This window comes from Methylobacterium sp. Leaf85, from assembly GCF_001422125.1.
GTDB lineage: Bacteria > Pseudomonadota > Alphaproteobacteria > Rhizobiales > Beijerinckiaceae > Methylobacterium > Methylobacterium bullatum.
This window is the reverse complement of record NZ_LMME01000023.1, coordinates 113438-171108: the sequence shown is the minus strand read 5'-3', so window position 1 is coordinate 171108 and position 57671 is coordinate 113438. Positions and strand designations below refer to the sequence as shown.

Here is a 57671-nt window from a genome sequence, read left to right as displayed (position 1 = left end):
GATGCGCCTCGTGGCCGAGATCGGCTTCGCGTCGGCCTATTCGTTCAAGTACAGCCCGCGCCCCGGTACGCCGGCCGCCGAGCGCGAGGACGCCGTGCCCGAGGCCGTGAAATCCGAGCGCCTCGCAGCCCTCCAGGCCCTGCTCGATGACCAGCGCCACGCCTTCAACGCGTCCGCCGTGGGCCATGTCGTCGAGGTGCTGGTGGAGAAGGCCGGCCGCCATCCGGGGCAGGTCGCCGGCAAGACGCCGCATCTTCTGCCCGTCCAATTCGATGCTCCGGCCGCCACCATCGGTACGGTCGTGCCCGTGCGCGTGGTCCGGGCCGGGTCGAACAGCCTGTTCGGCGAAGTCGTCACCGACGAGGCGGCGGCCGCTTGAAAGCGCGCATGCCACGGAAACGCACCTCCGCCCCGGGCGACGGGCCGGCCGCGTCATGCCGTTCTCAATTCACTCGCAACGCTCGCGAGACCCACAGCAAGGAGACTCTGCGTGCCGGCATCTGACGGTCTGAGTGGACGGGGGGCGCCCTTGCGGGGGCGTGGGCCAGCGGCGCGGATAGGTGAGATCGTGGAGACGGTGGACGTATCGCTGACCTTCGACGACAACCGGCTCGCGAGCCTCGTCTTTGGCCAGTACGATCAGAACGTGGCCCATATCGAGCGGCGCCTCGCCGTCACCGCCACGGCCCTGGGCAACCACCTCGTGGTGAAGGGGCCGCCGGATTCCGCCGAGAAGGCGCGCAAAGTCTTCGAGCGGCTCTATGCCCGCGTGACGGCGAGCGGTACCGCCCTCACCCTCGGCGATGTCGACGGAGCGATCCAGGAGACGACGCTCCAGGGCAACCTCTTCCCCACCGCCGAAGTGAGTGCCGAGCCGGACCGTCCGCATTTCGACCAGATCGCCACGCGCAAGCGCGGCGCCGTGCGAGCCAGGAACGCGGCTCAGGACACCTACATCAAGCTCCTGCGCAACCACGAACTCGTCTTCGCCGAAGGCCCCGCCGGCACCGGCAAGACCTGGCTCGCGGTGGGCTACGCGGTGTCCCTGCTGGAACAGGGCCATGTGGAACGTCTGATCCTGTCGCGCCCCGCCGTCGAGGCTGGCGAGCGTCTCGGCTTCCTGCCCGGCGACATGCGCGAGAAGGTCGATCCCTACCTGCGCCCGATCTACGACGCGCTCTACGACTTCATGGAGGCACGGCACGTGGACCGGAGCCTGCAGACCGGCGTCATCGAGATCGCGCCTCTGGCCTTCATGCGCGGCCGGACCCTGACGAACGCCGTGGTCCTCCTCGACGAGGCCCAGAACACCACCTCGATGCAGATGAAGATGTTTCTCACCCGTCTCGGCGAGAACTCGCGCATGATCATCACCGGTGATCCGAGCCAGGTCGATCTCCCGCCCGGCCAGAAATCCGGCCTCGTCGAGGCCGTGAACATCCTCGACGGCGTCGAGGGGATCGGCCGGGTCACCTTCCGCGACGTCGACGTGGTGCGCCACGACCTCGTTCGCCGCATCGTGACGGCCTATGAAACCGCCGCCCATGGCGAGGGTGGTGCGGATCGCTCGCCCACGTCCCGCCGCCGTCCCCTGGCCTGACGTCGATGCCCGAGATCGAATCCGAGATCGACGTCGCCGTGGAGGACCCCCGCTGGGAATCGGTGGTGCCGGACCTCGAAGCCTTCGTCGTCCGTGCTGTCGAGGCGGGGATCGCCATCGCCCCGGACATGCCGGATCATCCTGTGGAGGTGAGCGTGCTTCTCACCACCGATGCCGTGGTCCAGGACCTGAACCGCACCTGGCGCGGCAAGGACAAGCCCACCAACGTCCTGTCCTTTCCTGCTCCGCCGCAACCCGCCCATGCGGGTGTCGCGGTGCCCCTCGGCGATGTCGTTCTTGCGTATGACACGATGCTGCGCGAGAGTGCCGAGCAGGGAAAACCGCTTCAAGATCACCTCGCGCACCTTCTGATCCATGGCACTCTTCATCTTCTCGGCCAGGACCACGAGACCGGCGACGCGGATGCGAACGCCATGGAGGCCTTGGAGACCGAAGCCCTGCACGGCCTCGGTATTCCCGACCCTTATGCCGACTGAGGGGCGATTCCGCCCGCAATCCCAGATCAGAGAGACATGACGAACGATCGAAGTCGCGGCGCGGCTCTGGCTGCGCCCAGTAGCGGTGACGGTGAGGCGCAGGCGCGCGAGCCCTGGTACGACCGCCTGCTGCACGCCTTCCATCTCCGGCCGCGCGATTCGTTGCGCGACGATATCGAGGATGCACTGGCCGAACCCGATTCGGGAGAGAACGTGTTCTCCCCCCTCGAGCGGGCCATGCTCAAGAACGTCCTCGGGCTGCACAAGGTTCGGGTGGACGACGTGATGATTCCGCGTGCGGACATCGTCGCCGTCTCGATGGAGACGAGCCTCGGCGATCTGCTCAAGCTCTTCCGTACCGCCGGCCATTCGCGGCTCCCGGTCTACGGCGAGACCCTCGACGACCCGCGCGGCATGGTCCACATCCGCGACTTCGTCGATCACATCGCCGCCAAGGCCGAAGCGCCCCCCCGTCGTCCGAGCGCCGCCGTCGCCAGTGCTCTCCCCGACACGTCGGGCGATGTCGTCGCCGTCGTGCCCCCGCGCCCGCGCCGGAGCACCCGCGCGTTGAAGGCGCTCAACCTCGGCAATGTCGATCTCTCGGCGACCCTGGCTTCGACGCGGATCCAGCGTCCCGTCCTGTTCGTTCCGCCGTCCATGCCCGCCATCGATCTCCTGGTGCGGATGCAGGCGACGCGCACGCATATGGCCCTTGTCATCGATGAATATGGCGGGACCGACGGGCTCATCTCCATCGAAGACCTCATCGAGATGGTGGTCGGCGATATCGAGGACGAGCACGACGTGGCCGAAGGCCATCTGGTTCAGCGCGTCGAGGGCGATGCCGACGTGTTCATCGCCGATGCCCGCGCCGGACTCGCCGAGGTATCCGAGGTGAGCGGCGTCGATCTGGTCGCCGCGGTGGGCGAGATGGCCGAGGAGATCGACACGATCGGCGGCCTCATCGTCACTCTCGCCGGACGCGTACCCTCGCGGGGCGAGCTCATCACCGGGCCGGGCGACCTCGAATTCGAGGTGCTCGACGCCGACCCGCGCCGGGTGAAGCGGCTGCGGCTGCATCGCGGCCCGATGAAGATCGCTCCACTGATACCCCTGGCCCTTCCGCCGCCGAGCAGCGGTCCGATCGCCGAAGCCTCGTAGCGCCTCGTTCCGGATCGAGCGCCCCGGATCCTGCGCCAGGCTTTCGTCTCACATCAGCTTTTCCCGAAACGTGACGGTCACGTCTCGGGCTGATGCTTCAGCCGGGATGACCCGAAGATGAGCTACGCCTTCGACGGTGCCGGGTCGCCCCAAGCGCCCCTGCGCGGAAGCGCGACGGGGCCGCTCGCTCACCTCGCGCAATGGATCATGCTCACCTCCGGCTGGCGCCGCCTGCTCGTCGCGGCCGCCGCGGGCGCCGTCGGCGCATTGGCGATGCCGCCTTTCGGTGCCTTGCCCGCCCTCGTCGTTTCGCTGAGCATCGCCGTCTGGCTGATCGATGGGGCGGCGACGGGGCGGCGGGGCAATCGCGGTGCCGTCCTCGCCTGCGCCGTCATCGGCTGGGCCTGGGGCTTCGGCTATCTCACCGCAGGCCTGTGGTGGCTCGGCTCCGCCTTCCTGGTGGAAGCCGACGAGTTCCTGTGGGCCCTGCCCCTCGGTGTCATCGGCCTGCCTGCCCTACTGGCGCTGTTCTATGCGATGGGGTTCGCGCTGGCACGGCTCCTCTGGTCGTCTGGACTGTCGCGGATCGCCGCCCTCGCCATCGGCCTTTCCGCTTGCGAATGGTTGCGCGGCCACCTCTTCACCGGGTTTCCCTGGAACACGCTCGGCATGGCACTGGGCCAGAACCTGTGGCTGATGCAATCCGCGTCGGCGATCGGGCTCTATGGACTCACGCTTCTGGCCGTCCTGATCGGAGCCGCGCCCGCCACCCTCGCCACGGGCGAGACGGCGCGCGGGCGCTACGGTCCGGCCCTGGTCGCCTGTGCCGGACTGGCGGTGATGGCCCTCATCGGCGCATCGCGCATGCCCGCTACCCCTACGGCCACGGTGCCGGGGGTGCGTCTGCGGCTGGTGCAGCCGAACCTCAACCAGGACGCCAAGTTCCGGCCCGAGAACCGGGCGGACATCATCGACTGGTACATCGGCCTCAGTGATCGCGCCGCCGCCCCGGACCGGAGCGGGATCGCCGACGTCACCCATGTGATCTGGCCGGAATCGGCGTTTCCCTTCCTGATCCAGCGCGACCCGGAATCCCTGGCAAGAATCGCCGCCGCCTTTCCGGCCGGGCGGCAACTCATCACCGGCGCGGCCCGCGCCGAGGAGCCGTTGCCCAACGAGCGCCCGCGCTTCTTCAACTCGATCCTGACGATTTCGTCCGGTCCGAAGCTCGGCGACATCTACGACAAGGTTCATCTCGTCCCGTTCGGCGAGTATCTGCCGGGTCCCCTCGACGCCGCCCTGAGGGCAATGGGCCTGCGCCAGTTCGTATCGATCCCCGGCGGATTCACGCCCGGCAGCCGCTCCGGCCAGCGTCTCCTCGACGTGACCGGGCTTCCCCCCGTCGTCGCCACCATCTGCTACGAGGCGATCTTTCCCGGCGAGATCCTGCCCGGACACGCGCCCGACGGTCCGGCGCCCGTGCCGGGGCTGATCCTGAACCTCACCAACGACGCCTGGTTCGGTGATACGCCGGGTCCGCGCCAGCACTTCGCACAGGCGCGGTTGCGGGCCGTGGAGGAAGGATTGCCCCTGGTGCGCGACGCCAATACCGGCATCTCGGCGGTGGTCGACCCGTATGGACGCATCACCGCGAGCCTGCCCGTGGGTGTCGAAGGCATCCTCGACGCGGACCTCCCCGTCCGATTGCCCGGCCGCACAGTCTACGCCGTTCTGCGTGACCTGCCCTTCGCCGGGATGCTTGCCGGCCTCGGCCTCATCGCCCTCCTGGTAAGGCGCCGCATCGCGTGACCGAACCCACATTCCGAAACGCCCGCCCCGTCCTCATCGGGCTCGGGATGATGCTGGTCGCGTTCAACATGCGCCCTGCCCTCACCAGCGTCGGCCCCCTGCTTGATTCCATCCGCGCCGAGACTGGCCTGACCGCCGTGGGGGCGGCGTTCCTGACGACCCTGCCGGTCCTGTGCCTCGGCCTCGCCTGCGTACTCGGCCCGGTCGTGGTGCGGCGGACGGGGGCGGAGCGTGGTGTGCTGGTCGCGATCCTGGTCATCGCCCTCGGCTCGGCCCTGCGCGGGCTTGGAGGGCTCCCTCCCCTCTTTGCCGGGGCTTGTATCGCGGCCGTCGGAATCGGCCTTGCCGGCGTCCTGTTGCCCGGTTTGGTGAAGCGCGACTTCTCCGGGCAGGCCGGATTGATGACCGGACTCTACACGATGGTCCTCTGCCTCGGCGCGGCGACGGGCGCCGGATCGGCGGTGCCCCTGGCCGATGCCTTCGGAGGCTGGACGCGGGCGATGGCGGTCTGGGCCGTGCCGGCCGTGGCGGCGGCCATCGCCTGGATCGTCTTCGTGCCGCACCGCGAGAAGGGGCCGCCGCCCGCCCGCCGCCGCCCGCTCTGGCACGATTCCCTCGCCTGGCAGGTCACCGGTTTCATGGGCCTGCAATCGTCCCTCGCCTACATCACCTTCGGCTGGCTTCCGGTCGTGCTGCAGAGCCGTGGCCTGTCGGCGGTGGAGGCCGGATTCGTCACCTCCATCATGAGCATCGGGCAGGCGCCGAGTGCCCTCCTCGTGCCGGCTTTCGCCGCGCGGCTGCGGGACCAGCGCGGTATCGCGATCGCCCTTCTGATCCTGTCGGCGGCGAGCTTCCTCGCCCTTGTCGATGGACCGGTCGCACTCGTTCTCCCGTTCGGCATCGGGCTCGGTCTCGGAATCGGCGGCTTGTTCGGCCTCGCCCTCACCATCGTGGTGCTGCGTGCCCGCGACGCGGTCGGCGCGGCCGACCTCTCGGCGATGTCCCAGGCGGTGGGCTATTCCATCGCCGCCCTCGGCCCTCTGGGATTCGGTTTGGCGCACGACCTGTTCGGCGGCTGGCGCGTCTCGGCCGGTCTGTTCTGCGCCATCGCCCTGGCGTCCGGAATCTTCGCTCTCGGCGCGGGCCGCGACCGGAAGGTCGGAGCGCCTCCCGCCGCGGAATGACCCCATAAAAAAATCCCCGCGATCACGGAGATCGCGGAGAGGTCATGGCTCAGTCCGAATGACCGGAGCTTACTCGGCGGCGACGCGATGCGCCTGGCTGCCGTCCGTATAGGTCTCGGCCTGGAGACGCTTGCCCGGAGCCGCGCGGCCCGGAAGCGGCGGCAGGGCCTTGGCCTTCTCCAGATCGATGCCGGCACCTTCGGCGACGCGACGGCCGTAATCCTCGTCGGCATGCCAGAAGTGCCAGACCATCCGCAGCTGGATGGGCTCCGGGCACTGCTTCATGTCGCCGACGAGATTGGCGATCAGGTCGTCACGCTCCCAATCCTGGAAAGAACGGTAGCGGATGCCGGCCTGGGTGTAATCGTCTTCGGTGCGCGAGGTCTGGTAGCGGCCGAGCTGGCCCTGGACCGGCTGGTGATAGTCCTTGGCGGGCTTCGGAGCTTCGCGCAGGCCCTCGGCCAGGGTGGAGGGCTCGTAGTTGATGTGCCGATTCGGGCCGGTGCCGTCGACCGAATAGGTCATCTGGCCATCACGCTGGTTCGAATATACCTTCACACCGGGCTGCGGCGCATTGATCGGCAGCTGCAGGTAGTTGGCACCGACGCGGTAACGCTGGGTGTCCGAGTAGGACAGCGTCCGGCCCTGGAGCATCTTGTCGTCCGAGAAGTCGATGCCGTCCACGAGCACACCGGTGCCGAAGGCCGACTGCTCGACTTCCGCGAAGAAGTTGTCCGGCACGCGGTCCAGCACCATGCGGCCCACGGGCAGAAGCGGGAAGTCCTCGACCGGCCACAGCTTGGTGTCGTCGAGGGGATCGAACGACAGGTGGTCGTTCGGGCCGTCCGGCATGATCTGCACGCAGAATTCCCACTCGGGGAAGTTACCCTTGGAGATGTTGTCGTAGAGGTCGCGGGTCGCGTGACCGACATCCTTGGCCTGGATCTCGGAGGCCTGGGCCGAGGTCAGGTTGCGGATGCCCTGCTTGGGCTCCCAATGGAACTTGCAGAGCACGGCTTCACCCTGGTCGTTGACCAGCTTGTAGGTGTTGACGCCCGAGCCCTCCATCTCGCGATAGTTGGCGGGAATGCCCCAGGGCGACTTCAGATGCGTCACCATGTGGATGGCTTCAGGGTGCTGGGCCACGAAGTCGAAGAAGCGCCATGGCTCCTGGCGGTTCGTCACCGGGTCCGGCTTGAACGCATGGATCATGTCGGGGAACTTGATCGCGTCGCGGATGAAGAAGACCTTGAGGTTGTTACCCACGAGATCCCAATTGCCGTCGACGGTCTTGAACTTCACCGCGAAGCCGCGCGGGTCGCGCTCGGTCTCGGGGCTCTCCTTGGCGCCGGCCACGGTGGAGAAGCGCACGAACATCGGCGTCTTCACGCCGGTCTCGTTCAGCACGCGAGCACGGGTATACTTGGAAGCCGGCTCGTTGCCGATCTTGCCGTAGGCTTCGAAATAGCCATGGGCGCCGGCGCCGCGGGCATGGACGACGCGCTCGGGAATACGCTCACGGTCGAAATGAGTGATCTTCTCGATGAACTGATAGTTCTCGAGGGTCGCCGGTCCCCGCTCGCCGACCGTGCGCGTGCTCTGGTTGTCACGGACCGGATGGCCCTGGCGGGTGGTCAGTATCGGGCGTTGATCGCTCATGCGGGACTCTCTCCTGAAATGTCGGGACGATCCGGATCGGGCATGCGGCGCCGCTACGCCATCCTGGAATCGTTCTGAGACACCCTTATGAACCGCGCCGGATCGTTTGGCTAATGCATCGTCGCAAAGGCTGCGATAGATAGAGCCTATGAACGTATCGGGTCTGTCCCTCCGGGATCTGGAATATGCCGTGGCCGTGGCCGACGAGAGCCACTTCGGCCGGGCGGCCGAACGCTGCAACGTCAGTCAGCCCACTTTGAGTGTGCAGGTGCGCAAGCTCGAAGAGGCCCTGGGCGTCGTCCTGTTCGAGCGCGGCAACCGGCGGGTCATGCTGACACCGGCGGGACAGAGCATCGTCCGGCAGGCGCGCACGGTTCTGGCGGAGGCGCAACGCCTGCTGGCCCTGGCGAGCGAAGGGCGCGGCGCGCCGCTCACCGGCCGCCTCGTCCTCGCGGCGATCCAGACCCTCGGCCCCTACCTGTTCCCGCTCGTGCTTCGGACGTTGAGGCAGGAATTTCCCGTCCTGTCCCTGGCGCTGAGCGAGGCCAGGACCGCGGAGATCCTGGAAGGCCTGCGTGACGGGCGGATCGATGCCGCGTTGATCTCCCTGCCGGTACCGACCTCCGGTCTCACCGTCTCGCCGCTGTTCATCGAGCCGTTCCTGCTGGCCTGCCCCGCCGACCATGCCCTCGCCCAGGGGGGAGCGTTGCGGGCGACGGATATCGCCGGGCCGGACCTGCTTCTCCTCGACGAAGGCAACTGCCTGCGCGATCAGGCGGTCGCCGCGTGCGGCGCCGGCTCGGCGGCGGGCCGCCACGCCACCTCCCTCGAGACCCTGCGCTCGATGGTGGCCGCCGGCGCAGGCTACACCCTCCTCCCCGCCCTCGCCGTGCCGGCCGGGGCCGATGCCAGCGGCCTCACCGTGACGCGCAGCTTCGATGTGGATGGACCGGGCCGCACCATCGCGCTCGCCTGGCGGTCCAGCGATCCACGCGCCGCCGGCCTGTCGCATCTGGCGGGCTTCTTCAGGGCGCATGCCCCCGCCGGGACCGCGGCGTTTCGCGACGATGCCGGGGCGAACCGTGACAGTGGCGCCGATCCGGTGTAACGGCGGGCACTTCCCAACTATCGGTTTCCCGTGCTCAGCCCGCGCTCCCTCGGCCTTTGGACGGCGCTCGTCGCCGCCTCGGCCGCTATCGCCTACGGCCTCACGCTGGCACAGTTCCCGGCGGCGCTCCTCCTGGGGCCGATGCTCGTGGCCATCGCCTTCGGGGTCGGCGGGGCGAGCCTGTCGCTGGCGCGGCCCGGGTTCCAGGCGGCGCAGGCCATCATCGGCTGCCTCGTCGCCAAGGCGGTCACCGCCGATATCGTCGGGACGCTCCTCGATGACGGATTGCTGATCCTCGCCGTGGTGCTCGTCACCGTGATGGCCGGCGCCCTCGTGGGCTGGGCATTGACCCGCCTGCGGATCCTTCCCGGCAGCACCGCCGCCTGGGGCTCCTCCCCCGGTGGGGCCGCCGCCATGACGGCCATGGCCGAGGAATACGGCGCGGACCCGCGCCTCGTCGCCTTCATGCAATATGTGCGCGTCGCCGCCGTCGTCCTCTCGGCCTCCGTGGTCGCCCGTATACTTACCGATACGTCGAGCACCGCGAAGGCCGCTGCCCTGGCCGATACCGGCATCCTGCCCGTTCTCGCCACTCTCGCGGTCGCCGGGATCGGCGTCGCGCTGGCCCGGCTCCTGCGCCTGCCCGCGAGCGCCCTCGTCGGGCCGATGATCCTGGGCGCCGTCCTCCATGCCACGGGCCTCGTCTCGATGGCCCTGCCCGAACCGCTCCTCGACCTCGCCTATGCCTGTATCGGCTGGTATGTCGGTCTGCGCTTCACGGCGCAGACCTTGCGCGAGACATTCGCCGCCCTGCCGGGCATCCTCGTCGCCACCTTCGCCGTCATCGCCCTGTGCGGCGGCTGGGCCTACGGCCTCACCTTCCTGCTGCCGGTGGACTTCCTCACGGCGTTTCTCGCCACCAGTCCGGGCGGGCTCGATTCCGTGGCGATCATCGCGGTGGGCTCCAAGGCCGACGTGTCCTTCGTCCTGGCCGTGCAGACCCTGCGCCTGTTCGTGGTGCTCCTCACCGGCCCGCTTCTCGCGAAATGGATCGCCCGCGGCGCTCCCGCGGATCGCTGACCCCATGCACGCGCTCTATCTCGCCTTCCTCAATTCCTGGCGCGGCCTCGTCTTCGGCGCCCGGACCGAACGAGCCCTGCGCCTTGAACTCGTCCTGCTTGTGATCGGAATTCCCGCCGCGTTGCTGATGGGGTCGACGCTCTGGGTTCGCGTGGCACTGCTGGCGAGCCTGCTCGCGATGCTGGCGGCGGAGTTCTTGAATACGGCGATCGAGAAGCTCTGCGACCACCTCCACCCCGATCGCCATGTCAGGATCGGCGTCGTGAAGGACCTCGCCTCCGCGGGCGCCTTCATGGCGCAGGCTCTGGTGGCCCTGGTGTGGCTGGCGGCCGCCATCGACAGGTTCTTCTAAAGCCGTCGCTCCCTCGCCATCTCCGCGACGGGCGGCGCCTTGTCCCACCGGGCCGGGGGATCGCCCCTCGCTTCTTCCGTCCCACGGGCGTATCCCGAAGCTCATCCGACACCGATCCCAGACCTGCGACGGAGCACGCGTCTCCTTGACCGACTACATCCGCAAGATCCTCACCGCCCGCGTCTACGACGTCGCCATCGAGAGCCCGCTCGATCCCATGCCGCGCATGTCCGCGCGTCTGGGGCGCCCGGTCCTGCTCAAGCGAGAGGACCTGCAGCCGGTCTTCTCGTTCAAGCTGCGCGGCGCCTACAACAAGATGTCGGGTCTCTCGTCCGAGGTGCTGGCGCGCGGGGTCGTCTGCGCCTCGGCCGGAAACCATGCCCAGGGCGTTGCTCTCGCGGCGGCTCGGCTCACCGTGCGTGCCGTCATCGTGATGCCGCGCACGACCCCCGCCATCAAGGTCGATGCCTGCCGCGCGCGCGGGGCCGAGGTCGTGCTGTTCGGCGATACGTTCGACGAGGCGCTCGGCCATGCCCGCCAGTTGGAAGGCGAGCAGGGGCTCACCTTCCTCCACCCGTTCGACGATCCCGATGTGATCGCCGGCCAGGGCACCATCGGCATGGAGATCCTGACCCAGCATTCCGGACCGATCGAGGCGATCTTCGTGCCGGTCGGCGGCGGCGGTCTCGCCGCCGGCATCGCCACCTTCGTGAAGTACCTGCGGCCCGAGACCAAGGTCATCGGCGTCGAGCCGGACGATGCCGCCTGCATGGCGGCGGCCCTGGCCGCCGACGAGCGTGTCGTGCTGCCGACCGTAGGATTGTTCGCCGACGGCGTCGCCGTGCGCCAGGCCGGCGAGGAGACCTTCCGCCTCTGCCGCGAGCATCTCGACGGGGTCATCACCGTGGATACCGACGCCATGTGCGCGGCGGTCAAGGACATCTTCGACGATACCCGCGCGGTCTCCGAGCCCTCCGGCGCGCTGGCTCTGGCCGGTGCGAAGGTCTACGCGGCGCGCGAGGGCGGCTCGGCCGGGACGCTGGTGGCGATCTCGTCGGGAGCCAACCTCAATTTCGATCGTCTGCGCCACATTGCCGAGCGTGCCGAGATCGGCGAGCAGCGCGAGGCGCTCCTCGGCGTTACGATCCCCGAGCGCGCGGGCGCCTATCGCGCGTTCATCCGCCATCTCGGCCCGCGTGCGATCACCGAGTTCAACTACCGCTACGCGCCCTCCGCCGAGGCGCAGATTTTCGTGGGCATCAACCTGCCCGGCGGGATCCCGGAAAAGCGCGATCTCATCGCCGGCCTTCGGGCCGACGGCTACAGCGTGGTCGATCTCAGCGACAACGAGATGGCCAAGGTTCACATCCGCTACATGGTCGGCGGCCGTTCGGCCGAACTCGCCGACGAGCGCATCTACCGGTTCCAGTTTCCGGAGCGGCCGGGCGCCCTCCTGCGATTCCTCGACGGCCTCGCGGACGGGTTCAACATCACCCTGTTCCACTACCGTAACCACGGAGCCGATTACGGCCGCGTGCTCGCCGGGATCAGCGTGCCCGCCGAAGAGCGCCAGCGTTTCGACGCCGCCCTGGACGCTCTCGGATACCCATGCGTCGATGAGACGGACAATCTCGCGTACCGCCTGTTCCTGGCGACAGGAGAGGTCGCCCGGCCGGAAATCGCTGCCTCCGAGGCCGCTTCCGCCCATTGAGCATTGTCGGTGATGCTTGTCCCGGCCTTCCCTCATGGAGGCCGGGCAATGCCGAAACAGCATTTTTCGAGCATGAAAAGTACGCAGCCCCGCCCCGGAGGAACGTTTTCTAAATTTGTCATAGGATAATTTGCACCCCAGTTTATCGAGGGGCTTCCGTTCTTATGTCTATCGTTAGCAGTCTCAATGTCCGCCTGCCCGTCATCATCGTGGGGTTGGCGATGGTCAGCACCGCCGTCATGGGCAGTCTGAGCTGGTACTCAGCCAAGTCCGGCTTGATCTCCGCCGTGCAGGAACGGCTGGAATTCGCCGCCACGGCCCGCAAGATCGGCCTGGAACTGATCGCCGATCGGGCACGCGGCGATCTGGTGGCCACCGCCGGCAACAATCAGGTTTCGAGCAATGTCGGCGATCTGGTCGAGTCTCTCGATCCGGCGAAGGCCGATTATGCCGGCCTCGTGCAGGCCTTCACCAGCCCGACGACCGCGCAGGAACGCATGGCGGTCGAGGGCACCGGCACCATGTATGGCCGTCGCCATGCGAAAGTGCAGGAAGTGGCCCGCAAGCTCGTGGAGCGTCCCGGCTATGCCGACCTTCTCTTCGTCGATGAAGAAGGGCGCATCGTCTACACCACCACGAAGGGGGCGGATTTCACCCATAACCTGTCGGAGCCGGAGCTTCAGAAGACCGGCCTCGCCAAACTCATCGAGCGCCTGAAGACCGCTGAGCCCGATACGGTTCTGACGCAGGACTTCACTGCCTATCCCGCCGATTCCGGTCCCTCCGCCTTCCTCGGTCGCGGCATCTACCGTCGCGCCAACGTCGCCATGGGAACCGGCCAGGCCGCCTCGCGGATCGGCTTTCTCGTGCTGCGCGTGACGCCCGCCCTGTTCGACGCCTCGCTGTCCGAGCGAAACGGCCTGGGTGCCACCGGACAGGTGATGGCCGTCGGCTCCGATGGCCTGCTGCGCGGCAACCCGCCCCTGAACGCATCCGCGAAGGCGGGCATGCCCGTCGCGACGACGGGTCTCGATGCCGAGAACCTGAAGTCCGGCAAGCCCTTCGTCTACGGCAGCGGCGACAAGGCCCGCCTGGCCGCCACCGCCTCGATCTCGATGATGGGGTCACCCTGGACCATCGTCGCCGAGCAGGCCCAGGGCGAGGCGCTCCATTCCGTGGATAGCCTGACGAAGTCGCTGCTCATGTCGGCTCTCGCGGTTCTCGCTGCCACCGCTCTTCTCGGCCTGCTCTTCGCCCGCAGCATCGTCCGGCCCCTCGGCGCCCTCGCCCGTGCCCTCCAGGCCTTGGCCCGCCGCGAGATCCTCGAAGAGGTTCCCGGCAGCCGTCGTGCCGACGAGATCGGCGACATCGCCCGCGCCGTCGTCACCATCCGCGACATTTCGCTGGAAGATGCGGCTCAGCAGCTTCGCACCACCGAGGCCTCCCGCATGCGCGCGGAGATCGAGCGCCGCGCCCTGCTCAACGAACTCGCCGACAATTTCGAGCGCTCCGTCGGCCGCATCGTCGATGGCGTGTCGTCCGCCTCGGCGAGCCTGCACGATGCGTCGAACAGCATGACCATGACGGTGGACGGCACGGTCAGCCGTTCGACGTCGGTCGCCGCCACCGCCCACCAGACCGCCGGCAACGTCAACGCGGTGGCCGCCGCCGCCGAGGAGCTCGGCGCGACGGTGCAGGAGATCGGACGTCAGGTCGAGCAGGCCGCCGACATGTCCCGCTCCGCCGTCGAGGAGGCAAGCCGTACCGCGGAGACCATGCGCACGCTGTCGGTCGCCGCAACGCGCATCGGTGACGTGGTCGGCATGGTCCAGCAGATCGCATCGCAGACCAACCTGCTGGCCCTCAACGCGACCATCGAAGCCGCGCGTGCGGGCGAAGCCGGACGCGGGTTCGCCGTCGTGGCGGCCGAGGTGAAGAGCCTCGCCGAGCAGACCTCCCGCGCCACGGCCGAAATCCACCAGCAGGTGGAGGCGATCCAGGGCGCGACCAACGGCGCGTCGGGCGCGATCCAGGGCATCGTCTCGCGGATCGAGAGCATGAGCATGGTCACCAGCAGCATCGCCGCGGCCGTGGAGGAGCAGAGCCTCACGACGCAGGAGATCGTCCGCAACATGGGGCAGGCTTCGGCCGGTACCGGCGCCATGACCACGGATATCGAGGAGGTCGCCCGCTCGGCGGCCGAGGCCGGCACCTCCGCCGGCCGGGTCCTGACGGCCTCGGAAGATCTGTCGACCCAGTCCGACAGCCTGCGTTCGGAAGTCGGTCAATTCCTCGCGACGGTGCGGGCCGCCTGACCCGTCATGGGCCTCCCGCGTCGCCCGAGGGTTGACGCGGGAGGCCCGGCGCGTCCAAAGCCGGCCTCCTTCCTGGAGGCCAGCCGATGCCGCCGTTGCTCGCCCTGCCCTTTCCCGCCATCGATCCGGTGGCGGTGGCGATCGGCCCGATCACGATCAAGTGGTACGCCCTGTCCTACATCGTCGGCCTCGTCGGCGGTTGGTTCTATGCCCGCCGGCTGGTGGCGGCGGACCGGTTCTGGGGTGTCGTGCGGCGGCCGAGCCTCAACGATATCGACGACCTCATCGTCTGGGTCGCCCTCGGCGTCGTCCTCGGCGGCCGCATCGGCTACGTCCTGTTCTACAATTTGCCGCTCTATCTCGACGATCCCCTCGAGATCCTGGCGATCCGCAACGGCGGCATGTCGTTCCACGGCGGCTTTCTCGGTGCCGTCCTGGCCATGGTGCTGTTCGCCCGCTCGCGAAAACTGTCTCCCTATACCCTTCTCGATCTCGCCGCCGTCGTCGTTCCCATCGGACTGTTCTTCGGTCGCATCGCCAATTTCGTGAACGGCGAGCTGTGGGGGCGGATCGCCCCGGATTTCGCCTACGCGGTGGTGTTTCCCTCGGGCGGCCCGCTGGCGCGGCACCCGAGCCAGCTCTACGAGGCGGCCACGGAGGGGGCTCTCCTGTTCGTGGTGATGGCCATCGCCGTCCGCGCCTTCGGCTTCCGCAAACCGGGGCTCCTCGGCGGACTCTTCGTCCTCGGCTACGCGCTCGCCCGCACGTTCTGCGAGTTTTTTCGTGAACCCGACCGGCAGCTTGGATACCTCTTCGGTACCGGGGACTGGCGCTATGGCGGCATCACCATGGGGATGCTGCTCTGCGTGCCGATGGCCCTGATCGGCATCGCCTATATCGTCCTCGCCGCCCGCGGCGTGACGCAGCCGCGCCCTGAACAGGCGGAGACCGTACGGGCCGACGCAGCGTGACCACGCCGCTCTTCGCCGAGATCCGCGACGAAATCGTCGAGACCGGCCCCATCGGCATCGCCCGTTACATGGCGCTCTGCCTCGGACATCCGGTCCACGGCTATTACCGCAGCCGCGATCCCCTCGGCGCCCGCGGCGATTTCGTCACCGCGCCCGAGATCAGCCAGATGTTCGGCGAGCTGATCGGTATCTGGATCGCCCTGACATGGGCCGCCATGGGCGGACCGAGCCACCTCGTCCTGGCGGAACTCGGCCCCGGTCGCGGCACGCTGATGGCCGACGCCCTGCGGGCCTTGAACCGCGCGGCACCCGATTGGAAGCCCGCCATTCACCTCGTCGAGACCAGCCCCGTTCTTCGGGCGGCGCAGGCGTCCCGCCTCGCCGTCGTTTCACCCACGTGGCACGATGGCATCGAGACCCTGCCCGATGGGCCGATGATCGTCATCGCCAACGAGTTCTTCGACGCCCTCCCCGTTCGCCAGTTCCTGAGGACGCAGCGCGGCTGGTGCGAACGCCTCGTCGGCCTCTCTCCGGATGGCGGCCGCCTCGCCTTCGGTCTCGCGGCGGAGCCCGACCGGGAAATCGCGGTCCAGGCGCCGGTCGGGGCGCTGATGACCGTTCCGGGACCGGCCCTCGACATCGTGCGGAGCTTGAGCCGCCGGATCGTCACTCAGGGCGGCGCGCTCCTGGCCATCGATTACGGCCATGTGCGGCCTGGATTCGGCGATACGCTCCAGGCGGTATCCGCCCATCGCTTCACCGATCCGCTGCTGGCTCCCGGCGAGGCGGATCTGACGACCCATGTCGATTTCGCTGCCCTCGGGAGGGCCGCGATCGGCGAGGGAGCCCGAGTCGATGGTCCCTTGGACCAGCGGGGGTTCCTCCTGAACCTGGGCCTGCGTGAGCGCGCGGATCGCCTGAAGGGCGTGGCGAGCCAAGCACAGGCCGAAGCGGTCGACGCCGCCTTCCATCGCCTGACCGCGTCGGAAAAAAGAGGAATGGGCAGCCTGTTCCAGGCCATCGGGATCGCTGATCCAAGACTGGCCGCTCTCAGCGGTTTCGCCTCGGCCTAAGACCGCGGTCTTCATGAAGTAGCCGCCGGGATCGAGGCGCCGAAGAGGGCGCCCGGGTAGATCGCGCGCCCTGTCCCATAAGGCTGTTCAAGGTACGCATTCGATCGGCGGGAGGTCGAGGTGGTCATCGCTCCTATCCGTCCCGCACGAACGGCTTCGCTCTATCGCGCCGAACCTCCTCCGGCCCGTATTGCCGAACGCTGGCGATGGCACTTGTCCGACAGGGAATTTGCCGTGATGACGCCTGACGCATAAGAACATTCGCCACGAGTCTCCGTGTGGCGACGAAGCGAGGGCCAAGCGCATGAAGGTTGTCGATCTCGACCGGGAGACGATCAAGCGGGGACTCGAGGATCGCTCGATCCTGCTCATCGACGTGCGGGAGCCTCACGAATACGCGGCCGGGCACATTCCGGGTTCCGTCACCCACCCTCTGTCCACCTTCGACACGCGCGCCCTGTCGGCTCTGATCGCCGAGGACGGTCGTCGCCCGGTCTTCTCCTGCGCGGCCGGTGTCCGTTCGGTCCACGCCCTGGCCGCCGCTCAATCCGCCGGGATCCCGGTGGAGGAGCATTATGTCGGTGGGTTCAAGGACTGGTATCTGGCCGAGGAAACGGTCGAATCCTGAACATTTCACGTCTCAATCCCATAGCTCCACGGGCTATGTGCGGCAGCGCACGACATCACGGGAACGGTGCCTTTAGCTCGCAGGGCGCAGGGAAAAGCAACATGATCAAGCGTCCGCTCTCCGGATGGTCGTCCGCGATCCTCCTGTCCGCCGTATTTCTGGCTTTCGCCTCTCCGGTTTCCGCCCAGGCCCCCGGTGGTCCGCCTCCGAAGGTGACCACGGCCAAGCCGGTGGTGCGCGAGATCGTCGAGACCGATGTCTATACGGGCCGGTTCGATCCCGTGGAGATCGTCGACGTCCGGGCGCGGGTCACGGGCTATCTCGAGAAGGTCAATTTCGTGGACGGCGCCACGGTGAAGAAGGGCGACCTGCTCTTCGTGATCGACCGTCGCCCCTACAAGGCCGCCCTCGATCAGGCCAAGGCCGCCCTCACCTCCGCCCAGGCCGGACTGACCTTTTCCCAGACCGACCTCGAACGCGCTCAGACCCTGAGCCGTTCCGGCAACATCTCCGAGCAGGTGACGGACCAGCGCCGGCAGGCGTCGCAGACGGCTCAGGCCAATGTGGACAGCGCCGATGCGCAGTTGCGCCAGGCACAGCTCAATTACGACTTCACCGAAGTCCGCGCGCCGATCTCGGGCCGTATCAGCCAGCGCCTCGTCACCGAGGGCAATATCGTCATCACCGATCAGACCCAGCTGACCACGATCGTCTCCCTCGACCCGATCTACTTCGGCTTCACCGTGGATGAGCGCTCCTTTCTGAAATATCAGGGCAGCCTCGGCATCGGCATGGGGCAGACCCAGAAGGGCAAGGGCGTTCCGATCCTGATCGCCCTGACCAACGAGACCAAGCCGACCCGTAAGGGCACCCTCGACTTCGTGGACAACCGCGTCGACAACGCCACCGGTACGGTGCTGCTGCGCGCCACCGTCGAGAACCCGGACGGCTTCATCAAGCCGGGCCTGTTCGGCATCGTCTCGCTCCCGGCAACGAAGCCCTTCCAGGGCATCCTCCTGCCCGACGAGGCCATCTCCGCGAACCAGGACAAGCGCATCGTCTACATCGTCGCCGACGATGGCTCGGTGAGCACCCGCGACGTGAAGCTCGGGCCGAAGGTCGATGGTTACCGCGTGATCCGCGAAGGCCTGAAGGGTGACGAGAACGTCGTCGTCAACGGCCTGTCCCGCGTCCGCCCGGGCGCCAAGGTGACGGCGGAGGCGAGCACGCTGCCGCCGAGCCGCAGCTGACGCGCAACCCACTCTAGACCGGACCCGCCGGTTTCCGCCTTCCGTTTCAGGGGCGTGACATCCGGCGGGTTCGTGACGGCGAACGAAGAAACATTCCCGCAGAGGTGGCCCAGGGCGCCTTTGTGGCGAGAGGTTTGACCGATGCGCTTTGCCCACTTCTTCGTCGATCGGCCGATCTTCGCGTCGGTGACGTCGATCATCTTCCTGATCCTCGGCTACGTCTCCTACGAGTCGCTGCCCGTCGCGCAATATCCGGAGATCGTTCCGCCGACCGTCGTGGTGCGCGCCTCCTATCCGGGCGCCAATGCCGAGACGGTGGCGGCAACGATCGCGACGCCGATCGAGCAGGAGGTGAACGGCGTCGACAACATGCTCTACATGACGTCGTTGTCGACCAACGACGGCAACATGCAGCTGACCGTCACCTTCAAGGTCGGCACCAACCTCGATATCGCCAACGTGCTGGTGCAGAATCGTCTTTCGGTGGCGCAGCCGCGCCTGCCGCCCGACGTTCGCAACCTCGGCGTCACCGTCCGCAAGTCGTCGCCCGACCTGATGATGGTCGTGCACCTGCTGTCCCCGGACAACACCTACGACCAGAACTACCTCTCGAACTACATCTACCTGCGTATCCGCGACGAGCTGCTGCGCCTCGATGGCGTCGGCGACATCACGGTGTTCGGCGGCAGCGAATACGCGCTCCGCATCTGGCTCGATCCGAACAAGCTGTCCGCCTACGGACTCTCGACCACCGACGTGATCTCGGCCCTCCAGGAGCAGAACGTCCAGGTCGCCTCGGGCGCCCTCGGCGCCCCGCCTGCGCCGAAGGACAATGCCTTCCAGCTCGTCGTCCAGTCGCAGGGTCGCTTCCAGACCCCGGAAGAGTTCACCGAGGTCATCGTCAAGGCCAGCGACGGCCGCCTCGTGCGCGTGAAGGACATTGCCCGCACCGAAATGGGCCAGAAGGACTACACCACGCAGTCCTTCCTGAACGGGACCCCCGCCGTCGGCGTCGGCGTGTTCCAGCGTCCGGGCACCAACGCCCTCGAAGCCGCCACGCAGGTGCGGGCGACGATGGAGACGATCAAGAAAAGCTTCCCGCCGGGGGTCCAGTACAGGATCGCCTACAACCCCACCGAGTTCATCGAGGAATCGGTCCACGAGGTCTACAAGACCCTGTTCGAAGCCGTGGCCCTCGTGGTCATCGTGGTCATCGTCTTCCTGCAGAGCTGGCGCACGGCGCTGATCCCGGTGATCGCGATCCCGGTCTCGCTGATCGGCACCTTCGCGGCCATGCAGGCCTTCGGCTTCTCCATCAACAATCTCACCCTGTTCGGGCTCGTCCTCGCCATCGGCATCGTCGTCGACGACGCGATCGTGGTGGTGGAGAATGTCGAGCGGAACATGGCCGAGGGGCTCTCCCCCGGAGACGCCGCGCACAAGACCATGGACGAGGTGGGCGGCGCGGTGCTCGCCATCGCCCTCGTCCTGTCGGCGGTGTTCATCCCCACCGCCTTCATCCCCGGCATTTCGGGGCAGTTCTACAAGCAGTTCGCGCTCACCATCGCGGCCTCGACCATCATCTCGATGTTCAACTCGCTGACGCTGTCACCGGCGCTCTGCAAGCTGCTGCTCAAGCCTCACCACGAACACGCCAAGCCTAAGTTCTTCCTGACCCGGTTCGTCGCCTGGCTCGCCGACTTGTTCAATCGGGGCTTCGACAAGCTGTCGCATGGCTACGCCGCCACGATCCAATTCCTGACCGGCCGCACGATCGGCCTGCTCGGCATGATGGTGGTCTATGCCGCGATCATCGCCGGCACGCTGCATGTGGCCACGACGACGCCCACGGGCTTCATCCCGCAGCAGGACCAGGGTTACCTCATCGGCGTCGTCCAGCTGCCGGCGGGCTCGGCCCTGGAGCGCACCACCGCCGTGGTGAGGCGGGCCGCCGACATGGCCTTGAAGGTCGACGGCGTCAGCGATGCCGTCATCATCTCGGGCTTCGACGGGGCGACCTTCACCAACACCACCAACGGCGCCGTGATGTTCCTGGTCCTGAAGGGGGCAAAGGAGCGCGCGACGACGGGCAGAACGGCGGCTGCGATCACCGGCGACGTGTTCAAGGCCACCGCCTCGATCCAGGAGGCCCGCGTCCTGTTCATCCCACCACCACCGGTCCGCGGCCTCGGCACCGGCGGTGGCTTCAAGATGCAGATCGAGAACCGCCAGAGCTCCGCCATCGCTCCGCTGCTGGCCGCCACGAACGAGATCCTCGGTCAGGCGAACCAGAGCAGCGACGTCCAGCGGGTGTTCACGACCTTCGGCAACGACACGCCTCAGCTCTTCATCGACATCGATCGCACGATGGCGCGGATGCTGAACGTGCCGCTGGCTTCGGTCTTCGCCACCCTGCAGACCAATCTCGGCGGCGCCTACATCAACGACTTCAACACGTTCGGCCGCATCTACCAGGTGCGCGCGCAGGCCGATGCCGCCTTCCGCCTGGAGAAGCGCGATATCGAGCAGCTCAAGGTCCGTTCCTCCACCGGCGCTCTGGTGCCCATGGGGACACTGGCCTCGATCCGCGAGATCAGCGGGCCGCAGATCGTGCAGCGGTTCAACCTGTTCTATTCGGTGCCGATCCAGGGCGATGCCAAGCCCGGCGTGTCGACCGGCCAGGCGCTCGCGGCGATGGAGAAGATCGCCCAGTCCCTGCCGGAGGGCTACGCCTACGATTGGACCGAGATCGCCTTCCAGCAGAAGGCGACGGGCAACACTGCGATCTACGTCTTCGGTCTCGGCGTGCTCCTCGTCTTCCTGGTGCTGGCGGCGCAGTACGAATCCTGGGCGCTGCCGCTGGCGATCATCCTCGTCGTCCCGACGGGCGTGCTCTCGGCCCTGGGCGCGGTCCAGTTCAGGGGGCAGGACAACAACATCCTGACCCAGATCGGACTGATCGTGCTCATCGGTCTGGCGGCGAAGAACGCGATCCTGATCGTGGAGTTCGCTCACCAGCTGGAAGAGACGGAGAGGAAGGGGCCGGTCGCCGCCGCTGTGGAAGCCTGTCGCCTTCGCCTGCGCCCCATCCTGATGACGGCCTTCGCCTTCATCCTCGGTACGGTGCCCCTCGTCATCGCCACCGGTCCCGGCGCGGAGATGCGTCAGGCCCTGGGCACCGCGGTCTGTTTCGGCATGATCGGCGCGACCTTCTTCGGCCTGTTCCTGACCCCGGTCTTCTACGTGGCGATCCGCAACATCCTGATCTGGTTCGCCAAGAAGCGCGGCAAGGATCCGCATGGCGGCACACCTGACAAGCACGATCCCCACGCGACGCCGACGCATGCGTGACGACGACAGGCTCCGGCGCGAGATGTCCGCGCCGGAGCCACGGAAAAGGGGTTGCACATGGGGGACCGTGAAGCTAAGACCGCTCAGCCCTTCACGGGGCGTCGAAGCGTAGCGCGGCCCGGTCAGCGCATCGGTCTCAGGACCGGTAACCGGAGCGGCATCCTACGTGATCGACGAGTTCAGAGCGGTTCTTGACGGAGTATAGCGCAGCCCGGTAGCGCACCTGTCTGGGGGACAGGGGGTCGCAGGTTCAAGTCCTGCTACTCCGACCATTAAAACGCGGTGACATCGGCATATCAGCAGATGTCCTCCGCTCTGATGTTCAAGGCCGGGGCGCGCTGTCCCCGGCCTTTTTCGTTTTTCCGGGCTGACCTCGGTGCAGTCGGCGACCGTCCCGCTCCGACGCGTGCGTCAGGCCGCCGTCCTGCTGAAGGTCGCGCCGATGGTCTCGTCGCTCCGCCAGACGACGCGGCAGACCTCGATGCCTTCGATACACGCCGAATGCAGGATGAAGGTGTCGGGGACCAGGGCTGTTTCCGGAAGAATGAGCCGAACGCCGGAGGCGGAGATATCGTAGACGATGCAGGGAAGCGTCGTGTGTTCGTCTATGGCGATGAGGCCGGCCTCGTCCTTACGCCGCCGCTCATCGATCCGACGTTCATTCATGACCACCTCGCATCTTCCGTTATCCCGAGAATGGTCAGGGGTCTGCGAAAGAACCGGGAGTGAGATCCGTCAAATGCAACGGATCGGGCTTCGAATCGGCATATCCGCGGCTTCAGAAGAAGATCGGCCGCGCTGCCGCGTGATGTTCCGCCAGGATCGAATCCGTGGCCGGATCGATCTCCATGAGCACCGCGTCGTAGCCCCAGAGATCGGCCAGATGCTGCAGGACGTGGCGGGCATCCTCCGCCTGAAGCGTGATCCGGTTCAGCGCCTTGTGGTGGACGATGAGGCGGCGATCGCCTTCCAGATCGACGTCGACCACCTCGATATCGGGATCGAGCCAAGCGACGTCGTACTGCCTCGCGAATGAGCGGCGCAGCTTCCGATAGCCGCGCTCGTCATGGATCGCCTCCACGCGCAACTCCGCCTCGTCGGGATTGTCCACCACGTGGAAGAGCCGCATGTCGCGCATGAGCTTGGGGCTGAGGAACTGGGCGATGAAGCTCTCGTCGCGGTAGTTCGCCCAGATGTCGCGCAGGGTCGCCATGGCATCGCCCGTGCCGGCGATCTCGGGGAACCATTCGCGATCCTCCTGCGTCGGTTGCTCCACGATGCGGGCGATGTCCTGCATCATGGCGAAGCCGATGGCATAGGGATTGTGCCCGCCATAGCCGCGCTCGTTGTAGTTCGGCTGGCGAACGACATTGGTGTGCGACTGCAGGAATTCGAGATAGGCCGCCTCGCCGATCAGCCCCTTCTCCGAGAGCGAGTTCATGATCCGGTAGTGGCAATAGGTGGCGCAGCCTTCGTTCATCACCTTGGTCTGGCGCTGGGGATAGAAATACTGCGCCACGAGGCGGACGATCCGCAGGATCTCGCGCTGCCACGGACGCAGGCGCGGGGCTGCCTTTTCGAGGAAGTAGAGCAGGTTCTCCTGGGGCAGTTCGAGCAGGGCTTTGCGCCGCTCCAGGGCGGCGTCCGGCCGGAGTCCGGCGCTCTTCTGCGGCAGGGTGCGCCACAGGTCGTTGTAGATCTGCTCGCCATGCTCGGCCCGCTCGCGTTCGCGCCGCTGCTCCGAGGCGAGGTCCGGCCGCTTCTTGCGCGGATAGCGGTGGACGCCCTGACTCATCAGGGCGTGGGCGGCGTCGAGCACCTGCTCCACCGCCTGATGACCGTAGCGTTCCTCGCAGCGGGTGATGAAACCCTTGGCGAAATCGAGGTAATCGAGGATGCCCTCGGCATCGGTCCATTGCTTGAACAGGTAGTTGTTCTTGAAGAAATGGTTGTGACCGAAGGCGGCGTGCGCGATCACCAGGGTCTGCATCGTCGCCGTGTTCTCCTCCATGATGTAGGAGATGCACGGATCCGAGTTGATGACGATCTCGTAGGCGAGGCCCATCATGCCGCGGCGATAGCCGGCCTCGTGCTGCGCGAAATGCTTGCCGAACGACCAATGCTTGTAGAACAGCGGCATGCCGATGGAGGCATAGGCGTCGAGCATCTGCTCCGCCGTGATGATCTCGATCTGGTTCGGATACCAGGACAGGCCGAGTTCCTCGCCGGCGATCTTTTCGCAGGCATCGTGGATGCGGCGGATCGTGTCGAAATCCCAGTCGTTGCCGGAAAACAGAGGTGTTTGGCCGCCCGACATCGTCGGCGATGCGGGGAAATGGAGGTTCGTGACCATCGTCGTCCTTCTCTCCGAGCGTTCCGGCTCTCCTCCCCTCCCCCTCGCGCGCGGGAGGAAGGGTTCACCTCATCGTGCCAACTCGTCCCAAAACCGGCTCCCCGACTTCGGGCCGATGCCCGAGCGTCACGCCTCCGCTTCGGCGCGCGCGTCCTTGCGCCCGAACAATTCGCGGAAGACCGGGTAGATGTCGCGCCGATGGTTGACCTTGCGCATGGCGATGGCGCCGCCGGATTTGGCCAGAGCCTCGTAGGTGCGCCACAGGGTGGTGCGGTGCTCGACGAAGCCGGCGCGGGGGCCGTTCTCGTCGCCGACTTCGAGATAGGCGAAGTGCTGGCAGGCGGGCAGGATATGGGCGCGCAGGAGTTCGGTGGAGGTCGGGCCATCGCTCGACACGTTGTCCCCGTCCGAGGCCTGGGCCGCGTAGATGTTCCAGTCGTTGGGGTCGTAGCGCTCGGTGATGACGCGCTTCATCTCCACCAGCGCCGACGACACCAGGGTGCCGCCCGTCTCGCGCGAGCCGAAGAACGTCTCCTCGTCCACCTCCGTCGCCTTGTCGGTGTGGCGAATGAAGACGATCTCCACGTGCCGGTAGCGCCGCGTCAGGAAAATGTGGAGCAGGATGTAGAAGCGCTTGGCGAGATCCTTCATGTGCTCGGTCATCGAGCCCGACACGTCCATGAGGCAGAACATCACCGCCTGGGCGATGGGGCGCGGATAGGGCTCGAAGCGGCGATAGCGCAGGTCGATCGGATCGACATAGGGAATTCGCCTGGTGCGTTCGCGCAGGGCCTCCAGGGCGAGCCTCATGTCGGGGAGGCGGGCGTCGCCGAGATCGGCCTCGGCGATGCGGCCTTCGAGTTCCGCGATCTCCTCCGGCTTTGGGCGTTTGAGCGCGATGCGCCGCGACATGGAATTGCGCAGGGTGCGGGTGAGCGCGAGGTTGGCGGGCGAGCCTGACACTGTGTAGCCGGCGCGCCGCAGGCCTTCGGTCTCCACGATCGAGAGGCGGCGCTTGGCCAGATCCGGCAGTTCGAGGTCTTCGAGGAACAGTTCGAGGAACTCCTCCCGCGTCAGCACGAAGTGGAACGCATCCTCGCTGTTCTCGGAGCCCTCCCCGCCCTGGCCGGAGCCCTTGCCCCCGCCGCCGCCCTGCGGGCGCTCGATGCGGTCCCCTTCCACATAGGTCTTATTGCCGGGCAGGATGTAGTCCTGCAGGCCGGTGCCGGATTGGCGACTGAAGCGGGGCTCGCGCACGCCGTCTCCGGGAACCGTGACGCGCCCGTCCTTGCCGAGGTCCTTGATATCCTTCTCGCGGGCGGATTCGCGCACGGCGCGCTGGGCCATGTCCTTGACCCGGCGCAGGAAGCGCTGGCGATTTGGAAGGCTCTTGCCTCCGGGATTCAACCGACGGTCAACGATGTGCATCCGGTGCTTTCGTCCTCGCCCTCAAGACCCTGGCCCCTGAGACCCTGGCAGGTTCGACGGTCGTGTCCGGCAGGCACCGCAATGCCCGCCGGCCCTAAGCAGGTTTCGCAGAAGTGGCCCCGGTTCTGCGATCAAAACCTGCGACACATCAAAGAGCTGAGCAGGGCGAAGCGTTGGCTTGCCAACGCGAACCTGCTTAGCCCGCGACCGGACGTGTCGCCGTCCTAACCCGCCTGCTTCACCCTCATGTACCATTCCACCAGACGGCGAACCTGCCGCTCGGTATAGCCTCGCGCGATCATGCGATCGACGAACTCACCGTGCTTCTTCTCCGTCTCGCCGTCCTTCTTGGAACCAAAGGAGATGACCGGAAGCAGTTCCTCCACCTGGCTGAACATCCGCCGCTCGATCACCTCGCGTAGCTTCTCGTAGGACGTCCAGGACGGGTTGCGCCCGCCATGCTGAGCCCGCGAGCGAAGGGCGAACTTGACGACCTCGTTGCGGAAATCCTTCGGGTTGGCGATGCCGGCCGGCTTCTCGATCTTGGTGAGCTCTTGGTTCAGGAGTTCACGGTTGAGGAGCTGCCCGGTCTCGGAATCCTTGAAGTCCTGATCCTCGATCCAGGCATCGGCGTAGTCGATGTAACGGTCGAACAGGTTCTGGCCGTAATCGTGATAGGATTCGAGATAGGCCTTCTGGATCTCATGGCCGATGAACTCGGCATAGCGCGGCGCGAGTTCGGTCTTGATGAACTCGAGATAGCGCTTCTCGGTCTCCGGCGGCAGCTGCTCGCGGCGCAGGGACTGTTCCAGCGTGTACATGAGATGGACGGGGTCGGCCGAGACTTCCGTCGTGTCGTGGTTGAACGTGGCCGCCATCACCTTGAAGGCGAAGCGGGTGGAGATGCCGTCCATCCCCTCGTCGACGCCGGCCGCATCCTTGTATTCCTGCATGGAACGGGCGCGGGGATCGACCTCGCGCAGGGATTCGCCGTCATAGACGCGCATCTTCGAGAAGGCGTTGGAATTGGCGTGCTCGCGCAAGCGGGAGAGCACGGAGAACCGGGCCAGCATTTCCAGCGTGCCGGGGGCGCAGGCCGCGTCCGCAAGTTCGGAGCCCGAGACCAGCTTCTCGTAGATCCGCTGTTCTTCGGTCACCCGCAGGCAGTAGGGCACCTTGATGACGTAGATACGGTCGATGAAGGCTTCGTTGTTCTTGTTAGTCTTGAAAGTCTGCCACTCGGACTCGTTCGAGTGCGCCAGAATGATGCCGGTGAACGGGATCGCACCGATATTCTCGGTCCCGACGTAATTGCCCTCCTGCGTCGCCGTGAGCAGCGGGTGCAGCATCTTGATGGGCGCCTTGAACATCTCGACGAATTCGAGGACGCCCTGGTTCGCCCGGTTGAGGCCACCGGAATAGGAGTAGGCGTCCGGGTCCGCCTGGGACAGGGTCTCGAGACGGCGGATGTCCACCTTGCCGACGAGGGACGAGATGTCCTGGTTGTTCTCGTCGCCGGGCTCGGTCTTGGCGATGCCGATCTGGCGCAGGCGCGAGGGCCGGACCTTGATCACCTTGAACTGCGAGATGTCACCGTTGAACTCGTCGAGGCGCTTCAAGGCCCAGGGGCTCATCAGGCCGGTGAGGCGACGGCGCGGAATGCCGTAGCGCTGCTGGATCTCGGCGCCCATCACCTCGGGATCGAACAGGCCCAGCGGGCTCTCGAAGACCGGCGAGACCTCGTTGCCGGCCTTCAGGACGTAGATGGGGTGGACCTCCATCAGGGCCTTGAGGCGTTCGGCGAGGGACGACTTGCCGCCGCCGACGGGGCCGAGGAGGTAGAGGATCTGCTTGCGCTCCTCCAAGCCCTGCGCCGCGTGGCGGAAGAACGAGACGATCCGTTCGATCGTCTCCTCCATGCCGTAGAACTCGGAGAAGGCGGGATAGACCCGGATCGTCCGGTTCATGAACACCCGGCCGAGACGGGCGTCCTTGGCGGTGTCCACGAATTCCGGCTTGCCGATCGCGTCGAGGATACGCTCGGCCGCGGTGGCGTACATGAGGGGCTCGTCTCGGCACGCCTCCATGAACTCGGAAAGGCTCATCTCCGTATCGCGGCGGGCCTCGTAACCGCGGGCAAAGCTCTGGAACAGGTCGTTCGTCGATGGCATTGGCATCCCGATCCCTTCACGACTGACGCAGCTTCATCCTGTCTCGGCTCGGATGCAACTGACAGGCCCAGTTTTGTCGCAGTGCGGTCGCGACGGCAATCGAGCGTGGGAAGCTTGCCACAGTACGGTGCCCGGCGGTGAGAATCGCAGCCGCCGGACCCGTGATGTCGAAGGGGCTCAGGGCCGGATCACAGGTCCGTGGCACTCTTCTTCGTGTCGTCCCCGCCCTTCACGGCCGAGCCGCCGACGGTGATGGTGATGGTCTGGGTGCTGGTTTTCCCGTCGGCTTTCTTGACCTCGACCACGACCTCGTCCGTGCCGGTGAAGCCGTCCTTGCTCTGATAGAAGACGCCCGTCGCGGCGGTCTTCTTGTTGGGGCATTTGTGGCTCGACGGGGTGGTGACGCTGCCGGTCTTGGTGATGAGCGAGCCGTTCTTGGGCGAGGTGCTGATGCGGATCTCCGGCATGGAGCCCGGCTTGCAATCGTCCTTCAGGTTCGAGGCGATGAGGATGCGGACGCTCTTTCCGGGGGCCGCGGTCTCGGTGCGGGTCGCCGTATCCTGGGCCATGGCCGGGGCGCTGGCGAGCGCGAGAAACAGGCCTGCTGCGAGAAAGGCATTCGATTTGGCGGCGTACATCGGGCGGTCTCCGGTGATGCCTGGCGACCTTATGGGCTAACGTGTGTGTGACCGCCGTGGCCCGCTGCATGTGGGAAGGGGGGAGCCCGCCGTCGAGGGTATCGCGGCGTTTCCTTCGACACCCGAGCCGCGCGATCGTCCTATCAGGAGCGGATTGCGAGATCCGACGGGTCGCTCAGAGTCTGCAACGCATCGCGGCATGCATGGAGGTCGTCGAGGACGGCCTGCAGGGTCAGCCGGTCGTCACCGAGCCGGTCGTCGTCGCTTGCCGCGCCGGGAGCGACCTCTTCGTCGGCCTCGTATTCCCCGGTGTCCAGATCTCGCTGGGTTGGGGCCGCCACTTCGGCCTCGCCGCGCCCCACCGACTGGACGAAGCGGATGCCGTTCTCCTTCAGAACGCGCTGAGCACCGCGAATGGTGTAGCCCTGCTCATGGAGCAGGCGTCGGATGCCCCTGATCAGGTCTACGTCTTCCGGCCGGTAATAGCGCCGACCACCCGCGCGCTTCACCGGCCTGACCTGGGCGAACTTCGTCTCCCAGAACCGGAGAACGTGCTGCGGCACGTCGAGCTCGTCGGCCACTTCGCTGATCGTGCGAAATGCCCCGGGGCGTTTTTCCATCGTGTCGCGATTGTCCACGGAGCCGGGACCACTCCCCTCGAAGGAGCCGTCCCCGCCCCGCGCCCTATCGGCAGGAACCTTGACTGCCAGCGACATGGAAGACCTCAATCGTCGTCTTGTTCCGCGACGCCGTTGACGCCGTTGATCCGGGACTTGAGCACGTTGGACGGCTTGAATACCATGACCTGGCGCGGCTCGATGGCCACTTCGACGCCGGTCTTGGGGTTGCGGCCCACGCGCCGGCCCTTGCCGCGAACGACGAAGGACCCGAACGACGACAGCTTCACCGTTTCACCGGAGGCGAGGCAGGTGCAGATCTCGGACAGCACGGTTTCGACGAGCGCTGCCGATTCCGTCCGCGACAGCCCGACCTGCTGATAGACGGCCTCGCTCAGATCGGCGCGTGTGACCGTCTTCCCTGCCATGCGTCATTCCCCAAAACGAATCGTATTTTCTGACGTATCTCTATGATCGGACACGCTAATCTGCGTTAAGCCGCAGGTCAACAGGACTTGATGGTCAAGCCTCGGCAGTGTGCTCGACCCCGGGCTCGCCTCACCAGCGGATCAGGGCGGCACCCCAGGTGAAACCGCCGCCGATGGCCTCGATCATGACGAGGTCGCGGCGCTTGATCCGACCGTCCTTGCGGGCCGCATCGAGGGCGAGCGGGATGGACGCCGCCGAGGTGTTGCCATGCCGGTCGACGGTGAGGACGACCTTGCTGCGGTCTATACCGAGCTTGTCGGCGGAGGCCTCGATGATGCGACGGTTCGCCTGATGCGGCACGAACCATGTCAGGTCGTCGGCGCTCGTCCCCGTGGCGGCGAATGCGTCGGCGATGACATCCGTCACCGAGCCCACGGCGAAGCGGAAGACCTCCTTGCCCTCCATCCGCAGATGACCGGTCGTGCCGGTGGAGCCGGGTCCGCCATCGACGTAGAGTTTCTCACGGTGCCGTCCGTCGGACCGCAGATGGCTGGTGAGCACGCCGCGATCCTCGTTCGTCCCTTCCCCGTCCTGGGCCTCGAGGACGATCGCCCCGGCGCCGTCGCCGAACAGCACGCAGGTCGTGCGGTCCTCCCAGTCGAGAATGCGCGAGAACGTCTCGGCGCCGACCACGAGCGCACGTTTCACGCTCCCGGAGGCAATGAACTTGTCGGCGGTAGCGACCCCGTAGACGAAGCCCGCGCAGACCGCCTGAATATCGAAGGCGAAGCCGGAGCGGATGCCCAGCCCCGCCTGGATCTGGGTCGCCACCGAGGGGAACGTATGGTCCGGCGTCGAGGTGGCGCAGAGGACGAGGTCGATATCCTCCGGCCCGAGCCCGGCATCGTCCAGGGCGGCCTTGGCGGCCGCGATCCCCAAGGTCGACGTGGTCTCGCCGGCACCCGCGAGGTAGCGCTGGCGGATGCCCGTGCGCTGCACGATCCATTCGTCGGACGTGTCGACGGTCTTCGTCAACTCGTCGTTCGTCACGAGACGTGCGGGCAGGGCCGAGCCCGTTCCCACCACTACGGAGCGTGTAACCGCCATGTCAGATCCGATCCGGCATCGACCACCTCATGCGGAGGCGGCCATGGGCGTGAGTTCGAGCATGTCGCGAATGGTCCGCATCAGGTCGTGCCGCGCCATATCGTGCGCGAGATCGACGGCGGACGCGAAGCCATGGGCGTCTTCCGAGCCATGGCTCTTGATGACGATGCCCTCGAGGCCGAGGAACACGCCGCCATTGGCCCGGCTCGGGTTCATTTTGTCGCGCAATGCCTTGAAGGCCTGCCGGGCGAAGAAGTAGCCGATCTTGGCCGAGAGGGTCCGGCTCATGGCCGCGCGCAGGTAGCTGCCGATCTGCTTGGCCGTGCCCTCCGCGGTCTTCAGCGCGATATTGCCGGTGAAGCCTTCGGTGACCACCACGTCCACGGTGCCCTTGCCGAGGTCGTTGCCTTCCACGAAGCCGTGATAGGTCAGGTTCGGCAGATCGCTCTCGCGCAGGCGCCGGGCGGCTTCCTTCACCGCCTCGTTGCCCTTCATCTCCTCGGTCCCGACATTGAGCAGGCCCACCGTCGGCTTATCCAGATCGAACACGATCCTGGCCATGGCGGCGCCCATCAGGGCCATCTCCACGAGATGCTCCGCGTCCGTGCCGATGGTGGCGCCGACATCGAGGACGACGCTCTCGCCGCGCACGGTGGGCCAGAGGCAGGCGATGGCGGGACGTTCGATGCCGGCCAAGGTCTTGAGGCAGATCTTCGACATCGCCATGAGTGCGCCGGTATTGCCGGCGGAGACGGCTGCATCGGCTTCCCCGTCCTTCACTGCCTGAATCGCGCGCCACATCGAAGACTTGCCGCGCCCGGAGCGGACGGCCTGACTCGGCTTCTCGTCCATAGAGATCGCCACGGTGGTGTGCCTGATCTCCACCGCCCCCTTCAGGCGTGGTTCGGCCGCCACCAGCGGGGCGAGGATGGCCTCGTCCCCGAACATCAGGAACGTCATCTCGGGATGGCGCTCGCGCGCGATGGCGGCGCCCGGCACCACGGTCGTGGGACCGTGGTCGCCGCCCATGGCGTCGAGCGAGATGCACACTCTTTGGGACATGAGGTTCGGCCGGAGGCCTCTTTCAGGATGGACAGACCCTTCTTGAGCGAAGGATCGACGGAACGCCCTTCGGCGAGACGGGATCGACGAGAGGCCTGAACCCGCATGGGCGGACCCCTCCTCGGCGCGGCGGAAAATAGCGGTTCGAGCCCGGCGGGCAAACGAAATCTCAGCTTTTGCGGAATCCGCGGTTCGCCCCCGGCTCCGTCACTCCGCAAATCCGTTGCCGGGGCCGGAATTCACGCGTCGTCCTGCTTCAGCGTCTTGAGGATGGCCAGTGGCGATTCCCGCTCCTCGGCCACCGGCTCGAAGGCGATGCCGGGCTTGCGCGGATAAGGGTCGAGGCCGAGCGCCAGGAACTCGGCGGTGACCTGTCCGAGGTCGATCGTGCCGTTGACGATCGGATCCGGGATGTCGGTCTCCTCGTCGCCGGCCTCCTTCTCCGGCTCGCGATCGCTGAACACGATCTCGACGGGCTCGGAGACCTCCGCCTCGAACGGCTCCAGGCTGATCGTGCAGACCTGCGTGACGACGGCCGAGACCGTGCCGGTGATGACGAGATGCGCGGACGTTCCGCTCCATTGCAGCTGGCCCACGAGGTCGCGGACGGCCGGGATTCGGAAATCCGCAGCCAGGGCCGCCTCCTCCTCCGGTGTCGCCTTGATGACGATTCCTGCCCTGTCCCTGGGCAGGCGGTCGACCCGGAAGGGCCGCGACAAGGGCGCAACCGCCGACTTTGCCGTCATGTCAGATATCTCCCGATTGGTTGAGGTTCAGCGGGGATGGGAAGCCCGGCCCGTGCGATATGAGGTGATCGAGGTCGCGTCCATCGAGCAGGTCGACGCTTCTCAGCACGTAGCGCGCGAGGCCGGCACCGGCCTCCGGCGTCTCGGTACCGATGACGTTGCGCGCCAGGGCGGCCTTCAGGCCGTCCTCGTCCCTCGCATCCAGGGCGCCATCGTAACCCGCCGCGCGACCGTAGAAGGCGGCACCCAGTTTCTTCATGCGCTTGGGCACGCCGAAATCGCCGACACCGAGTTCGCGCAGCGAGGAATCCAGCTGCAGGAAGACCGCGTTGACCAGATCCTGGGCGATGTCCGCCGCGGGCTGCGGCAACTGATTCATCCGCCGCAGGACCAGGATGACGTGGAGCGTCAGGCATTCGAAACGGCCCTCCACGGTGTCGGGGACGCCGAGACGGGTATAGAGGGCCGGCTCCCGCGAGGCTTCGTTGATCCGCAGATGCAACGCCTCGACGACGCTGGCGCGCGCGGAGCTTCGCTTGAAGAATCGCGAAATCATGCCGTCCACCGGAGGCGGGAGGGGTGTGGCCGAGCTTGCCTTGTCAAAACCATAACCTCGCGGTACGGCAACCGACAGCCAGGGCGCAAGCTCCACCGGAACGTCCAGGTGGAGATCGGCACCGAGCTATGACGTTCAAACGTCGTGTTGTCTCAACGGATCAAGGGTGGCTGATGTCGCGCCGTTTCGTCTCGTCGATCAGCCGTCTCGCCGTCATCGGCCTTGTCGGCGTGGGAATCTCCGGCTGCATCGGTGAGGATCTCCGGCACGGATACCAGATCGATCAAGCCGCCCTCGCCACGGTGAAGCCGGGCATGAGCGCGGAGCAGGTCCTCCAGATCCTCGGCTCTCCGTCCACGGTCTCCACCGTCGGCAACAAGACGTGGTATTACATCACCCAGAACTCGCGCCGCACGGTGCTGTTCCTCGGGGAGCAGGTGGAGGACCAGAAGGTCACCACCATCTATTTCAACGCCGGCTTCAAGGTGGAGCGTATCGCCCTCTACGGCCTGCAGGACGGCAAGGTGTTCGACTTCATCGAGCGCACCACGCCGACCAGCGGCGCGGATCGCGCCTTCCTCGGCCAGCTGTTCCGCGGCCTCACCAAGTACGAGCCGTTCGGCAGCGGCTCGGGCACGAGCATCGTGCCGGGTGCCAAGAATGGCCTCTGACAAGGGCGGCCTCTGACAAGAGCGGCCTTTCGCGCCGCTATTCGCGGGAAACGAAAAAGCCGCGCGCCCCATGGGACGCGCGGCTTTTTCATATCTCTTGCGAACGAGGAACGACGAAGGCCTACGCGGCCGCCTTGCGGGCGATGGCGGCGAGCGCTTCGCGCGGGTCGATGCGGCCGTCATAGAGCGCCCGCCCGGTGATCGCGCCGGCCAGCATCGCGCAATCCGGCTCCAGCAGACGATGGACATCCTCGATGGAGGCCAAGCCGCCCGAGGCGATGACCGGGATCGTCACGGCCTCGGCGAGGGCGAGGGTCATCTCGATGTTCAGGCCCTTGAGGATGCCGTCGCGGGCGATGTCCGTGTAGATGATGGCGGCAACGCCCGCGTCCTCGAACCGACGTCCGAGTTCCTCAGCCGTCGTGCTGGAGGTCTTGGCCCAGCCTTCCACCGCCACGCGACCGTCCTTGGCATCGACACCGACGGCGATCTTGCCCGGATACAGGCGGGCCGCCTCGCGCACGAAGGCCGGATCGCGTACGGCGGCCGTGCCGATGATGACCCGACTGACACCCTTCTCGATCCAGGCCTCGACGGTGCGCATCTCGCGGATACCGCCGCCGAGCTGGACCGGAAGGTTCGTGCGGGCGAGGATGGCATCGACGGCGGAGGCGTTCATCGGAGCGCCGGCGAAGGCGCCGTCGAGATCGACCACGTGAAGCCAGGAGAAGCCCTGCTCCTCGAACACGCTCGCCTGGGCGGCCGGATCGTCGCTGAAGACGATGGCTTGCGCCATGTCCCCCTGGACGAGGCGAACGCAACGCCCTTCCTTGAGATCGATCGCCGGAAACAGGATCACGGTGAATGTCGCTTTCTGAATGTCGATGAGCCGATGGGCCGTCTACGGGCGCCAACGCAGGAAGTTCGCGAGCAGTGCCAGACCGAGATGCTGGCTCTTCTCAGGGTGGAACTGGGTGCCGGCGACGTTGTCCCGGGCCACGAGGGCGGTGACCGGTCCGCCATACTCGCTCTCCGCGACCACATCCGTCCGGTCCGTCGGGTCGAGGGCGTAGCTGTGCACGAAATAGGCGTGCAGCCCATCCTCCCCCGTGGGGATGCCGTCGAGGAGCGCGTGCGGACGCTCGGGCCGCAGGGTGTTCCACCCCATATGCGGGATCTTGAGGTCGGGATCGGACGGGCGGATCGGGCGGACGTCGCCGGCGATCCAGCCGAACCCCGGCGTGATCTCGTATTCGAGGCCCCGGCTTGCGAGGAGCTGCATGCCGACGCAGATGCCGAGGAACGGGCGGCCCCGGTCTTGCGCCGCATGCGTCATCGCCTCGACCATGCCGTCGACGGAATCGAGGCCCTTGCGGCAATCGGCATAGGCACCGACACCGGGGAGAACCACGCGGTCGGCGGACGACACCGTGTCGGGATCGCTGGTGACGACGATGCGGGTCGCGCCAAGTCCCGCCTCGCGGGCGGCGCGCTCGAACGCCTTGGCGGCCGAATGCAGGTTACCCGACCCGTAATCGATGATCGCGACGGTCTCGGACATCATGACCGACGGGGCTCGGCGAAGGGGAACATACCGAGGGCGGTATCGACCGGACGCAGAGATGCCGCGGGATAGGCGCTCGGACCCGAGCGGACCACGGGGGGAGCCGTCAGCCAGCGGTTCACGGCCTTGATCTCGGCCTCTTCGGCGGAATGAGCGACCACGGCATCGCGGGCGGGACGACCACGCCTGGCATAGGTCCAGCGGCGTAGGCTGGACGCCTCCATCCCCACGAGGAGGAGGAGCAGGACGGTGATCAGGAAGCCCGCGAAGGTGCCGAGCCCCAGGAAACGGCCGGCGAAACTGGCTGCCACGAGCAGGGCCAGCACACCGAGACCGGCCAGCCAAAGCCGATGGAAGAAGAACCACAGCGGACCGAACACGAACGCCCGGAGCGAGAAGCCGTCCGGAACCAGGACGGCACTCTCGAGGCCGTGGGATTCGCCGGCGATGGTGTCCGATGACAGATGGAACGTGTAGGTGCGCATGCGTGTGTCCGCCTCTTCCCGCCCGTGAAAGCCCTACAGAGAACCCTTCGTCGAGGGGATGCGACCTTCCTCACGCGGATCGACCGCAACGGCTTTCCGCAAGGCGCGGGCCAAGCCCTTGAAGCAGCTCTCCGCGATATGGTGGGCGTTGTCACCGTACAAGGTCTCGACGTGCAGGGTGATCCCGGCATTCATGGCGAAGGCCTGGAACCACTCGCGCACCAGCTCGGTGTCGAACTGCCCGATCTTCTCCGCCTTGAAGGCGGTGCGGAAGACGAGAAACGGCCGCCCGGAAATGTCGATGGAGACCCGCGTCAGCGCTTCGTCCATGGGCAGGTGGATGTCCGCGTAGCGGGCGATGCCCCGCTTGTCGCCCAGTGCCTGGGCAAAGGCCTGACCGAGGGCGATTCCGGTATCCTCGACGGTGTGGTGGTGATCCACATGCAGGTCGCCGGTGACCTTGGCCTCCACGTCGAACAGCCCGTGCCGGGCGAAGAGCTCCAGCATATGGTCGAAGAACCCGACCCCCGTCGAAATCGCCGCCTTGCCGGTTCCATCGAGCCCGATGGACACGTGGACGTCGGTTTCCGCCGTGCGGCGGCTGATGCTCGCGGAACGCATCGTCGAAGGGTCGCTCATGGTTTGACCGTCACGTAAAGGGCCGTCTTCGGAAGCATCGACATGGATGATCAATGCAACGTCCCGGCTCGATGCCGAACGCGTACACCGGATCATCGATCCGGATGGGATATCGGGATCAACGCTCTAAGCAGGTTCGCGTCGGCACGCCAACGCTTCACGCTACTTAGCTCCTTGATGTGTCGCAGGTTTTCATCGCAGAACCGGGGACCGCTTCCGCGAAACCTGCTTAGAGGCAAATGCCTTCTCGTGGGAAGGCCTTGCCATCGCATGCCTGCATGGTCAGGCGGCGAGGACCCGGCCCGCCACCGCGTCGAGCTTGGCCAGCAGGTCGGGATCGCGGTGGGACGGAGCCGTCATGATGGCGCCATCGAGGGCGCGATGCGAGCCCGCGGGGCATTCCTCCCGCTCCGTGGGGAAATCGCGGGCGATCCGCGAGACGAGGCGGGCGGCCTTGTCCGCATTCGCGCGGGCGACGGCGACGACGGATGCCACGTCCACATCGGCATGGCCCGGATGCCAGCAATCGAAATCCGTCACCATGGCGATGGTGGCGAAGGTGATCTCCGCCTCACGGGCGAGCTTGGCCTCGGGCATGTTGGTCATGCCGATCACGTCGTAGCCCAGGCCCTTGTAGGTGCGGGACTCGGCGAAGGACGAGAATTGCGGGCCTTCCATGCAGACATAAGTGCCGCCACGATGGATCGGCAGATCCTCGGCCGCTGCCGCTGCGGCGATGCGAGCCTGGAGGGCCGGCCCGACGGGGTGGGCGAAGGGCACGTGGGCGACGCAGCCATTTCCGAAGAACGAGGATTCCCGGCCATGGGTGCGGTCGACGAACTGGTCGACGAGGACGAACAGGCCCGGATGCAGCTCGCTCCTGAACGACCCACAGGCCGAGATCGACACGAGGTCGGTGACGCCGGCCCGTTTCATGACGTCGATATTGGCGCGGTAGTTGATGCCGGACGGAGAAAGGCGGTGGCCGCGTCCGTGACGCGCCAGGAACACGACCTTGGTCGCGCCGATCCGGCCGATCCGCAGCGAATCGGAGGGCTCTCCCCAGGGAGAACCGATCGCCTCCTCGCGAATGTCTTCGAGGCCCGGCAGATCGTAGACACCGGATCCGCCCATCACGCCGAGCACTGCTGCGGTCATGCCGAATCTCCTGTCGTCGTCGCGATGGCGCGTCGGGCGCGCCGTCATGGTGGAAACGAAAACGGGCCCGCGACAGCGAGCCCGTTCGTCGTGATCCGCCTTTAAGGGGCTCAGCTCGTCTTGTGAAGCTCCGGCTGCATGCCATGAGCTTCGCCGCCCACATCCGCCCAGACCTTCTTCTTCACGTAGTAGAGAAGGCCCGACAGGACGAGCAGGAACAGGATGACGCGGAAGCCCAGGGCCTTGCGGGCCTCCATGTGTGGCTCGGCCGCCCAGGACATGAACGCCGCCACGTCGTGCGAGTATTGCTCCGCCGTCTCGGGAACGACGGGGTTGCCGTCGGCGCCCTTGGCGTAGGTCACCTGGCCGTCGCTCAGGGGCTTCGCCATCGCGATGAGGTGGCCGGGATAGTATTTGTTGTAGTTCGTGCCCGCCGGGACATCCATTCCCTTCGGGGCGTCCTCGTAGCCATTCAGGAGCGCATGGATGTAGTCCACGCCCTGTTCCGAATAGCCGATGAAGGGCATCGCATCGAAGATGAAGTAGGGGAAGCCGCGCTCGTAGGTGCGGGCCTTGGCCAGCACCGAGAAGTCGGGCGGGGCCTTGCCGCCATTGGCGGCGGCGGCGGCTTTCTCGTTCGGGAAGGGCGACGGGAAGGCGTCGGCCGGGCGACCGGGCCGCTCGAACATGTCGCCGGAATCGTTCGGCCCGTCCTTGATCTTGTACTCGGCCGAAAGAGCCTTGACCTGACCCGCCGTGAAGCCCGGCCCGCCCTTCTCGGCGAGGTTGCGGAACTTCACGAGGTTCATGCTGTGGCAGTTGGAGCAGACCTCCCGATAGATCTGAAAGCCGCGCTGCAGCTGGGCCTCGTCGAACTTGCCGAACACGCCGGCGAAGCTCCACTTCTCGCGGGGCGGGTTCGGGGTCGAGTGACTGTCCTCGGCGCCGGCCGAAGCCGAGCCGAGCAGGATCGCGATGAGCGTGGCGGCGAGGACGCGCGATGTGTTCATGCTGTTCACGATCCGCACCTCAACCCTTCGACGATGGCGCGGCGGCCGCACCGGCTGGCATACCCGAACCGCCATATTGCGGATGAGGTCCGGTCACGCTCTCCAGGATCGATCCCGGCATGGCCTTCGGCGTCTCGAACAGCCCCACCAGCGGCATCACGATGAGGAAATGCGCGAAGTAGTAGGCGGTGCAGATCCGCGAGGCGAGGACGTAGCCGCCTTCCGGTGGCTTGGCGCCGAGCCATCCGAGAATCACGCAGACGGCCACGAACAGCCAGAAGAACTGGCGGTAGATCGGGCGGTAGTTGGCCGAGCGGACCCGCGACGTGTCGAGCCAGGGCGCAAAGGCCAGGATGATCACGGCGCTGAACATCAGGATGACGCCGCCCAGCTTGTCCGGCACCGCGCGGAGGATCGCGTAGAAGGGCAGGAAGTACCATTCCGGCACGATGTGGGCGGGTGTCACCGAGGCGTTGGCGGGGACGTAATTGTCCGCGTGGCCCAGGTAGTTCGGCTGGTAGAAGATCCAGTAGGCGAAGAAGACGAAGAACACGACGACGGCGAAGACGTCCTTGATCGTCGCGTAGGGCGTGAACGGCACCGCGTCCTTGCCGCTCTTGATCGGGATGCCGGTCGGGTTGTTCTGACCGGTGACGTGCAGTGCCCAGACGTGGAGGACCACGACGCCGAGGATCATGAAGGGCAGCAGGTAGTGAAGCGAGAAGAAGCGGTTGATCGTCGGGTTGCCGACGGAATAGCCGCCCCAGAGCAGGCTCTGGATCGTGTCGCCGACGATCGGGATCGCGGCCAGGATGTTGGTGATGACGGTGGCGCCCCAGAAGCTCATCTGGCCCCACGGCAGGGTGTAGCCGAGGAAGGCGGTGGCCATCATCAGAAGGTAGATGATGACGCCCAGGATGTAGAGCACCTCGCGCGGGGCCTTGTACGACCCGTAATAGAGCGCGCGGAAGATGTGGACGTAGACCGCCACGAAGAACATCGAGGCGCCGTTGGCATGCATGTAGCGCAGCAACCAGCCGTAATTCACGTCGCGCATGATGTGCTCGACGGAGTTGAAGGCGTTGCCGGCGGAGGGATCGTAATGCATCGCCAGCCAGATGCCGGTGACGATCTGCGACATCAGCATCGCCATCAGGATGGCGCCGAAGGTCCAGAAATAGTTGAGGTTCCGCGGGACGGGGAAGGCGATGAACGACGAATGGACCAGCCCGACGATGGGCAGCCGCGATTCGAACCACTTGGCGATCCGACTCTTGGGGACGTAGGTGGCGTGACCGCTCATGTGGTTACCCGCTTCGAAGTCTGTTTCGCTCTGATCCGTCGCGTGCCCTCGCGCGTCGGACCCCCTCCCTCACCGCCCATGGGCGATGGTCCCGAGATCAGGCGACGGCCTTACCGCCGTCTTCACCGATCCGGATCTTGGTGTCGTTCAGGAACGCGTAGGGGGGAACCGGCAGGTTGGTCGGCGCCGGTCCACGGCGCACGCGGCCGGACGTGTCGTAGAGCGAGCCGTGGCAGGGGCAGGACCAGCCTTCGTACTGGCCCTGATGCCCGATCGGGACGCAGCCGAGATGGGTGCAGTTGCCGTAGACCACGAGCCATTTGGCGTGGCCTTCCTTGACGCGGGCGGAATCGGGCTGAGGGTCGATGAGCTCGCTGAGTTTCACGGCCTCGGATTCCTTGATCTCCTTCTCGGAACGGTTCCGCACGAAGATCAGCTTGCCGCGCCAGAACACGTTGACGATCTGGCCCTCCTGGATCGGCGTGAGATCCACTTCGAGGGGGGCGCCGGCCGCGATCACTTCCGCGTCGGGCGCCATCGACGCCACGAAGGGCCAGGCCAACGCACCGGCGGCCACGGCGAGGCCCGCACCGGTCGCCAGGAACAGGAAGTCGCGGCGGGAGCCGTCGGGACCTGATGTGGGAGGGGTGTTCGCCAAGATGGACACTCCGGTCAGGATGGCGCCGGCTCGGGCCGCCCGCAGATCGAGGACGCGCCGCTTCCGTTCGCCGACAATTAGAGGCGCTCGAAAGAAGCACGCAGCGCAGACGCAGACACGATTGTACCGGGCGGTGCAATGCGACCGGGCGTCACCCGAGACGAGCCTTCTGAGGCACGTTTGTCTGGCACGCCAGATGCGAATTTGTCCAGAGTAGGTCCGTGACGGGACGCGGCATTCGTCACGGGCGCACAATGACGCTGCCACTGAGGGACAGCCAGCGCCGCACCAGCATCACGGCGACCACCGCCAGACCGGCGCAGAAGCCCATCCAGATCCCCGAGCCGCCGTATCCGAGCCCCCAGGCGGCAAGGATGCCGGCCGGAATGCCGACGATCCAGTAGCCGAACAGGGCGATGGCCATGGGAATGCGCGTGTCCTGCATCCCCCGCAGGCCGCCGAGCGCCACCGACTGGATGCCGTCCGCCATGGCGAAGAGTGCGGCAAAGCCGATGAAGGTGATCGCATAGGGGATCACTTCGGCATTGCCGGGAGCCTCCAGATCGAGGAACAGCCCGATCAGCGGGCGCGGCAGGGTCACCTGCGCGAGGGCGCATGCGCTCATGAAGCCGAAGCCCAGGAGGATCGCGATGGTGCCGGCCCGGCGCATGGCCATGCGATCCCCCGCCCCGAAGGCGCGGCCGACCCTCACCGTGGCCGCCTGACCGATGCCGTTGGGCACCATGAAGCAGATCGCGGCGATCTGGATCGTCACCGCATGGGCCGCAAGCGGCGCCGTACCGAACAGGCCCATGCCGAGGACGGCGGCCTCGAACAGGCTCGCCTCGGCCAGACCCGTCGCCGCCATGGGCAGGCCGAGCCGGAACATGGTCGCGAGGCGCGCGGCATTGGGGCGCCAGACACCGAGGAAGAGCCGTCGCCGGCGAAGGGACGGCGCCAGCATCATCACGCCGACGAGGGCGGCCAGGGACAGAAACGCGGCCAGCGTCGTGGCGAGGCCGACACCGACCATACCGAGGCCGAGCAGCCCCGGCCCCTCGAAGGCGAGCCAGATTGCGAGCCCGACATTCACCGGCAGCGCCGCGATGCTGATGGCTAGGGGCCAGCCGGGCCGCTCCAGGGCGGAGAGGCTGGCGCGCAGGGCCATGAACGCCAAAGCCGGCCACATCGACCATTGCAGGGCGCGCATGTAGAGGCCGGCATCCTCGGCGAGCTTCGGCTGCTGTCCCATCGCGAGAAGCAGGGGCTCGGTGTGCCAGAGCGCCAGCATCACCGGGATGATCGCGATGGTGACGGCCCATAGCCCGGCCCCCACGATGCGCCGCACGTCGTCATCGGCGGAATCGCCACGGCCGACCGCGCCCGCGATCAGGGGGGAGACCGCCGAGGCGAGGCCGATCCCGCAGATGAACAGGATGAAGTAAAGGCTCGTCGCCAGGGCGCCGGCCGCGAGCGGCTCCGCGCCGAGACGCCCGAGGAGCACCACATCGGCCGTGACGAGGCCATGCTGCGCGAGATTGGTCAGGATCAGCGGGGCGGCCAGAACCAGTGTCGCCCGCAGCTCCGTGAGCCACGGACCGCGCGAGGGCCGCCGCCGCTCAGCTGCCCCAGCCGAAACGTCGAGGGCGATCATTCCGCTGCGTCCTCGTAGACGGTCGGCGTGACGTCACCGAGAAAGCCGCCGGACTGGCGCTCCCACAGGCGCGCATAGAGCCCACCGGTGCGGATCAGTTCCGCATGGGTCCCCTCCTCCACGATACGCCCGGCATCGATCACGATCAGCCGGTCGAGGGCTGCGATTGTGGAAAGCCGGTGCGCGATGGCAAGCACGGTCTTGCCCTGCATGAGGGTGTCGAGACTGTCCTGGATCGCCGCCTCGACCTGGCTGTCGAGAGCGGATGTCGCCTCGTCTAGGATCAGGATCGGCGCGTTCTTCAGGATGACGCGCGCGATGGCGATGCGCTGGCGCTGGCCGCCGGAGAGCTTCACGCCCCGCTCGCCGACCTGGGCGTCGTAGCCTGTCCGACCCTTGTTATCGACGAGGCCGGCAATGAACCCGTCAGCCTCCGCCAGACGCGCCGCCCGCTGGATCTCCTCCAGCGTCGCGTCCGGTCTGCCATAGGCGATGTTGTCGCGGATCGACCGGTGCAGGAGAGAGGTGTCCTGCGTCACCATGGCGATCGCTCCGCGCAGCGATTCCTGCGTGACGCCGGCGATGTCCTGGCCGTCGATGAGGATCCGGCCGTTCTGGATGTCGTGCAGCCGAAGCAGAAGCGCGGTCAGCGTGGTCTTGCCCGCGCCGCTGATTCCGACAAGGCCGACCTTCTCACCCGGGCGGATATGCAGGCTGAAATCCTGGATGACGGACGGTGTGCCGTCGCCGTAGCGGAAGCCGACCCGGTCGAAGCGGATGTCGCCGCCGCTCACTGCGAGGGTCCGGGCGTCGGGCCGGTCGACGATCCCGTGAGGCCGCGAGATCGTCTGCATGCTCTCCTGGATCACGCCGACATTCTCGAAAATGCCGCGCACCGTCTGCATCACCCAGCCGGACATCGCCATCAGGCGCAGGACGAGGGCCAGACCCGCCGCCGCCTCGCCGGTGGTCATGCCGCCCCGCCGCCACAGGACGAAGCAGGCCGTGGCGGTGGCGACGATGAGCGCGCTGTTGAGCAGGCCCAGCAGCGTCGTGGTGGTGGTGACGAGCCGGAACTGGTGGAGATGGGCGACCGTATGCACGTCGATGGCGTCGCGCACGGCCGCGCGCTCCTCGCGGTCGCGGGCGAAGAGCTTCACCGTGAGGATGTTGGTGTAGCTGTCGACGATCCGACCGATGAGGAGGGAGCGCGTATCGGCCGTCACGAGGGAGCGCGCACGGGCACGGGGCACGAACCACCAAGTCAGCACCGAATAGGTCGCGACCCAGACAACCACCGGCAGGGCCATCCAGAGGGAGATGGAGCCGAACAGGCCCACCGCCGTGACGGCGTAAATCGCCACGTAGAGCAGCGTATCGATGAAGACCACGGCCAGTTCGCGCACGGCCGGGCCGACCTGAACGACGCGGTTGGCGAGCCGGCCGGCGAAATCCGCTTGGAAATACGAGAGCGAGTGACCGAGGGTGTAGAGATGCGTGCGCCAGCGGACCTGGTTGGTCGCCTGCGGCACGAGGAGCTGGTTCGACATCACCTCGTGCAGCCAGACCGTGAAGGGTCGCACCACGAGAAGCAGCATCGCCGCGAGGCCGATCTTGAAGCCGTGCTCCTCCAGTACCGTCGCACGGTCGGCCGTGTTCAGGAGATCGATGAACCAGCCCATGAGCAGGTAGAGCGACGCTTCCACCGTTCCGGCCGCGATGGCCACGAGGAAGAGCAGCACCAGGGCGACCCGCATCGGCTTCAGGTAGAAGGCAGCGAAGCCCGTCACCGTCTTGGGAGGCATCCGGCCGTCTTCGAAGGACGCGAACGGGTCGATGCGGCGCTCGAGCCAATCGAGAAACATGATCTGGTCCGGTGTTGGAGACTTGCCTGAGGTAGTGGGCCTTGACGACGTGCCAACCGCGAGGCGATGCCGCAGACGCAATGCAGCCGCCCGGTCCGATGCTCCGTCTCGCCCTCTACCAGCCCGACATTCCCCAGAATACGGGGACGATCCTGCGGATGGCAGCGTGTCTCGACGTGGCCGTCGACATCATCGAGCCGGCAGGATTCGATGTGTCCGACCGGCATCTGCGCCGTTCGGGCCTCGATTATCTCGACCATGTGGCGATCACGAGGCATCGCTCCTGGGCGGCCTTCTCGCAGTGGCGGGAAGAGACCGGCACGAGGCTCGTCCTCGCCACGACCGCCGGCGCCCTCCCCTACACCGCCTTCGCCTTCCTCCCCGGCGACTGCATCCTGCTGGGTCGGGAATCGGCGGGCGTCCCCGCATCCGTCCACGAGGCGGCCGATGCCCGGATCGTCATTCCCATCCGCGAGGGCATGCGCTCGCTCAACATCGCCGTGGCGGCGGCGATGATCCTCGGCGAGGGGCTGAGACAGATCGGGTCGAGCGCGTGACATGATTTTGAACGGTGTGCAGTTCAGCACTTGAACAGCGTGCAAATATCGGCGAGACCATGAGTGTGAACAGCGTTCAAACGCCGGAGGCACACCATGCTCAAGTTGTTTCGGCTCCTCGCCCGCGGCGCCGCCGCCCGGGCCGAGGAAGAGGTGATCGATCGCCACGCCCTGCTCATCCTCGATCAGCAGATCCGGGAGACGCGGGTCTCCCTGGAGCGCAGCCGCCAGGCCCTCGCCGCCGCAATGGCGGGTGACAAGGCGGAAGGCCGGCGTTTCGCCGAGGTGGAAGCCCGCGCGGCAGATCTCGAAGAGCGCGCCCTGGCGGCCTTAGCGGCGGGACGCGAGGAGCTGGCGGCCGAGGCGGCGGAGGCCATCGCGGAGCTCGAAGCCGAACGCGACGCCATCGGTGAGGCACGCCTGAGATTCGCCCGCGAGGTCGCCCGCATCCGCTCCGTCGTCGCCGACGCCACGCGCCGGCAGAGCGAGCTCGAACGCGGACGCCGCATCGCCGCCGCGGCGGAGGCGGCACGGCGCCTCGGCGTTCAGACCAACCCGAGCGAGCGGGCGACACTCAAGGAAGCCGAGGCGACCTTGAGCCGACTGCGCGCCCTCCAGACCGAGGCCGCCGACACGGAAGCGGCGCTCGCCGAGACCGAGCCGGGCCTTTCCATCGCCGAACGGCTCGAGCGCGAAGGTTTCGGCGCCAGCACCCGCCCGAGCGGCGGCGCCGTCCTCGACCGCCTCCGGCGCAAGGTCGAGGCGCGCGCTGCATGAAGGTTGGTGTGACGCGGACTCGATGAGTCTGGGCAGGTCATGGGAGCATCAAGACATGGGGAACACCATTCTCCCACCCGCCACCTCATCCTGAGGCGCCGGAGCGCAGCGGAGGCCTCGAAGGAGCCCTCCAGCAAGCTCGCTCTAACTGGAGGCCTCCTTCGAGGCTGCTTCGCAGCACCTCAGGATGAGGTCGAGGTGAGGAATAACCTTCAGAACCACCAAATCCATGGCGATCGACCTTCAAAAACATCGCCGATGACTTGAACAGAACTCACGCAACCCAACTCTCTCACATCGAGGATTACGACCATGAACAACGAGACCACTCAGCATTCCGGCGCCTGGGTCACCTTCACCTACGCGTCCTTCATCGGCTCGGCGGCGATGGTCGGCCTCGGCATCCTCTTCATGCCCATGGATATCTGGATCAAGGGCTACCTCGCCATGGGCACGATCATGCTGGTCCAGTCCTGCATCACCGCCACCAAGACCATCCGCGACGTCCATGAGGGCCGCCGCATGGTCAACCGGATCGAGGACGCCAAGACCGAGCGGCTGCTGATGTCGGTGGGCAAAGATTGAGCGTACCTCGATTGACGATGGACGGGAGGGATGGGACATCCCTCCCCCATGACGATGTCCGACACGACCCCGCCACCGCCCCCGGCCGCCGAACTCGCCCTCCTGAAGGATGAGGTCACCACTTGGTTCGCGAGCCTGCGCGACCGGATCGTGGCGGAACTGGAGGCGATCGAGGCGGAGGCCCAAGGGCCGTTCCATCCCGATGCCCCGGCCGAGGCCGGACGCTTCGTGAAGACCCCCTGGAAGCGCACCGACCATAGCGGCACGCCCGGCGGCGGCGGCACCATGGCGATGCTGCATGGCCGCGTGTTCGAGAAGGCCGGTGTCCACGTCTCGCAGGTCTTCGGCGAGTTCGCCCCGGAGTTCCGTGCGCAGATGCCGGGCGCGGCGGAGGACCCGCGATTCTACGCCACGGGCATCTCGCTCATCGTCCATCCCTGGAATCCGAACGTGCCGACCGTGCACATGAACACCCGCTTCGTCTCCACGACGAAGACGTGGTTCGGCGGCGGGGCCGACCTGACCCCCGTCCTCGACCGGCGCCGGACCCAGGACGATCCCGACACGCTGCGATTCCACGCGGCGATGAAGGCGGCCTGCGACGCCCATGCGCCGGCCGCCGATTACGACCGCTACAAGGCTTGGTGCGAGGAATACTTCTTCCTCAAGCACCGCAACGAGCCCCGCGGCATCGGCGGCATCTTCTACGATTATCACTGGACCGGCGATCCGAAGGCCGATCTCGCCTTCACCAAGGATGTCGGCCTCGCCTTCCTCGACGCCTATCCGGCCATCGTGCGCGCGAATCTCGCGAGCGCCTGGACCGAAGCCGACCGGCTCGAGCAGCAGGTGCGGCGCGGGCGCTACGTCGAGTTCAACCTGCTCTACGACCGGGGCACCATCTTCGGCCTGAAGACCGGCGGCAACGTCGCCTCGATCCTGTCCTCGCTGCCGCCCACCGTGCGCTGGCCGTGAGCGACGACCTACCGACCCGCTACGCGCCGCAGCAGGATGCGGCGCTGAAAGCCATTGCCGAATGGCGCAAGGCCGGTGGCCCGCAGGTGTTCCGCCTGTTCGGCTATGCCGGCACCGGCAAGACCACCCTGGCGCGCCGCATCGCCGACGATGTGGAGGGCACGGTCGTCTTCGGCGCCTTCACGGGCAAGGCCGCCTCGGTGATGCGGTCGAAGGGCTGCCACGATGCCGCGACGATCCACAGCCTGATCTATCGCAGCAAGGAGACCGAGGAGGGAGGACCGGCCTTCACCCTCAACCGCACCGGGCCGGTCTCGAAGGCGGAGCTCGTCGTCATCGACGAGTGCTCCATGGTCGATTCGGATCTCGGCAACGACCTGCTCTCCTTCGACAAGCCGGTCCTCGTTCTCGGCGACCCCGCCCAATTGCCGCCGGTGCGCGGCGGCGGCTTCTTCACCGAGGCCGAGCCCGACGTGATGTTGACCGATGTCCACCGGCAGGCCGCCGACGACCCGATCGTGCGTATGGCCATGACGATCCGTGAGGGCGGCCGGCTCAGCATCGGCGAGTATGGCGAGAGCCGCGTCGTCTCACGCCGCTCCCTCGATCCGTCGAGCGTGCTGGAATGCGACCAGGTCCTCGTCGGCATGAACAAGACGCGGCGCCTCTACAACAACCGCCTGCGGGAACTCGCGGGCCATACCGACCCGATGCCTGCGGTGGGCGAGAAGCTGGTCTGCCTCCGCAACGACCGGACGAAGGGCCTGCTCAACGGTTCGACCTGGACGGTCCATGCCCTGCGAGCGGCGCCCCGCGCCGATACGGTCCGCCTCGATGTCGTGCCCGACGACGACCCGGCCCTGAGGCGGCGGCCCATCGACATCAAGGTGCTGCGGGCGGTGATGTCGGGCTCCGAGGAGGAGATCCCGGCCTTCCTCAAACGCGAGACCGACGAGTTCACCTACGGCTACGCTCTGACCGTCCATAAGGCGCAGGGCTCGCAATGGGACAATGTCGTTCTGTTCGACGAGTCCTTCGCCTTCCGCGAGCACCGGGCGCGCTGGCTCTATACCGGGCTGACCCGCGCCGCCCGCGCCATCACCGTGGTGGTGTAGCCCCGCGTCTGCTTGCGAAAGGAGTGGCATCCGGGCGACCCGCCACCCACCTGAGCGCCAGACAATCTTTGGAGAGACGCCTTGTCCCACGACCGATCCGGCCCGCCGCAAATGCACGCCACCACGATCCTGATGGTCCGCAAGGGCGGCAAGGTGGTCATCGGCGGCGACGGGCAGGTGAGCCTCGGCCAGACGATCGTGAAGGGCAACGCCCGCAAGGTGCGCCGCCTCGCCAAGGGCGCCGTCATCGCCGGATTCGCCGGGGCGACGGCCGATGCCTTCACCCTGTTCGAGCGGCTTGAAGCCAAGCTCGATCAGTATCCGGGGCAGCTCACCCGCGCCTGCGTCGAGCTCACCAAGGATTGGCGCACCGACCGCTACCTGCGCCGCCTCGAGGCGATGATGCTGGTGGCGGATAAGGATGTCAGCCTGCTTCTCTCCGGCGCCGGTGACGTGCTCGAGCCGGAAGGTGGCGTCATGGCGATCGGATCGGGGGGGAATTACGCCTTGGCCGCTGCCCGCGCACTCGAGGATGGTGAGCACGACGCGGAGGCGATCGTCCGTAAGGCATTGGGCATCGCGGCGGAAATCTGCGTCTACACGAACGGCAATCTCGTCATCGAGCAGCTCGAAATTTCTGCATCTTAATGCCGGATTGATGGCCGGATTAACTCAACCTTGTCGATATTCCCCTAGCGCTGAGACCTGACTTCCTTCAGATCTGGTCGACGGCAATGCGCATCAGGGCAAAACTTCTCGCTTTCGTAGGGATCTGCTCGATGGTGACGCTCGTCGTTGCCACGATCAGCATCCTGTCGCTTCAAACGTTCAACACCGCCCTGACGGATGCGAAACTCGCGTCCCAGCGGGCGCTCGACGCGGCCAACCTCAACCAGATCGTGACCAGTGTCGTCGTCGAGTCTCGCGGCATCTATGCTGCCAAGGACACTCAGGACGCCAAGAAATACGAAGTCCGCCTTAAGAAGAACCTCGACGCCATGAATGCCTTGCTCAAAAGCTGGGCCCCGCGCGTGCCGGCGAGCGAACGTGCGGCGTTCGACAAGATTCTGGCCGATGCCGCGAGCTTCACGATCCTACGCAACGAGTTGGGGCGGCTCGGCACCGAAGTTTCGCCGAAGGCCGCGGCCGATCAGGGCTTCAACGAGGCCAATCGGGCCAACCGCCAGGCCTTCCAAGACAGCATCGACAAACTCGTCGGCACCGCCGCCGCGGAGGTCGAGGCGATCGATCGATCGACCGACTCCCTTTATGCGGAGCGTTTCCAGCTTCTGCTGTTCCTGGCCGTGGGCGGCACCCTCGGTGGCCTGCTGATCGGCGGTTTCGTGGGAAATCGCGAGATCGCCCGTCCCCTGGCCGGCGTCTCCCAGGCGATCCGCCGGCTGTCCGAAGGGGACTTGGCCTTGCCGGCGATGAAACCCCGGCGCGACGAGATCGGCGAGATCTGGACCAGCATGCAGGTCTTCTCGGCGACGATGAAAGAGGCGGCGGACCTCCGCGCCAGCCAGGACCAGGCCGCCGGAATCGCATCCCAGCGTCGCCGCGGCGAGAGAAACGAACTCGCGGATCGCTTCCAGGGCAGCGTCGGAAACCTCGTCGAGACCCTGGCCGGCTCGGCCGCCGAGATGGAGCTCACCGCCCGCTCCATGGCGGCCAATGCCGACCAGACGAACCGGCAATCCACGGCGGTGATGAACGCGGCCAACGAGACGGCCATGAACGTTCAGGCCGTCGCGGCGGCCACCGAGGAACTCGCCGCCACCGCCAACGAGATCGGCGCGCAGGTGTCCCAGACATCCGCCGCCGCCGCCGGCGCGGTGGATAGCGCGCGCCGGACTACGGAGCGTGTCCGGGTCCTCGCCGACAGCGCGTCCCGCATCGGCGACGTGGTCGCCCTGATCTCCAGCATCGCTAGCCAGACCAACCTGCTCGCCCTCAACGCCACCATCGAGGCGGCCCGCGCCGGCGAGGCCGGTCGCGGCTTCGCGGTGGTCGCGGCCGAGGTGAAGGGGCTCGCCGCCCAGACCGCGAAGGCGACGGACGAGATCACCGCGCAGATCGCGACGATCCAGGAGGCCACCCGCGATACGGTGAGCGCCATCGAAGAGATCGGCTCCACCATCGGCAGCGTCCATACCATCGCGATGGGCGTCGCGGCGGCGGTGGAACAGCAACAGGTGGCGACGCAGGAGATCGCCCGCAGCGTCAACGATGCCGCGCGTGGGACCCAGGCCGTCACCGAAACCATCGCGGATGTTCAGGTCGCGGCGGTTCAGACCGGAGCCGGCGCATCACAGGTGCTGGCCGCCGCCGAGCATCTGACGCGCCAGTCCCTCAGCCTCGGACACGAGGTCGATGGCTTCGTCGGCGGCATCCGGGCCGCCTGAACGCCGTCCCGATGCATCTGGAAAGGAAGGCCGTCGACGCTTAGATCGAGGCCGTGCACGATCTCGATCCCATGCCGACCCGCCCACATGGTTCCGCCTTCGGCTCGCCCCATCCGCGTTCCGGCGGGTGGCGCATCCGTGCGGATCGAAAGCGCGCCTTCCCCTCTTCTCGGGCAGCGCGGCTGCCGCATCCGACCGGAGCGTGATGACAACCTTCTCCCCCCGCGAAATCGTCTCCGAGCTCGATCGGTTCATCGTCGGCCAGCACGATGCCAAGCGCGCGGTCGCCATCGCCCTGCGCAACCGCTGGCGCCGGCAGCAGCTCGTCGGTCCCCTGCGGGAGGAGGTGGCGCCCAAGAACATTCTCATGATCGGCCCCACGGGCTGCGGCAAGACTGAGATCGCCCGCCGGCTGGCCAAGCTCGCCGGCGCGCCGTTCCTCAAGATCGAGGCGACGAAGTTCACGGAGGTCGGCTATGTCGGCCGCGACGTCGAGCAGATCATCCGCGATCTCGTGGAGGTCGGCATCGGCCTCAAGCGCGAGGAAAAGCGTCGCTCGGTCCAGGCGAAGGCCGAGGCGGCGGCGGAGTCGCGTATCCTCGATGCCCTGGTCGGGCCGACATCGGGCCAGGCCACCCGCGACAGTTTCCGCAAGAAGCTGAGGGCCAGCGAACTCGACGACAAGGAGGTCGAGATCGAACTGTCGGGCGGATCGCCCTCTGGCCTGCCGATGTTCGAGATCCCGGGGATGCCTGGCGCGTCCATGGGGGCAGTCAATCTCGGCGACATGCTCGGCAAGGCGCTCGGCGGCCAGAAGGGCAAGCCGAAGCGGATGACGGTGCGCGAGGCCTACGCCCCCCTCCTCGCCGAGGAATCCGACAAGCTGGTGGATACGGAATCGCTGACGCAGGAGGCGATCCGCGAGGTGGAGAACAACGGCATCGTCTTCCTCGACGAGATCGACAAGATCTGCGCCAAGGAAGGCCGCTCGTCGGCCGACGTGTCCCGCGAGGGCGTGCAACGCGATCTGCTGCCGCTGATCGAGGGAACCACGGTGGCGACGAAGCACGGTCCGGTGAAGACCGACCACATCCTGTTCATCGCCAGCGGCGCCTTTCACGTCTCGAAGCCGTCCGATCTCCTGCCGGAACTGCAGGGCCGCCTGCCGATCCGGGTCGAGTTGCAGCCCCTCACCGTGGAGGATTTCAAGCAGATCCTCACCACCACCGAGGCGAGCCTGCTGAAACAGACCGTGGCGCTGATGGCGACGGAAGGCGTGACCCTCGATTTCACCGACGATGCCGTGGACGCGCTCGCGCGGGTCGCCGTCGAGGTGAACAATTCGGTGGAGAATATCGGCGCGCGCCGGCTCCAGACCGTGCTGGAGCGGGTGATCGACGACATCTCCTTCACCGCCACCGACCGGTCGGGAGAGACCGTCGCGATCGACGCCGCCTATGTCCGCGAACGGGTGGAGAGCCTCGCCGCGAACGCGGATCTCAGCCGGTTCATCCTGTAGTCCACGCCCCGGCAAGGTTTTAGGCCGCGACGGCCCTGAGAAAACGTCCGATCTCGGCTTCGAGGTCGGCTGCGACGTTTTCCACCTGGGCGGCGCTGCCCTGGACACCTTCGGCCATCGTGGCCGTGCTACGGGCGGCACCCGTGACGGTGGCGAGATCGCGTGCGATCTCCACCGAGGTGGCGGCGGTGTTCCCGGCATTGCGTGAGATCTCGCCGGTCGCCTCCCCTTGTGCAGCGACGGCTGTCGCGAGCTCGGTGGCCATCACGCTGATCGCACCCATGCGATCCGTCACACGGCCGATGGCATGAGCGGCCTGATCCGTCGAAGTCTGGACGGATGCGACCTGACCGGCGATCTCGTCCGTCGCCTTCGCGGTCTGGCTCGCCAGGGCTTTCACCTCCGCCGCCACGACGGCGAACCCACGGCCGGACTCGCCGGCCCGCGCGGCCTCGATCGTGGCGTTCAGGGCGAGCAGATTGGTCTGTTCCGCGATGGCCCGAATGAGGCCCACGATGGTGCCGATGCGCTGCGCGGTATCGGCGAGTTGCGCCATCTGCTGGTTTGTGGCGGACGCTTCGCCAAAGGCTGCGTCGATCTCGGTCTTGGCGACATCGAGGCGGGCGCCGATTTCCACGATCGAAGCCGAGAGTTCCTCGGCGGCGCTTGCGACGGTCTGCACGTTGGAGGAAGCCTCTCGTGATCCGGCTGAGGCGCCTTCCACCGCACGGGTGGCATCCGAAGACGCGTCCGACATGGCGGCGGCGCGGGTCCGAAGCTCGCCCGTCTGCGCGCCGACCAAGCGGACGGATTTTGCGACCTGCGCCCGGAAAAGGGCGATCTCGGCATCGATGAACGCCCGGCGGTCCTGAATGTCCTTGGCACTCACCATCCGGTCGGCTTCCAGTTCACGCGCCTTCAGGCTGGTTTCGCGCAAAGCTTCGAGGGCACGGGCCACGGCACCGACTTCGTCTCGTGCGTCGCGATAGGGGATCGCATCCTCGAGATTCCCCGAAACGAGACGGGAGGTCCGCTCCGCGACCACGCGAATGGGTCGAAACATGCGGAACGCGGCAAAGCCCAGGACGAGACAGGCCAGGAGCGCCACCGATAGAATCGTCCATCGCACCGTCGAGATGGTCTGAGCTTGAACCACGTCGTAGGCTTCGAGGGGCACGCCTACGAACAGGATGCCGTTGATCCGACCCTTCGCATCCTGCGTCGGTTGATAAACGGTGAGGTACCGGCGGCCGAACAGGGTCGCGGGCCCGAAATAGACTTTTCCGCTGCGGATCAGCGCCTGTGCGGGGTGATCGTTGGCGAGGGCGGTGCCCACGGCCCGCTCGCCATCCTCTTTCTTCACCGTCGTGACGCGCCGCACGAAACGGTCGCCCGCGGGGTCGTAGGCGAAAACCGTGGCGGTTCCCCCGACATAGTCGACGGTGCGGTCGACGATGGATTGATCGCCCAATGCGCCGAGGTCCGGCGATCTGGCCAAGGTTACCCGATCCCCATCGAACCCGATCTCCGTCCCAGGGACCGTATCTCTGTACACCAAACTCAGCGTCCGCAGATGGCGGTTCCCATCCGCAGCCTGCTTTTCCTTGAGTTGATGGTCGATCTCCCAGCTGGTGGCCACGAGAAGTGCTGCGGATACCAGAATGATCATCGCCACCGTGAGGAGGATGACTTTCGCGGTCAACGATTTGAGATACAACATCATGCCGTAATCCGGGGATGGAAATACTATCGAGGCATGTATTGAAGCACGATAAATTTATCGTCCGATTAATGCTCTCCCTTGATTTGACAAAGGAGTCTGTTTTTCTATCTATAATTATATTTCTACTATCTACTCAATCCACGGCGGATGAGGATATGAGTTGCGATGCCAACAGTCGCCCCTATGGGACTGCCGGGCGCTGAACCGCTATCCGTCTCACCGGGTTTCCCAGACCTGTCCGGGACGCAGGGCGACGAACCGCTCCGGCGGAATTCCGCCCGCCGCGCATGCCGCCGCCAGCGCCTCCACCGGCTCCTCGATCCCCTCGTCGGTGAGGCGGAACGTGCCCCAATGGTGGCCGAGCATCTGGTCCGCCCCGAGCAGTCCGGCCGCCACGACGGCGTCGGCCGGGTTCATGTGCTGGCCCTTCATGAACCAGCGCGGCTCGTAGGCCCCGATTGGCAGGGTGGCGAGGCGCGGGGGACCGAAGCGGTCGCGGGCGTCGCGGAAGATCGCGCCATCGGCGAGACCGGTATCCCCCGAATGATAGACGACGCCGGACGGGCTGGTCAGGACGTAGGAGCACCATAGCGCCATGCGCTTGTCGTTGAGGCCCCTGGCCGACCAGTGATTGGCGGGGGTCATGTGTAACGTGAGCCCGCCGCCGAGATCGACGGACTGGCCCCAGTCGCATGTCTCCACATGCATCGTATCGTCGAAGGACCGCAGGATGCTGTCGTTGCCCAGCGGCGCCACGATCAGCGGCTGATGCCGTTGCCAGAGCCGGGCCACTGTCGGCCCGTCGAGATGGTCGTAATGGTTGTGGGTGATCAGCACGACGTCGATGGGCGGAAGCGCATCGAAGGCGATGCCCGGCGGATTGACCCGTTTCGGACCCGCCACGGAGAGGGGGCTCGCGCGCTGGGCGTAGACCGGGTCGACGAGGATGTTGCGGCGGCCGACCTGGAACAGGTAGCTCGCATGGCCGATGAACGACACGCGTAAGCCCTCCACCCGTTCCGGCGGCGTATCGTTGAAGGGGCTCGGAAACGAAGCCGGCCAAGCGACCCCGGCCCGCTCCCGCTTCCAGCGCAGGATGTCTCCAAGCACCTTGTCCGCCGGCTGATCGACGCCGTGGAACTGCAGCCCGTCGAAATGATCGGTCACCGGGCCGCTGTAATACGGGTTACGGCCCTTGCTGCGCCGATGCGCCGCGTAGCCGACGCCGCCGAGCGTCATGACGGTGAGCGCGGAGAGGGTCGCGAGAAGGCTTTGCCGTTTCATCGTTCCGAGATGGCGGTGGCCGCCGCGCAATCAAGACGCCCTCCGTCAGGCTTCGCAGTCCTTCGGCATCACGGCCACCAGCTCTCCGGCGAGGGCGCGGATCTTCCGATGGGCTTCGACCTCGACTTCCTCGCGGGTCTTGTTCTCGGTCGGAATGGCGACGACGCCGGTGATCCGCCCATGCGCACCGATGAGCGTGAAGTTGAATCGCCCCATGCGACTGCGGCGAACGACGAAATGCGGCAACGGTCTCGCTCCTTCCCGAAAGCATCGGTCTGAAAGGACGAGCTACGGGGCGGAGAGCCGAAAAGTTTCAGGACCGCCAGCGCAATTCCTGCTGCACCAGCGGATTGCGGAAGGACCGCGCCTCGCGGGCCGCCTGGAGGGCTTCGCGCTTGAGGCGAAAATACCATTGCGACGGCAGATCGCTCTGGCCGAACAGCACCATCGTCGGCTTGCGGTCGAGACCGGCCTGGGCGTGCTGGAGCACCTGCTGGTCCTGGGTCAGGAACTGCCGCATCAGCGGGCGCGCCAGGGGCTTCAGCAGGTTGAGGACCGGCATGTTCCAGTAGAGCGCGTTCGTCAGCATGGTGCGGTTGTGGGTGAGCGGTGTCGCGAAGGTGTAGTTCGCCACGCGCTTCGGCCCGGCCTCGATCCGCTCCAGCCGCACGCCGGGCAGGCGGAATTCGATCTCCACCTCTGGCACGCCGCCGAGCAGCTTGTAGACCGGCGAACTGGTCGTCGTGGCATGGCTCGACATGGTGAAGCCGTGCGGCGTCGGCGTGAAGGTCTTCACCTTCTCGCGCAGCTCCTTCGACGGGCGGAACCACCAGGAATCATGGACGAAGGCCACGTGGCCGGGGTCCACGAGGCTCAATGTGGTGAGGTCGAAGGAGGCCTCCACCACGAGTTCGACCACCAGGGAGCCCGCCGCCTCGAACCCGAGTTCCGGCAGGGGCGGCAGGTCGCCGCCCGGCGGCCCGAGATAGGGGTTCACCCAGACGAAGCCGGCGCTCTCGCGGATGGGAAAGCGCTGGACCGTGATCCGGGTGAAATCCGCCGCATCCGCCGAGGACAGGGTGGGCACGTCGCGGCAGCGCCCGTCGGTGCCGAAGCGCCAACCATGGAAGGGACAGGTCACGGCGTCGCCGTCGAAGCGTCCCTTCGACAGGGCCATACCCCGGTGCGGGCAGCGGTCGCGCATGGCGAAGGCGGCTCCGGCCTTGTCGCGGCCGAGGACGATCTGCTCGCCATTGAGTTCGACCGCACGCAGGCTGCCGGGTTTCAGCGTGTCGGCGCGGCCGACGCAGTAGAACGCGTCGGGCAGGGGCTGGCGCATGGCGTCCGGGTCGAGGGCCGCTTCGTCGGTCGCCGGGTTCTTTGCCGTATCGGCCTTCGCCTGGGGCGGCGGGGATGAGAGCATGATGGGCCGCGATTGTCCTGAGGCGAACGCGTCTCCGGCGATGCCCCGGCCGGTCGGGCGCGGGACGATACGTGGCGGAGGGCGCCTCGTCTTACGCCTCGGCGACGGCGGTGGCCACAAGTGTAAAGGGCCGGCCGATGAACGCCTGGCGTTGACGCCTTCGGGCAGCGCGCGGGCGGTCGGGAGCTCCCCAGCGGCGAGGCGCCGCGCCTGCCGCATCGGGGCTTTTCAAGCCGCGAATCCGTGACTAGCTTGGGGTTCTCGCAACGAACGAAAGGAGGTGATCCAGTGTCTCATTGCCTAAATCAGCCGCTTACCTCGGCTTACCGGACCTGGAACGTCGCCTCCGGCGCACACGCCTAGCGCGTTAGAGGACCCCTCACCGGGTTCGGCCGAACGGACAAGCGGTTCGGCAATGGAAGGGCCGCCCTCATGGGGCGGCCCTTCGTCGTTGGGGTCTCGGTCAGTGAGTGGTTCAGCGCTTCTGGAACAGGGGCTGGGCCAGTGCCTCGGCCCGAGCCATCCAGAGGTCGCGATCGGAACAGGCCTGGGCCAGTTCCTCGGCATCGCTCTCGGAGCGCGCGCGAGCCTCTTCCAGCTTCTCGACGAAGAGGGTCTGGAGTTCGGCGAGGCGGTCACGCTCGGCGCGCAGGTCGTGGAGCTCGGCCATCTCCTTCTCCACATGCGACCGCAGGCGGCGCAGTTCCTGGGCGAGGATCCCCTGGAGTTGGTCGTAGCGGTCGCTCTCGACCTTGAGCTTGGCCTTGAGCATCAGGTTCTCGGCCATCAGTTCCGAGACGTCGCCGTCCTCGCTGGCCTCGGGAGCCTCGGTCCGCGCGGGCGGCGACACCACCCGGGGCGACCAGGACGAGGCCTGCGGCTCGGCCTTCTCCGGCGCGGCCGGTCTTTCGAACGCCGCGACCTTGTCGGCGGCGGGGGCCTGCTCGGCGGAGGTGGTCGCCGCCTTCATGGCCGCCAGCCAATCGCGCAGCGGTCCGGGCGTCGGACGTCCGCTTAAATCCTGTGCCTGGTAGTGACGGGCTGGTTCCGACATCGCTCGCGTCCTCGTGTGCAGACGCATTCGATCAAAGCATACTTAACGAACCGTAAAGGTTAAGAAAATTTCCTCGTCCCGATTTGCGGAAACGGGCGCGCCGCGTGGCGGGTGTTCCTCCCTGCCGAAGGGTCACTTCGACCGCCGTATCATGCAGACATAAGAGAGTCCGAGCCACGGCCGGCATCGGCTTTCGTCGAGGGGGCGCGACCACCCAGCGGACCGGGCTGATGCTATAGCTCGGCGCGCAATCGCCAAAGGACGGACACGGCACATGTATATCGAAGCGCCCAGCCTCGTGGGACAGCCCGGCATCAGGCACGCCTTCTTCACCCGTGCCGGCGGCGTCTCCCACGGTCTCTATGCCAGTCTCAACGGAGGCCTCGGCTCG

The 57671-nt window shown here is 66.7% G+C and carries 53 protein-coding genes and 1 tRNA gene (2 of these 54 running past the window's edge); 27 read left to right on the top strand and 27 right to left on the bottom strand.

The features are described 5' to 3' along the window. The 6 genes from miaB to ASF08_RS12995 all read left to right on the top strand — a co-directional run. Positions 1-379, top strand: partial view of a tRNA (N6-isopentenyl adenosine(37)-C2)-methylthiotransferase MiaB gene (gene miaB / locus ASF08_RS13020; RefSeq protein WP_056145897.1) — the final stretch only. The gene continues 962 nt to the left of window position 1, outside the view; 379 of the gene's 1341 nt are visible here — the last part of the coding sequence; its start codon lies beyond the left edge, outside the window; it ends in the stop codon at positions 377-379. Positions 380-490: 111 nt separating this feature from the next. Then, positions 491-1600, top strand: coding sequence for a PhoH family protein (locus tag ASF08_RS13015; RefSeq protein ID WP_147829196.1), 1110 nt, complete (start codon positions 491-493; stop codon positions 1598-1600). Between the two features lie 5 nt (positions 1601-1605). Continuing rightward, entirely contained in the window at positions 1606-2097 is a 492-nt protein-coding gene (ybeY, locus tag ASF08_RS13010) for an rRNA maturation RNase YbeY (RefSeq protein ID WP_056145894.1), read from the top strand. Between the two features lie 36 nt (positions 2098-2133). Continuing rightward, a complete protein-coding gene (locus ASF08_RS13005; RefSeq protein ID WP_056145892.1) occupies positions 2134-3258 on the top strand; it encodes a hemolysin family protein in 1125 nt (374 codons plus the stop codon). 117 nt (positions 3259-3375) lie between these two features. After that, positions 3376-5067: an apolipoprotein N-acyltransferase gene (lnt, locus tag ASF08_RS13000; protein WP_156629582.1), complete on the top strand. Its 1692-nt coding sequence runs from the start codon at positions 3376-3378 to the stop codon at positions 5065-5067. Next, positions 5064-6251 (top strand): CynX/NimT family MFS transporter, encoded by a 1188-nt coding sequence (locus ASF08_RS12995; RefSeq protein WP_238253811.1) that lies wholly within the window; start codon positions 5064-5066, stop codon positions 6249-6251. Before lnt ends, ASF08_RS12995 begins: the two co-directional genes overlap by 4 nt. A gap of 69 nt (positions 6252-6320) precedes the next feature. Here ASF08_RS12995 and ASF08_RS12990 read toward each other — a convergent pair whose 3' ends face one another. Then, positions 6321-7910: a catalase gene (locus ASF08_RS12990; RefSeq protein WP_056145887.1), complete on the bottom strand. Its 1590-nt coding sequence runs from the start codon at positions 7908-7910 to the stop codon at positions 6321-6323. A gap of 148 nt (positions 7911-8058) precedes the next feature. On the opposite strand from ASF08_RS12990, the gene ASF08_RS12985 reads away from it, so the two are divergent. From ASF08_RS12985 to ASF08_RS12935, 11 genes are all read left to right on the top strand, one after another. Beyond that, positions 8059-9018, top strand: a complete 960-nt coding sequence (locus ASF08_RS12985) for a LysR substrate-binding domain-containing protein (RefSeq protein WP_056145884.1) — start codon at positions 8059-8061, stop codon at positions 9016-9018. 30 nt (positions 9019-9048) lie between these two features. Then, on the top strand, positions 9049-10098 hold the full coding sequence (locus tag ASF08_RS12980) for an AbrB family transcriptional regulator (RefSeq protein ID WP_056145881.1): 1050 nt from the start codon (positions 9049-9051) through the stop codon (positions 10096-10098). 4 nt (positions 10099-10102) lie between these two features. Then, the gene (locus tag ASF08_RS12975; RefSeq protein WP_056145878.1) at positions 10103-10450 is read left to right on the top strand and encodes a diacylglycerol kinase; all 348 of its coding nucleotides are present in this window, start codon (positions 10103-10105) and stop codon (positions 10448-10450) included. A gap of 91 nt (positions 10451-10541) precedes the next feature. Further along, positions 10542-12161: a threonine ammonia-lyase, biosynthetic gene (ilvA, locus tag ASF08_RS12970; protein ID WP_443136823.1), complete on the top strand. Its 1620-nt coding sequence runs from the start codon at positions 10542-10544 to the stop codon at positions 12159-12161. Positions 12162-12325: 164 nt separating this feature from the next. Then, positions 12326-14476, top strand: coding sequence for a methyl-accepting chemotaxis protein (locus tag ASF08_RS12965; RefSeq protein WP_056145873.1), 2151 nt, complete (start codon positions 12326-12328; stop codon positions 14474-14476). An 86-nt stretch (positions 14477-14562) separates the two neighbouring features. After that, positions 14563-15447: a prolipoprotein diacylglyceryl transferase gene (gene lgt, locus ASF08_RS12960; protein ID WP_056145870.1), complete on the top strand. Its 885-nt coding sequence runs from the start codon at positions 14563-14565 to the stop codon at positions 15445-15447. Next, positions 15444-16520: a class I SAM-dependent methyltransferase gene (locus ASF08_RS12955; protein WP_056145867.1), complete on the top strand. Its 1077-nt coding sequence runs from the start codon at positions 15444-15446 to the stop codon at positions 16518-16520. Before lgt ends, ASF08_RS12955 begins: the two co-directional genes overlap by 4 nt. 304 nt (positions 16521-16824) lie before the next feature. Next, the gene (locus ASF08_RS12950; protein ID WP_056145863.1) at positions 16825-17148 is read left to right on the top strand and encodes a rhodanese-like domain-containing protein; all 324 of its coding nucleotides are present in this window, start codon (positions 16825-16827) and stop codon (positions 17146-17148) included. Positions 17149-17249: 101 nt separating this feature from the next. Next, entirely contained in the window at positions 17250-18398 is a 1149-nt protein-coding gene (locus ASF08_RS12945) for an efflux RND transporter periplasmic adaptor subunit (RefSeq protein ID WP_018042334.1), read from the top strand. A gap of 141 nt (positions 18399-18539) precedes the next feature. After that, positions 18540-21749 carry an efflux RND transporter permease subunit gene (locus tag ASF08_RS12940; RefSeq protein WP_018042333.1) on the top strand — a complete coding sequence of 1070 codons (3210 nt, stop codon included), beginning with the start codon at positions 18540-18542 and terminating at the stop codon, positions 21747-21749. Between the two features lie 195 nt (positions 21750-21944). After that, a tRNA-Pro gene (locus ASF08_RS12935) sits at positions 21945-22021 on the top strand. Between the two features lie 139 nt (positions 22022-22160). Here ASF08_RS12935 and ASF08_RS12930 read toward each other — a convergent pair. The 11 genes from ASF08_RS12930 to ASF08_RS12880 form a co-directional block, all read right to left on the bottom strand. Further along, entirely contained in the window at positions 22161-22415 is a 255-nt protein-coding gene (locus ASF08_RS12930; protein WP_018042332.1) for a PilZ domain-containing protein, read from the bottom strand. 112 nt (positions 22416-22527) lie between these two features. Further along, positions 22528-24102 carry a SpoVR family protein gene (locus ASF08_RS12925; protein ID WP_056145860.1) on the bottom strand — a complete coding sequence of 525 codons (1575 nt, stop codon included), beginning with the start codon at positions 24100-24102 and terminating at the stop codon, positions 22528-22530. A 126-nt stretch (positions 24103-24228) separates the two neighbouring features. Further along, positions 24229-25530, bottom strand: coding sequence for a YeaH/YhbH family protein (locus ASF08_RS12920; protein WP_056145858.1), 1302 nt, complete (start codon positions 25528-25530; stop codon positions 24229-24231). 224 nt (positions 25531-25754) lie between these two features. Further along, positions 25755-27707: a PrkA family serine protein kinase gene (locus ASF08_RS12915; protein WP_056145855.1), complete on the bottom strand. Its 1953-nt coding sequence runs from the start codon at positions 27705-27707 to the stop codon at positions 25755-25757. Positions 27708-27889: 182 nt separating this feature from the next. After that, a complete protein-coding gene (locus ASF08_RS12910) occupies positions 27890-28339 on the bottom strand; it encodes a hypothetical protein (protein WP_018042328.1) in 450 nt (149 codons plus the stop codon). Positions 28340-28482: 143 nt separating this feature from the next. Continuing rightward, complete coding sequence (locus ASF08_RS12905) at positions 28483-28959, bottom strand: MerR family transcriptional regulator (RefSeq protein ID WP_056146541.1); 477 nt, start codon at positions 28957-28959, stop codon at positions 28483-28485. A 104-nt stretch (positions 28960-29063) separates the two neighbouring features. After that, positions 29064-29384, bottom strand: a complete 321-nt coding sequence (locus ASF08_RS12900) for an integration host factor subunit alpha (RefSeq protein ID WP_018042326.1) — start codon at positions 29382-29384, stop codon at positions 29064-29066. Between the two features lie 130 nt (positions 29385-29514). Then, entirely contained in the window at positions 29515-30492 is a 978-nt protein-coding gene (locus ASF08_RS12895; protein ID WP_056145852.1) for a beta-ketoacyl-ACP synthase III, read from the bottom strand. A 27-nt stretch (positions 30493-30519) separates the two neighbouring features. Continuing rightward, a complete protein-coding gene (plsX, locus tag ASF08_RS12890) occupies positions 30520-31554 on the bottom strand; it encodes a phosphate acyltransferase PlsX (protein WP_056145847.1) in 1035 nt (344 codons plus the stop codon). Positions 31555-31793: 239 nt separating this feature from the next. Then, positions 31794-32300, bottom strand: a complete 507-nt coding sequence (locus ASF08_RS12885) for a YceD family protein (RefSeq protein ID WP_056145843.1) — start codon at positions 32298-32300, stop codon at positions 31794-31796. 1 nt (position 32301) lies between these two features. Continuing rightward, the gene (locus tag ASF08_RS12880) at positions 32302-32856 is read right to left on the bottom strand and encodes a ubiquinol-cytochrome C chaperone family protein (RefSeq protein WP_056146539.1); all 555 of its coding nucleotides are present in this window, start codon (positions 32854-32856) and stop codon (positions 32302-32304) included. A gap of 173 nt (positions 32857-33029) precedes the next feature. On the opposite strand from ASF08_RS12880, the gene ASF08_RS12875 reads away from it, so the two are divergent. Next, complete coding sequence (locus tag ASF08_RS12875) at positions 33030-33527, top strand: outer membrane protein assembly factor BamE (RefSeq protein ID WP_018042321.1); 498 nt, start codon at positions 33030-33032, stop codon at positions 33525-33527. A gap of 121 nt (positions 33528-33648) precedes the next feature. On the opposite strand, the gene hisA is transcribed toward ASF08_RS12875, so the two are convergent. The 10 genes from hisA to ASF08_RS12825 all read right to left on the bottom strand — a co-directional run bounded on the left by hisA (position 33649) and on the right by ASF08_RS12825 (position 43863). Continuing rightward, complete coding sequence (gene hisA / locus ASF08_RS12870; protein WP_018042320.1) at positions 33649-34386, bottom strand: 1-(5-phosphoribosyl)-5-[(5-phosphoribosylamino)methylideneamino]imidazole-4-carboxamide isomerase; 738 nt, start codon at positions 34384-34386, stop codon at positions 33649-33651. A gap of 42 nt (positions 34387-34428) precedes the next feature. Next, positions 34429-35091: an imidazole glycerol phosphate synthase subunit HisH gene (gene hisH / locus ASF08_RS12865; RefSeq protein WP_056145840.1), complete on the bottom strand. Its 663-nt coding sequence runs from the start codon at positions 35089-35091 to the stop codon at positions 34429-34431. Then, positions 35088-35576 (bottom strand): DUF2628 domain-containing protein, encoded by a 489-nt coding sequence (locus ASF08_RS12860; protein WP_056145836.1) that lies wholly within the window; start codon positions 35574-35576, stop codon positions 35088-35090. The genes hisH and ASF08_RS12860 overlap by 4 nt, the downstream gene beginning before the upstream one ends. Positions 35577-35609: 33 nt before the next feature. Further along, positions 35610-36197, bottom strand: coding sequence for an imidazoleglycerol-phosphate dehydratase HisB (gene hisB, locus ASF08_RS12855; RefSeq protein ID WP_018042317.1), 588 nt, complete (start codon positions 36195-36197; stop codon positions 35610-35612). A gap of 300 nt (positions 36198-36497) precedes the next feature. Continuing rightward, on the bottom strand, positions 36498-37373 hold the full coding sequence (locus tag ASF08_RS12850) for an S-methyl-5'-thioadenosine phosphorylase (protein ID WP_056145834.1): 876 nt from the start codon (positions 37371-37373) through the stop codon (positions 36498-36500). 110 nt (positions 37374-37483) lie between these two features. Continuing rightward, positions 37484-38383 (bottom strand): cytochrome c1, encoded by a 900-nt coding sequence (locus ASF08_RS12845; protein ID WP_026175671.1) that lies wholly within the window; start codon positions 38381-38383, stop codon positions 37484-37486. Positions 38384-38402: 19 nt separating this feature from the next. After that, the gene (locus ASF08_RS12840) at positions 38403-39686 is read right to left on the bottom strand and encodes a cytochrome b (RefSeq protein ID WP_018042314.1); all 1284 of its coding nucleotides are present in this window, start codon (positions 39684-39686) and stop codon (positions 38403-38405) included. Positions 39687-39783: 97 nt separating this feature from the next. Then, positions 39784-40344 (bottom strand): ubiquinol-cytochrome c reductase iron-sulfur subunit, encoded by a 561-nt coding sequence (gene petA, locus ASF08_RS12835; RefSeq protein ID WP_056146537.1) that lies wholly within the window; start codon positions 40342-40344, stop codon positions 39784-39786. A gap of 241 nt (positions 40345-40585) precedes the next feature. Next, a complete protein-coding gene (locus ASF08_RS12830) occupies positions 40586-41998 on the bottom strand; it encodes an MATE family efflux transporter (protein ID WP_056145832.1) in 1413 nt (470 codons plus the stop codon). Then, entirely contained in the window at positions 41995-43863 is a 1869-nt protein-coding gene (locus tag ASF08_RS12825; protein ID WP_056145829.1) for an ABC transporter ATP-binding protein, read from the bottom strand. Before ASF08_RS12825 ends, ASF08_RS12830 begins: the two co-directional genes overlap by 4 nt. 98 nt (positions 43864-43961) lie before the next feature. On the opposite strand from ASF08_RS12825, the gene ASF08_RS12820 reads away from it, so the two are divergent. From ASF08_RS12820 to hslU, 8 genes are all read left to right on the top strand, one after another. After that, positions 43962-44420, top strand: a complete 459-nt coding sequence (locus ASF08_RS12820; protein ID WP_056146535.1) for a tRNA (cytidine(34)-2'-O)-methyltransferase — start codon at positions 43962-43964, stop codon at positions 44418-44420. A 96-nt stretch (positions 44421-44516) separates the two neighbouring features. Further along, on the top strand, positions 44517-45197 hold the full coding sequence (locus ASF08_RS12815; RefSeq protein ID WP_056145826.1) for a PspA/IM30 family protein: 681 nt from the start codon (positions 44517-44519) through the stop codon (positions 45195-45197). A gap of 312 nt (positions 45198-45509) precedes the next feature. Beyond that, the gene (locus ASF08_RS12810; RefSeq protein ID WP_018042308.1) at positions 45510-45782 is read left to right on the top strand and encodes a YiaA/YiaB family inner membrane protein; all 273 of its coding nucleotides are present in this window, start codon (positions 45510-45512) and stop codon (positions 45780-45782) included. 54 nt (positions 45783-45836) lie between these two features. After that, complete coding sequence (gene hemF, locus ASF08_RS12805; protein WP_156629590.1) at positions 45837-46757, top strand: oxygen-dependent coproporphyrinogen oxidase; 921 nt, start codon at positions 45837-45839, stop codon at positions 46755-46757. Then, a complete protein-coding gene (locus ASF08_RS12800; RefSeq protein ID WP_018042306.1) occupies positions 46754-47872 on the top strand; it encodes an ATP-dependent DNA helicase in 1119 nt (372 codons plus the stop codon). Before hemF ends, ASF08_RS12800 begins: the two co-directional genes overlap by 4 nt. Positions 47873-47983: 111 nt before the next feature. Continuing rightward, entirely contained in the window at positions 47984-48520 is a 537-nt protein-coding gene (gene hslV / locus ASF08_RS12795) for an ATP-dependent protease subunit HslV (RefSeq protein WP_056145817.1), read from the top strand. A 131-nt stretch (positions 48521-48651) separates the two neighbouring features. Further along, positions 48652-50277, top strand: coding sequence for a methyl-accepting chemotaxis protein (locus ASF08_RS12790; protein WP_244474524.1), 1626 nt, complete (start codon positions 48652-48654; stop codon positions 50275-50277). A gap of 205 nt (positions 50278-50482) precedes the next feature. Then, positions 50483-51796 carry an ATP-dependent protease ATPase subunit HslU gene (gene hslU / locus ASF08_RS12785; protein WP_056145812.1) on the top strand — a complete coding sequence of 438 codons (1314 nt, stop codon included), beginning with the start codon at positions 50483-50485 and terminating at the stop codon, positions 51794-51796. Between the two features lie 19 nt (positions 51797-51815). Here the strand turns inward: hslU and ASF08_RS12780 are convergent, their stop codons facing one another. The 5 genes from ASF08_RS12780 to ASF08_RS12765 all read right to left on the bottom strand — a co-directional run bounded on the left by ASF08_RS12780 (position 51816) and on the right by ASF08_RS12765 (position 57280). Next, positions 51816-53294, bottom strand: a complete 1479-nt coding sequence (locus tag ASF08_RS12780; RefSeq protein ID WP_244474523.1) for a methyl-accepting chemotaxis protein — start codon at positions 53292-53294, stop codon at positions 51816-51818. 441 nt (positions 53295-53735) lie between these two features. Next, complete coding sequence (locus tag ASF08_RS12775; protein ID WP_056146533.1) at positions 53736-54803, bottom strand: MBL fold metallo-hydrolase; 1068 nt, start codon at positions 54801-54803, stop codon at positions 53736-53738. Between the two features lie 45 nt (positions 54804-54848). After that, positions 54849-55049 (bottom strand): hypothetical protein, encoded by a 201-nt coding sequence (locus tag ASF08_RS24845; RefSeq protein ID WP_147833033.1) that lies wholly within the window; start codon positions 55047-55049, stop codon positions 54849-54851. A gap of 67 nt (positions 55050-55116) precedes the next feature. Next, entirely contained in the window at positions 55117-56226 is a 1110-nt protein-coding gene (locus ASF08_RS12770) for an aromatic ring-hydroxylating oxygenase subunit alpha (protein WP_056145804.1), read from the bottom strand. Positions 56227-56701: 475 nt separating this feature from the next. Further along, positions 56702-57280 (bottom strand): hypothetical protein, encoded by a 579-nt coding sequence (locus ASF08_RS12765; protein WP_026176074.1) that lies wholly within the window; start codon positions 57278-57280, stop codon positions 56702-56704. 274 nt (positions 57281-57554) lie between these two features. Here ASF08_RS12765 and pgeF point away from each other — a divergent pair, with 274 nt between their 5' ends. After that, on the top strand, positions 57555-57671 hold the 5' end (the start) of the coding sequence (gene pgeF / locus ASF08_RS12760; protein ID WP_056145801.1) for a peptidoglycan editing factor PgeF. It continues 654 nt past the right edge of the window; 117 of the gene's 771 nt are visible here — the first part of the coding sequence; its start codon is at positions 57555-57557; its stop codon lies beyond the right edge, outside the window.

What these genes read in the sequence shown, in the direction of transcription:
- ybeY (WP_056145894.1), top strand. Translation starts at nt 1,606, where the DNA reads ATGCCCGAGATCGAATCCGAGATCGACGTCGCCGTGGAGGACCCCCGC.
- ASF08_RS13005 (WP_056145892.1), top strand. Translation starts at nt 2,134, where the DNA reads ATGACGAACGATCGAAGTCGCGGCGCGGCTCTGGCTGCGCCCAGTAGC.
- lnt (WP_156629582.1), top strand. Translation starts at nt 3,376, where the DNA reads ATGAGCTACGCCTTCGACGGTGCCGGGTCGCCCCAAGCGCCCCTGCGC.
- ASF08_RS12990 (WP_056145887.1), bottom strand. Translation starts at nt 7,910, where the DNA reads ATGAGCGATCAACGCCCGATACTGACCACCCGCCAGGGCCATCCGGTC.
- ASF08_RS12985 (WP_056145884.1), top strand. Translation starts at nt 8,059, where the DNA reads ATGAACGTATCGGGTCTGTCCCTCCGGGATCTGGAATATGCCGTGGCC.
- ASF08_RS12975 (WP_056145878.1), top strand. Translation starts at nt 10,103, where the DNA reads ATGCACGCGCTCTATCTCGCCTTCCTCAATTCCTGGCGCGGCCTCGTC.
- ASF08_RS12965 (WP_056145873.1), top strand. Translation starts at nt 12,326, where the DNA reads ATGTCTATCGTTAGCAGTCTCAATGTCCGCCTGCCCGTCATCATCGTG.
- lgt (WP_056145870.1), top strand. Translation starts at nt 14,563, where the DNA reads ATGCCGCCGTTGCTCGCCCTGCCCTTTCCCGCCATCGATCCGGTGGCG.
- ASF08_RS12950 (WP_056145863.1), top strand. Translation starts at nt 16,825, where the DNA reads ATGAAGGTTGTCGATCTCGACCGGGAGACGATCAAGCGGGGACTCGAG.
- ASF08_RS12945 (WP_018042334.1), top strand. Translation starts at nt 17,250, where the DNA reads ATGATCAAGCGTCCGCTCTCCGGATGGTCGTCCGCGATCCTCCTGTCC.
- ASF08_RS12940 (WP_018042333.1), top strand. Translation starts at nt 18,540, where the DNA reads ATGCGCTTTGCCCACTTCTTCGTCGATCGGCCGATCTTCGCGTCGGTG.
- ASF08_RS12930 (WP_018042332.1), bottom strand. Translation starts at nt 22,415, where the DNA reads ATGAATGAACGTCGGATCGATGAGCGGCGGCGTAAGGACGAGGCCGGC.
- ASF08_RS12925 (WP_056145860.1), bottom strand. Translation starts at nt 24,102, where the DNA reads ATGGTCACGAACCTCCATTTCCCCGCATCGCCGACGATGTCGGGCGGC.
- ASF08_RS12920 (WP_056145858.1), bottom strand. Translation starts at nt 25,530, where the DNA reads ATGCACATCGTTGACCGTCGGTTGAATCCCGGAGGCAAGAGCCTTCCA.
- ASF08_RS12915 (WP_056145855.1), bottom strand. Translation starts at nt 27,707, where the DNA reads ATGCCAATGCCATCGACGAACGACCTGTTCCAGAGCTTTGCCCGCGGT.
- ASF08_RS12910 (WP_018042328.1), bottom strand. Translation starts at nt 28,339, where the DNA reads ATGTACGCCGCCAAATCGAATGCCTTTCTCGCAGCAGGCCTGTTTCTC.
- ASF08_RS12905 (WP_056146541.1), bottom strand. Translation starts at nt 28,959, where the DNA reads ATGGAAAAACGCCCCGGGGCATTTCGCACGATCAGCGAAGTGGCCGAC.
- ASF08_RS12900 (WP_018042326.1), bottom strand. Translation starts at nt 29,384, where the DNA reads ATGGCAGGGAAGACGGTCACACGCGCCGATCTGAGCGAGGCCGTCTAT.
- ASF08_RS12895 (WP_056145852.1), bottom strand. Translation starts at nt 30,492, where the DNA reads ATGGCGGTTACACGCTCCGTAGTGGTGGGAACGGGCTCGGCCCTGCCC.
- plsX (WP_056145847.1), bottom strand. Translation starts at nt 31,554, where the DNA reads ATGTCCCAAAGAGTGTGCATCTCGCTCGACGCCATGGGCGGCGACCAC.
- ASF08_RS12885 (WP_056145843.1), bottom strand. Translation starts at nt 32,300, where the DNA reads ATGACGGCAAAGTCGGCGGTTGCGCCCTTGTCGCGGCCCTTCCGGGTC.
- ASF08_RS12880 (WP_056146539.1), bottom strand. Translation starts at nt 32,856, where the DNA reads ATGATTTCGCGATTCTTCAAGCGAAGCTCCGCGCGCGCCAGCGTCGTC.
- ASF08_RS12875 (WP_018042321.1), top strand. Translation starts at nt 33,030, where the DNA reads ATGTCGCGCCGTTTCGTCTCGTCGATCAGCCGTCTCGCCGTCATCGGC.
- hisH (WP_056145840.1), bottom strand. Translation starts at nt 35,091, where the DNA reads ATGATGTCCGAGACCGTCGCGATCATCGATTACGGGTCGGGTAACCTG.
- ASF08_RS12860 (WP_056145836.1), bottom strand. Translation starts at nt 35,576, where the DNA reads ATGCGCACCTACACGTTCCATCTGTCATCGGACACCATCGCCGGCGAA.
- hisB (WP_018042317.1), bottom strand. Translation starts at nt 36,197, where the DNA reads ATGCGTTCCGCGAGCATCAGCCGCCGCACGGCGGAAACCGACGTCCAC.
- ASF08_RS12850 (WP_056145834.1), bottom strand. Translation starts at nt 37,373, where the DNA reads ATGACCGCAGCAGTGCTCGGCGTGATGGGCGGATCCGGTGTCTACGAT.
- ASF08_RS12845 (WP_026175671.1), bottom strand. Translation starts at nt 38,383, where the DNA reads ATGAACACATCGCGCGTCCTCGCCGCCACGCTCATCGCGATCCTGCTC.
- ASF08_RS12840 (WP_018042314.1), bottom strand. Translation starts at nt 39,686, where the DNA reads ATGAGCGGTCACGCCACCTACGTCCCCAAGAGTCGGATCGCCAAGTGG.
- ASF08_RS12830 (WP_056145832.1), bottom strand. Translation starts at nt 41,998, where the DNA reads ATGATCGCCCTCGACGTTTCGGCTGGGGCAGCTGAGCGGCGGCGGCCC.
- ASF08_RS12825 (WP_056145829.1), bottom strand. Translation starts at nt 43,863, where the DNA reads ATGTTTCTCGATTGGCTCGAGCGCCGCATCGACCCGTTCGCGTCCTTC.
- ASF08_RS12820 (WP_056146535.1), top strand. Translation starts at nt 43,962, where the DNA reads ATGCTCCGTCTCGCCCTCTACCAGCCCGACATTCCCCAGAATACGGGG.
- ASF08_RS12815 (WP_056145826.1), top strand. Translation starts at nt 44,517, where the DNA reads ATGCTCAAGTTGTTTCGGCTCCTCGCCCGCGGCGCCGCCGCCCGGGCC.
- ASF08_RS12810 (WP_018042308.1), top strand. Translation starts at nt 45,510, where the DNA reads ATGAACAACGAGACCACTCAGCATTCCGGCGCCTGGGTCACCTTCACC.
- hemF (WP_156629590.1), top strand. Translation starts at nt 45,837, where the DNA reads ATGTCCGACACGACCCCGCCACCGCCCCCGGCCGCCGAACTCGCCCTC.
- hslV (WP_056145817.1), top strand. Translation starts at nt 47,984, where the DNA reads ATGCACGCCACCACGATCCTGATGGTCCGCAAGGGCGGCAAGGTGGTC.
- ASF08_RS12790 (WP_244474524.1), top strand. Translation starts at nt 48,652, where the DNA reads ATGGTGACGCTCGTCGTTGCCACGATCAGCATCCTGTCGCTTCAAACG.
- hslU (WP_056145812.1), top strand. Translation starts at nt 50,483, where the DNA reads ATGACAACCTTCTCCCCCCGCGAAATCGTCTCCGAGCTCGATCGGTTC.
- ASF08_RS12775 (WP_056146533.1), bottom strand. Translation starts at nt 54,803, where the DNA reads ATGAAACGGCAAAGCCTTCTCGCGACCCTCTCCGCGCTCACCGTCATG.
- ASF08_RS12770 (WP_056145804.1), bottom strand. Translation starts at nt 56,226, where the DNA reads ATGCTCTCATCCCCGCCGCCCCAGGCGAAGGCCGATACGGCAAAGAAC.
- ASF08_RS12765 (WP_026176074.1), bottom strand. Translation starts at nt 57,280, where the DNA reads ATGTCGGAACCAGCCCGTCACTACCAGGCACAGGATTTAAGCGGACGT.